Annotated in this window: 53 protein-coding genes, 1 pseudogene and 1 riboswitch (2 of these 55 running past the window's edge); of the genes and pseudogenes, 26 read left to right on the forward strand and 28 right to left on the reverse strand. The window is 56.3% G+C overall.

Annotated elements, in window-relative coordinates:
* A protein-coding gene (locus tag PUP35_RS14645) for a hypothetical protein (RefSeq protein WP_274240340.1) crosses the window boundary here: on the reverse strand, window positions 1–250 show its 5' end (the start). The gene continues 752 nt to the left of window position 1, outside the view; 250 of the gene's 1,002 nt are visible here — the first part of the coding sequence; its start codon is at window positions 248–250; the stop codon falls past the left edge of the window.
* A gap of 419 nt (window positions 251–669) precedes the next feature.
* Here PUP35_RS14645 and trhP point away from each other — a divergent pair, with 419 nt between their 5' ends.
* On the forward strand, window positions 670–2,031 hold the full coding sequence (trhP, locus tag PUP35_RS14650; protein WP_023312421.1) for a prephenate-dependent tRNA uridine(34) hydroxylase TrhP: 1,362 nt from the start codon (window positions 670–672) through the stop codon (window positions 2,029–2,031).
* 161 nt (window positions 2,032–2,192) lie between these two features.
* Here the strand turns inward: trhP and PUP35_RS14655 are convergent, their stop codons facing one another.
* Window positions 2,193–2,693, reverse strand: a complete 501-nt coding sequence (locus PUP35_RS14655) for a DUF523 domain-containing protein (RefSeq protein ID WP_274240341.1) — start codon at window positions 2,691–2,693, stop codon at window positions 2,193–2,195.
* 140 nt (window positions 2,694–2,833) lie between these two features.
* Between PUP35_RS14655 and yegS the strand changes: the two genes are divergently transcribed.
* Window positions 2,834–3,733, forward strand: coding sequence for a lipid kinase YegS (gene yegS / locus PUP35_RS14660; RefSeq protein WP_047174536.1), 900 nt, complete (start codon window positions 2,834–2,836; stop codon window positions 3,731–3,733).
* A 55-nt stretch (window positions 3,734–3,788) separates the two neighbouring features.
* On the opposite strand, the gene fbaB is transcribed toward yegS, so the two are convergent.
* On the reverse strand, window positions 3,789–4,841 hold the full coding sequence (gene fbaB, locus PUP35_RS14665; RefSeq protein ID WP_008500869.1) for a class I fructose-bisphosphate aldolase: 1,053 nt from the start codon (window positions 4,839–4,841) through the stop codon (window positions 3,789–3,791).
* Between the two features lie 250 nt (window positions 4,842–5,091).
* Between fbaB and PUP35_RS14670 the strand changes: the two genes are divergently transcribed.
* Genes PUP35_RS14670 through PUP35_RS14680 form a run of 3 tightly spaced genes read left to right on the forward strand, consistent with a single transcriptional unit; the run spans window position 5,092 to window position 8,320 of the window.
* Window positions 5,092–6,369, forward strand: a complete 1,278-nt coding sequence (locus tag PUP35_RS14670) for a nucleoside permease (protein ID WP_047174535.1) — start codon at window positions 5,092–5,094, stop codon at window positions 6,367–6,369.
* Window positions 6,366–7,370 (forward strand): ADP-ribosylglycohydrolase family protein, encoded by a 1,005-nt coding sequence (locus tag PUP35_RS14675; protein WP_274240342.1) that lies wholly within the window; start codon window positions 6,366–6,368, stop codon window positions 7,368–7,370. Before PUP35_RS14670 ends, PUP35_RS14675 begins: the two co-directional genes overlap by 4 nt.
* Window positions 7,367–8,320: a PfkB family carbohydrate kinase gene (locus PUP35_RS14680; RefSeq protein ID WP_274240343.1), complete on the forward strand. Its 954-nt coding sequence runs from the start codon at window positions 7,367–7,369 to the stop codon at window positions 8,318–8,320. The genes PUP35_RS14675 and PUP35_RS14680 overlap by 4 nt, the downstream gene beginning before the upstream one ends.
* Here the strand turns inward: PUP35_RS14680 and PUP35_RS14685 are convergent.
* Genes PUP35_RS14685 through thiM form a run of 3 tightly spaced genes read right to left on the reverse strand, consistent with a single transcriptional unit; the run spans window position 8,294 to window position 10,650 of the window.
* On the reverse strand, window positions 8,294–9,040 hold the full coding sequence (locus PUP35_RS14685; protein WP_111965802.1) for a GntR family transcriptional regulator: 747 nt from the start codon (window positions 9,038–9,040) through the stop codon (window positions 8,294–8,296). The genes PUP35_RS14680 and PUP35_RS14685 overlap by 27 nt on opposite strands.
* A gap of 42 nt (window positions 9,041–9,082) precedes the next feature.
* The gene (gene thiD, locus PUP35_RS14690; protein WP_115875817.1) at window positions 9,083–9,883 is read right to left on the reverse strand and encodes a bifunctional hydroxymethylpyrimidine kinase/phosphomethylpyrimidine kinase; all 801 of its coding nucleotides are present in this window, start codon (window positions 9,881–9,883) and stop codon (window positions 9,083–9,085) included.
* Complete coding sequence (gene thiM, locus PUP35_RS14695; RefSeq protein ID WP_115875818.1) at window positions 9,880–10,650, reverse strand: hydroxyethylthiazole kinase; 771 nt, start codon at window positions 10,648–10,650, stop codon at window positions 9,880–9,882. The genes thiD and thiM overlap by 4 nt, the downstream gene beginning before the upstream one ends.
* A 35-nt stretch (window positions 10,651–10,685) precedes the next feature.
* A riboswitch (TPP riboswitch) is annotated at window positions 10,686–10,782 on the reverse strand.
* A gap of 615 nt (window positions 10,783–11,397) precedes the next feature.
* Between thiM and PUP35_RS14700 the strand changes: the two genes are divergently transcribed.
* The 3 genes from PUP35_RS14700 (at window position 11,398) to PUP35_RS14705 (ending at window position 13,146) form a co-directional block, all read left to right on the forward strand.
* The gene (locus tag PUP35_RS14700; protein ID WP_274240344.1) at window positions 11,398–12,234 is read left to right on the forward strand and encodes a hypothetical protein; all 837 of its coding nucleotides are present in this window, start codon (window positions 11,398–11,400) and stop codon (window positions 12,232–12,234) included.
* Window positions 12,235–12,291: 57 nt separating this feature from the next.
* On the forward strand, window positions 12,292–12,471 hold the full coding sequence (locus PUP35_RS22035) for a YadA-like family protein (protein WP_368077507.1): 180 nt from the start codon (window positions 12,292–12,294) through the stop codon (window positions 12,469–12,471).
* Between the two features lie 213 nt (window positions 12,472–12,684).
* Window positions 12,685–13,146: a hypothetical protein gene (locus PUP35_RS14705; RefSeq protein ID WP_274240345.1), complete on the forward strand. Its 462-nt coding sequence runs from the start codon at window positions 12,685–12,687 to the stop codon at window positions 13,144–13,146.
* 84 nt (window positions 13,147–13,230) lie between these two features.
* On the opposite strand, the gene PUP35_RS14710 is transcribed toward PUP35_RS14705, so the two are convergent.
* Together PUP35_RS14710 and PUP35_RS14715 are read right to left on the reverse strand one after the other, a co-directional pair.
* Entirely contained in the window at window positions 13,231–14,664 is a 1,434-nt protein-coding gene (locus tag PUP35_RS14710) for a glycoside hydrolase family 32 protein (protein WP_136195415.1), read from the reverse strand.
* Window positions 14,665–14,679: 15 nt separating this feature from the next.
* Window positions 14,680–15,921 carry an MFS transporter gene (locus tag PUP35_RS14715; protein ID WP_274240346.1) on the reverse strand — a complete coding sequence of 414 codons (1,242 nt, stop codon included), beginning with the start codon at window positions 15,919–15,921 and terminating at the stop codon, window positions 14,680–14,682.
* A 238-nt stretch (window positions 15,922–16,159) separates the two neighbouring features.
* On the opposite strand from PUP35_RS14715, the gene PUP35_RS14720 reads away from it, so the two are divergent.
* From PUP35_RS14720 to PUP35_RS14730, 3 genes are all read left to right on the forward strand, one after another.
* The gene (locus PUP35_RS14720; RefSeq protein ID WP_274240347.1) at window positions 16,160–17,167 is read left to right on the forward strand and encodes a LacI family DNA-binding transcriptional regulator; all 1,008 of its coding nucleotides are present in this window, start codon (window positions 16,160–16,162) and stop codon (window positions 17,165–17,167) included.
* A gap of 333 nt (window positions 17,168–17,500) precedes the next feature.
* Window positions 17,501–18,877 carry a diaminobutyrate--2-oxoglutarate transaminase gene (locus PUP35_RS14725; RefSeq protein WP_014884533.1) on the forward strand — a complete coding sequence of 459 codons (1,377 nt, stop codon included), beginning with the start codon at window positions 17,501–17,503 and terminating at the stop codon, window positions 18,875–18,877.
* 18 nt (window positions 18,878–18,895) lie between these two features.
* Window positions 18,896–20,362, forward strand: coding sequence for a pyridoxal phosphate-dependent decarboxylase family protein (locus PUP35_RS14730; RefSeq protein WP_069598543.1), 1,467 nt, complete (start codon window positions 18,896–18,898; stop codon window positions 20,360–20,362).
* A gap of 36 nt (window positions 20,363–20,398) precedes the next feature.
* Here the strand turns inward: PUP35_RS14730 and PUP35_RS14735 are convergent, their stop codons facing one another.
* Window positions 20,399–20,914, reverse strand: a complete 516-nt coding sequence (locus tag PUP35_RS14735; RefSeq protein ID WP_274240348.1) for a protein disulfide oxidoreductase — start codon at window positions 20,912–20,914, stop codon at window positions 20,399–20,401.
* Between the two features lie 251 nt (window positions 20,915–21,165).
* Here PUP35_RS14735 and PUP35_RS14740 point away from each other — a divergent pair, with 251 nt between their 5' ends.
* Window positions 21,166–21,489 (forward strand): RcnB family protein, encoded by a 324-nt coding sequence (locus tag PUP35_RS14740; RefSeq protein ID WP_048992494.1) that lies wholly within the window; start codon window positions 21,166–21,168, stop codon window positions 21,487–21,489.
* On the forward strand, window positions 21,440–21,919 hold the full coding sequence (locus PUP35_RS14745) for a GNAT family N-acetyltransferase (RefSeq protein WP_149366493.1): 480 nt from the start codon (window positions 21,440–21,442) through the stop codon (window positions 21,917–21,919). The genes PUP35_RS14740 and PUP35_RS14745 overlap by 50 nt, the downstream gene beginning before the upstream one ends.
* A gap of 92 nt (window positions 21,920–22,011) precedes the next feature.
* Here the strand turns inward: PUP35_RS14745 and apbC are convergent, their stop codons facing one another.
* Window positions 22,012–23,121, reverse strand: a complete 1,110-nt coding sequence (gene apbC / locus PUP35_RS14750) for an iron-sulfur cluster carrier protein ApbC (protein WP_274240349.1) — start codon at window positions 23,119–23,121, stop codon at window positions 22,012–22,014.
* Window positions 23,122–23,258: 137 nt separating this feature from the next.
* Between apbC and metG the strand changes: the two genes are divergently transcribed.
* A complete protein-coding gene (metG, locus tag PUP35_RS14755) occupies window positions 23,259–25,292 on the forward strand; it encodes a methionine--tRNA ligase (RefSeq protein ID WP_047652495.1) in 2,034 nt (677 codons plus the stop codon).
* Between the two features lie 31 nt (window positions 25,293–25,323).
* Here metG and PUP35_RS14760 read toward each other — a convergent pair whose 3' ends face one another.
* From PUP35_RS14760 to PUP35_RS14770, 3 genes are read right to left on the reverse strand one after another with little or no spacing between them, the layout of a single operon-like run.
* Window positions 25,324–25,794: a DUF1456 family protein gene (locus PUP35_RS14760; RefSeq protein ID WP_271368655.1), complete on the reverse strand. Its 471-nt coding sequence runs from the start codon at window positions 25,792–25,794 to the stop codon at window positions 25,324–25,326.
* Between the two features lie 46 nt (window positions 25,795–25,840).
* A complete protein-coding gene (btsR, locus tag PUP35_RS14765) occupies window positions 25,841–26,560 on the reverse strand; it encodes a two-component system response regulator BtsR (protein ID WP_045908659.1) in 720 nt (239 codons plus the stop codon).
* Window positions 26,554–28,239, reverse strand: coding sequence for a sensor histidine kinase (locus tag PUP35_RS14770; RefSeq protein WP_274240350.1), 1,686 nt, complete (start codon window positions 28,237–28,239; stop codon window positions 26,554–26,556). The genes btsR and PUP35_RS14770 overlap by 7 nt, the downstream gene beginning before the upstream one ends.
* 217 nt (window positions 28,240–28,456) lie before the next feature.
* Between PUP35_RS14770 and mlrA the strand changes: the two genes are divergently transcribed.
* Both mlrA and PUP35_RS14780 read left to right on the forward strand, forming a co-directional pair.
* Window positions 28,457–29,197, forward strand: a complete 741-nt coding sequence (gene mlrA, locus PUP35_RS14775) for an HTH-type transcriptional regulator MlrA (protein ID WP_115875827.1) — start codon at window positions 28,457–28,459, stop codon at window positions 29,195–29,197.
* Window positions 29,198–29,266: 69 nt separating this feature from the next.
* Entirely contained in the window at window positions 29,267–29,380 is a 114-nt protein-coding gene (locus tag PUP35_RS14780; protein ID WP_008500895.1) for a protein YohO, read from the forward strand.
* Here PUP35_RS14780 and PUP35_RS14785 read toward each other — a convergent pair.
* The 5 genes from PUP35_RS14785 to bglX form a co-directional block, all read right to left on the reverse strand.
* On the reverse strand, window positions 29,355–30,092 hold the full coding sequence (locus tag PUP35_RS14785) for an ABC transporter permease (RefSeq protein WP_274240351.1): 738 nt from the start codon (window positions 30,090–30,092) through the stop codon (window positions 29,355–29,357). The genes PUP35_RS14780 and PUP35_RS14785 overlap by 26 nt on opposite strands.
* Window positions 30,076–31,026 carry an ABC transporter ATP-binding protein gene (locus PUP35_RS14790; RefSeq protein WP_274240352.1) on the reverse strand — a complete coding sequence of 317 codons (951 nt, stop codon included), beginning with the start codon at window positions 31,024–31,026 and terminating at the stop codon, window positions 30,076–30,078. The genes PUP35_RS14785 and PUP35_RS14790 overlap by 17 nt, the downstream gene beginning before the upstream one ends.
* The gene (locus PUP35_RS14795) at window positions 31,019–32,176 is read right to left on the reverse strand and encodes an ABC transporter permease (protein ID WP_274240353.1); all 1,158 of its coding nucleotides are present in this window, start codon (window positions 32,174–32,176) and stop codon (window positions 31,019–31,021) included. The genes PUP35_RS14790 and PUP35_RS14795 overlap by 8 nt, the downstream gene beginning before the upstream one ends.
* A gap of 12 nt (window positions 32,177–32,188) precedes the next feature.
* A complete protein-coding gene (gene osmF, locus PUP35_RS14800) occupies window positions 32,189–33,106 on the reverse strand; it encodes a glycine betaine ABC transporter substrate-binding protein OsmF (RefSeq protein ID WP_115875831.1) in 918 nt (305 codons plus the stop codon).
* Window positions 33,107–33,253: 147 nt separating this feature from the next.
* Complete coding sequence (bglX, locus tag PUP35_RS14805; RefSeq protein ID WP_021241491.1) at window positions 33,254–35,551, reverse strand: beta-glucosidase BglX; 2,298 nt, start codon at window positions 35,549–35,551, stop codon at window positions 33,254–33,256.
* A 189-nt stretch (window positions 35,552–35,740) separates the two neighbouring features.
* On the opposite strand from bglX, the gene dld reads away from it, so the two are divergent.
* A complete protein-coding gene (gene dld, locus PUP35_RS14810) occupies window positions 35,741–37,489 on the forward strand; it encodes a D-lactate dehydrogenase (protein WP_133294803.1) in 1,749 nt (582 codons plus the stop codon).
* A 112-nt stretch (window positions 37,490–37,601) separates the two neighbouring features.
* Complete coding sequence (locus tag PUP35_RS14815) at window positions 37,602–38,156, forward strand: GNAT family N-acetyltransferase (RefSeq protein ID WP_115875833.1); 555 nt, start codon at window positions 37,602–37,604, stop codon at window positions 38,154–38,156.
* A gap of 94 nt (window positions 38,157–38,250) precedes the next feature.
* Here the strand turns inward: PUP35_RS14815 and pbpG are convergent, their stop codons facing one another.
* Window positions 38,251–39,174 (reverse strand): D-alanyl-D-alanine endopeptidase, encoded by a 924-nt coding sequence (gene pbpG, locus PUP35_RS14820; RefSeq protein ID WP_111965977.1) that lies wholly within the window; start codon window positions 39,172–39,174, stop codon window positions 38,251–38,253.
* Between the two features lie 167 nt (window positions 39,175–39,341).
* Window positions 39,342–39,929, reverse strand: coding sequence for a Yip1 family protein (locus PUP35_RS14825; RefSeq protein ID WP_023312454.1), 588 nt, complete (start codon window positions 39,927–39,929; stop codon window positions 39,342–39,344).
* 157 nt (window positions 39,930–40,086) lie between these two features.
* On the opposite strand from PUP35_RS14825, the gene PUP35_RS14830 reads away from it, so the two are divergent.
* Window positions 40,087–40,659 carry a DedA family protein gene (locus tag PUP35_RS14830; protein ID WP_274240354.1) on the forward strand — a complete coding sequence of 191 codons (573 nt, stop codon included), beginning with the start codon at window positions 40,087–40,089 and terminating at the stop codon, window positions 40,657–40,659.
* 540 nt (window positions 40,660–41,199) lie between these two features.
* Here the strand turns inward: PUP35_RS14830 and PUP35_RS14835 are convergent.
* Together PUP35_RS14835 and mdtQ are read right to left on the reverse strand one after the other, a co-directional pair.
* Complete coding sequence (locus PUP35_RS14835; RefSeq protein ID WP_274240355.1) at window positions 41,200–41,964, reverse strand: SDR family oxidoreductase; 765 nt, start codon at window positions 41,962–41,964, stop codon at window positions 41,200–41,202.
* 50 nt (window positions 41,965–42,014) lie between these two features.
* Window positions 42,015–43,433 carry a multidrug resistance outer membrane protein MdtQ gene (gene mdtQ / locus PUP35_RS14840; protein WP_271368652.1) on the reverse strand — a complete coding sequence of 473 codons (1,419 nt, stop codon included), beginning with the start codon at window positions 43,431–43,433 and terminating at the stop codon, window positions 42,015–42,017.
* Between the two features lie 203 nt (window positions 43,434–43,636).
* Here mdtQ and yohP point away from each other — a divergent pair, with 203 nt between their 5' ends.
* Window positions 43,637–43,720 (forward strand): small membrane protein YohP, encoded by an 84-nt coding sequence (gene yohP, locus PUP35_RS22040; RefSeq protein ID WP_015572324.1) that lies wholly within the window; start codon window positions 43,637–43,639, stop codon window positions 43,718–43,720.
* 39 nt (window positions 43,721–43,759) lie between these two features.
* Here yohP and PUP35_RS14845 read toward each other — a convergent pair whose 3' ends face one another.
* The 6 genes and pseudogenes from PUP35_RS14845 to PUP35_RS14870 all read right to left on the reverse strand — a co-directional run bounded on the left by PUP35_RS14845 (window position 43,760) and on the right by PUP35_RS14870 (window position 51,576).
* On the reverse strand, window positions 43,760–45,154 hold the full coding sequence (locus PUP35_RS14845; RefSeq protein ID WP_274240356.1) for a glycoside hydrolase family 1 protein: 1,395 nt from the start codon (window positions 45,152–45,154) through the stop codon (window positions 43,760–43,762).
* A gap of 12 nt (window positions 45,155–45,166) precedes the next feature.
* Window positions 45,167–47,127: pseudogene (gene bglF, locus PUP35_RS14850) on the reverse strand (PTS beta-glucoside transporter subunit IIABC); the annotation flags it as partial.
* Window positions 47,128–47,156: 29 nt separating this feature from the next.
* Window positions 47,157–47,990, reverse strand: coding sequence for a BglG family transcription antiterminator LicT (gene licT / locus PUP35_RS14855; protein WP_115875840.1), 834 nt, complete (start codon window positions 47,988–47,990; stop codon window positions 47,157–47,159).
* A gap of 166 nt (window positions 47,991–48,156) precedes the next feature.
* Window positions 48,157–49,446 carry a carbohydrate porin gene (locus PUP35_RS14860; protein ID WP_441315737.1) on the reverse strand — a complete coding sequence of 430 codons (1,290 nt, stop codon included), beginning with the start codon at window positions 49,444–49,446 and terminating at the stop codon, window positions 48,157–48,159.
* Between the two features lie 358 nt (window positions 49,447–49,804).
* Window positions 49,805–50,737, reverse strand: a complete 933-nt coding sequence (gene dusC / locus PUP35_RS14865; RefSeq protein WP_274240358.1) for a tRNA dihydrouridine(16) synthase DusC — start codon at window positions 50,735–50,737, stop codon at window positions 49,805–49,807.
* 41 nt (window positions 50,738–50,778) lie between these two features.
* Complete coding sequence (locus PUP35_RS14870) at window positions 50,779–51,576, reverse strand: AraC family transcriptional regulator (RefSeq protein ID WP_274240359.1); 798 nt, start codon at window positions 51,574–51,576, stop codon at window positions 50,779–50,781.
* A gap of 59 nt (window positions 51,577–51,635) precedes the next feature.
* Between PUP35_RS14870 and PUP35_RS14875 the strand changes: the two genes are divergently transcribed.
* The 6 genes from PUP35_RS14875 to PUP35_RS14900 all read left to right on the forward strand — a co-directional run.
* Complete coding sequence (locus PUP35_RS14875; RefSeq protein ID WP_274240360.1) at window positions 51,636–52,340, forward strand: type 1 glutamine amidotransferase; 705 nt, start codon at window positions 51,636–51,638, stop codon at window positions 52,338–52,340.
* 190 nt (window positions 52,341–52,530) lie between these two features.
* On the forward strand, window positions 52,531–52,926 hold the full coding sequence (locus PUP35_RS14880) for a CidA/LrgA family protein (protein ID WP_111965323.1): 396 nt from the start codon (window positions 52,531–52,533) through the stop codon (window positions 52,924–52,926).
* Complete coding sequence (locus PUP35_RS14885) at window positions 52,923–53,618, forward strand: CidB/LrgB family autolysis modulator (RefSeq protein WP_111965322.1); 696 nt, start codon at window positions 52,923–52,925, stop codon at window positions 53,616–53,618. The genes PUP35_RS14880 and PUP35_RS14885 overlap by 4 nt, the downstream gene beginning before the upstream one ends.
* Before the next feature lie 129 nt (window positions 53,619–53,747).
* Window positions 53,748–54,632: a cytidine deaminase gene (cdd, locus tag PUP35_RS14890; protein ID WP_274240361.1), complete on the forward strand. Its 885-nt coding sequence runs from the start codon at window positions 53,748–53,750 to the stop codon at window positions 54,630–54,632.
* Window positions 54,633–54,759: 127 nt separating this feature from the next.
* Window positions 54,760–55,476 carry an outer membrane permeability protein SanA gene (gene sanA / locus PUP35_RS14895; protein ID WP_115875848.1) on the forward strand — a complete coding sequence of 239 codons (717 nt, stop codon included), beginning with the start codon at window positions 54,760–54,762 and terminating at the stop codon, window positions 55,474–55,476.
* 124 nt (window positions 55,477–55,600) lie between these two features.
* Window positions 55,601–56,925, forward strand: the 5' portion of a protein-coding gene (locus tag PUP35_RS14900) for a glutamine synthetase family protein (RefSeq protein WP_274243278.1). Its footprint extends 64 nt past the window's final position; the window shows 1,325 of its 1,389 coding nt (coding positions 1–1,325); its start codon is at window positions 55,601–55,603; its stop codon lies beyond the right edge, outside the window.

Consider the following 56,925-nt stretch of genomic DNA (forward strand, 5'->3'; position numbering starts at 1 on the left):
CATCACTGCGACCAACGGACTTTTTAGAAGGAGCGTAGTGTTTGCAGCTAACAAGTTTGGCAATTCGACATCCGGCAATATCAAACTCAACCCGTATATCTATGCCACCATCCGCCCCGCGGCTTGGGCCTTTAGTTACAATCCCTCCCAAAATTTTTTCCATGAATATTTTTGCGAACTTCTCAAATTGGTCGCTATCTGCAGTATCTGCGCTTGCAGAAGCAAGTTCACAGAAATCCAGCCTCGCCATACTCTTCCCCTGACTAATGGTAACGGTTCATAAACAGATTCCGTCTTTTTCTCTTCATTAATCAAGCTACGTATTCAGAGAGGTTCCTGAACAGACGACTTGATGACGCTCAAAAGTTATACACGATCTCAATATCAGTTAGTTTTCCTGTATCTGGTTGATTCGAATTAAGCAAAAGCAATGACGTTCAGTCCACGCTTGTACTGAAAGCGGGAAACGGCATTGCCTCGGTCTTTCAAGCCAGATGGTAAAGACAATACCTAAAAATATGCGTACACGCCGGATGGGCGGTGATACGACTCGACGCTTTACCTCCCTGCCCCGCAGCGCTACAATGCCCGCCCTTAAAGTGGGGGATCTCCCCTTACCGCTGCACCAGGTGTACGCGGATCTGACCTGTCATCAGAACGAGAACAAACATGTTTAAACCGGAACTCCTTTCCCCGGCGGGAACGCTGCAAAATATGCGTTACGCTTTCGCCTATGGCGCCGACGCCGTGTATGCGGGCCAGCCGCGCTACTCGCTGCGCGTGCGTAACAACGAATTCAACCACGAGAACCTGCAGCTCGGCATCAACGAAGCGCATGCCCTGGGCAAAAAATTCTACGTGGTCGTGAACATCGCGCCGCACAACGCCAAGCTGAAAACGTTCATCCGTGACCTGAAGCCGGTGGTGGATATGGGGCCGGACGCGCTGATCATGTCGGACCCGGGTTTAATCATGCTGGTTCGGGAGAACTTCCCGGAGATGGATATTCACCTCTCCGTGCAGGCAAACGCCGTCAACTGGGCAACGGTGAAGTTCTGGAAGCAGATGGGGCTGACCCGCGTCATCCTGTCCCGCGAACTGTCTCTGGAAGAGATCGAAGAGATCCGCACTCAGGTGCCGGATATGGAAATCGAAATCTTCGTCCACGGCGCGCTGTGCATGGCCTACTCCGGCCGCTGCCTGCTTTCTGGCTACATCAACAAGCGCGACCCGAACCAGGGCACCTGCACCAACGCCTGCCGCTGGGAATATAACGTCCAGGAAGGCAAAGAGGATGACGTCGGCAACATCGTCCACAAGCACGAGCCTATTCCGGTGACCAACGTTGAGCCGACGCTGGGCATCGGCGCGCCAACCGACAGCGTGTTTATGATTGAAGAAGCCAAACGTCCGGGCGAGTACATGACCGCCTTTGAAGACGAGCACGGCACTTACATCATGAACTCAAAAGATCTGCGCGCCATCGCCCACGTCGAGCGTCTGACGCAGATGGGCGTGCACTCCCTGAAGATCGAAGGCCGCACCAAATCCTATTACTACTGCGCGCGTACCGCGCAGGTGTACCGTAAAGCCATCGACGATGCGGCCGCCGGTAAACCGTTCGATACCAGCCTGCTGGAAACTCTGGAAGGCCTGGCGCATCGCGGCTATACCGAAGGCTTCCTGCGCCGTCATACCCACGACGACTACCAGAACTACGAGCACGGCTACTCCGTTTCCGAGCGCCAGCAGTTTGTCGGTGACTTCACCGGCGAGCGTAAAGGCGCGCTGGCGGCCGTCGCGGTGAAAAACAAGTTCACCAAAGGCGACAGCCTGGAGCTGATGACCCCGCAGGGCAACATGAACTTCACGCTGGAGCATCTGGAAAACGGCAAAGGCGAAGCGATTGACGTGGCGCCGGGCGACGGGCATACCGTATGGCTGCCGGTTCCGGAAGAGGTGGAGCTGAAGTTCGCGCTGCTGATGCGTAACTTCAACGGTGAAAGCACCCGAAACCCACACGGCAAATAGTCAATCAGGGAAATTTTTTCGCGCTGGGATAATTCTTAGAATCGGATCACATACCGCTTCGTTCAATACGGGTATTATCCCCCCGCTGAAAAACATAACCCATAAATGCTAGCTGTACCAGGAACCACCTCCTTAGCCTGCGTAATCTCCCTTACGCGGGCTTATTTTTTGCCTTCTCTTTCCTCAATCCAGGCAATGAGTTCGTCGATTTGCTTCTCTGAGAACACGGCGATCCCATGCTCAGCGAGCAACGATGCCGCAACCCCCCTCCCCGCTTTATGTATGCCGCGAAACGATCCGTCATAAATAAACTCGCTGCCGCACGTTGGGCTGCCATCGGTTAACAATGCAGCGCTACACCCCGACTCCTGAGCAGCGCGTAGCGCAAGCCAGGCTGCAAGCTGATAATGTGCGGTCACATCCTGCCCGGTATTTTCAATAATTCTGGCTTGCCCGCGCATTACGTCTTTGCCATCAGCAGACATAATCTCTGCCGGAGGACGAGGTACAGGCAGCCCGGCCGCCAGTTCAGGGCAGTGGATAACCAGACGTTGTTCCTGTTGCCAGCGAGCGAGTTGCGCGTTCATTCTCGCTTTTTCACTTGCGTTATAACGAACCCTGAAGCCCATCAGGCACGCGCTTACCAAAACTTTATTCATCATCACTTTCCTGTGATTAGTTCATATCATCGCTGGAGTGTAACGCGCTTTCGGGCATATTTCGTTCCTTTCATCCTGTTCTTACCCGCTTTTTTCCTCTCTGCTATACACTCTTACTAACGCTAAAAAAGGGAGCAGCGCGGATGGCAACCTATCCAGACAGTTTATTGATTCTCAATGGCAAAAGTGCAGGCAACGATCTGTTGCGTCAGGCAATTCACGGCTTGCGCGACGACGGCGCGCGGATCCACGTCAGGGTAACCTGGGAAAAAGGCGACGCGGCACGCTATATCAATGAAGCCCTCGGGCTTGGCGTTGAGACCATCATTTCCGGCGGCGGCGATGGCACCATCAATGAGATCGCGTCAGCGCTGATCGACCTGCCCCCGGCAAACCGCCCGGTGATGGGCATTTTACCGCTCGGCACCGCCAATGACTTTGCCACCAGCGCCGGGATCCCGGAGGAGTTAGAGAAGGCGCTCCAGCTGGCGATCCTCGGTAAAGCCACCGCCGTAGATATTGCGCAGGTGAATGACAAAACCTGCTTTATCAATATGGCCACCGGCGGGTTCGGCACGCGCATCACCAGCGAAACGCCGGAAAAACTGAAGGCGGCGCTGGGCGGCGTGTCGTATCTGATCCACGGTCTGATGCGCATGGATACCCTCAAGCCTGACCGCTGCGAAATTCGCGGCGAGGATTTTCAGTGGCAGGGTGACGCGCTGGTCATTGGCATTGGCAACGGGCGTCAGGCGGGCGGCGGTCAGCAGCTGTGCCCGGAGGCGCTGATCAATGACGGTCAGCTACAGCTGAGGATTTTCACGGGCGACGGCCTGCTGCCCGCGCTGTTTACCACGCTGACGCAGCCGGAAGAGAGTCCAAATATCATTGACGGGAAATCGGCGTGGTTTGAGGTAAATGCCCCGCACGGGATGACGTTTAACCTCGACGGAGAGCCGTTAAGCGGAACACAGTTCCGCATTGAGGTGTTGCCCGGCGCGCTGCAGTGTCGGTTGCCGCCGGACTGTGTGCTTTTGCGCTAATGGTATTGCCGGGTGGCACGGCTACGCCTTACCCGGCCTACACTTCGCCCTCAGGTCAGGCAATCGTGACTTTGCTGTCCAGATAGACGTCCTGCACCGCATTGATCAGCTTCACGCCGTCGGCCATCGATTTCTTAAACGCCTTACGACCCAGGATCAGCCCCATGCCGCCCGCGCGTTTGTTAATAACCGCCGTACGCACCGCGTCTGACAGGTCAGTATCGCCGCCCGCCGCGCCGCCGGAGTTGATCAGCCCCGCGCGGCCCATATAGCAGTTCGCCAGCTGGTAGCGCACCAGGTCGATCGGGTTATCGCTGGTCAGCTTGCTGTAAACGCGGTCATCGGTGTAGCCAAAGTTCACCGCTTTATAGCCGCCGTTATTCTCGGCCATTTTCTGCTTCACGATGTCAGCGCCAATGGTCGCCGCCAGATGGTTCGCCTGGCCGGTCAGGTCGGCCGACACGTGGTAATCCACGCCGTCTTTTTTGAACGCCGAGTTACGCAGGTACGCCCACAGCACGGTCACCATGCCGAGCTCATGAGCGCGCTCAAACGCCGCAGAGATCTCTTCAATCTGACGACGGGACTGTTCAGAGCCAAAGTAAATCGTCGCCCCAACTGCAACCGCCCCCATATTGAACGCCTGCTCGACGCTGGCGTAGAGCGTCTGGTCATATTCGGTAGGGTAACTCAGGGTTTCGTTGTGGTTCAGCTTCACGAGGAACGGAATGCGGTGGGCATAGCGACGCGAAACCGAAGCCAGCACGCCGTAGGTGGAGGCTACACAGTTACAGCCCGCTTCAATCGCCAGTTCAACAATGTTCTTCGGATCGAAGTAGAGCGGATTCGCCGCAAAAGAGGCGCCCGCCGAGTGCTCAACGCCCTGGTCTACCGGCAGTATCGAGAGATATCCGGTGCCGCCGAGCCGCCCGGTGTTATAGAGCGTCTGCATATTTCGCAGCACGGCAGGGGGACGGTTGTTATCGACCATCACGCGGTCAACGTAATCATGACCAGGCAGGTAAAGCTGGTCGGCTGGAATGGTCATACAACGATGCTGTAAAAGGCTGTCGGCGTCTTTGCCAAGCAACTGCGCAATATCAGTCATGTGATACTCCCGTAAGTTCGACGTCATGTCGGTGTGCGTTAATCCAGTCCCATTATTTATGGGCAGACTAAGCCTGGTACCGACTTAACAGATTTTCCACTCTTTGCTTTTTTTTTCAGCACAATCTGCTGGCTCGATTCGTGTACAACAAAACTGTTACATTGATCAAACAATCGCCACAAAGGTATTTAAAAGGTATTATTGAATGGTATGTTAAAGGCGTACCCTCTCTGACATGCAGGATTAAAAAATGAAAACGAAAGTCCAACTGTCATTCATGATGTTTGTTGAATGGTTTATCTGGGGCGCGTGGTTTGTGCCGCTGTGGCTGTGGCTGAGCAAAAGCGGTTTTACCGCCGGGGAAATCGGCTGGTCTTACGCCTGTACTGCCATTGCCGCTATCCTCTCACCGATTCTGGTCGGATCGCTGACGGACCGCTTCTTCGCCGCGCAGAAAGTGCTGGCGGTGCTGATGTTTGCCGGCGCGATTCTGATGTACTTCGCCGCACAGCAAACCCAGTTCAGCACCTTCTTCCCGCTGCTGCTGGTTTACTCCCTGACCTATATGCCCACCATCGCGCTGACCAACAGTATTGCCTTCGCGAACGTGGATGACGTCGAGGCCGATTTCCCGCGCATCCGCGTGATGGGCACTATAGGCTGGATCGCCTCCGGGCTGGCGTGCGGATTCCTGCCGCAGATGCTGGGCTACAGCGATATTTCCGATACCAATATCCCGCTGCTGATGACGGCAGCCAGCTCCGCCCTGCTCGGCGTCTTTGCCCTGTTCCTGCCGAACACCCCGCCGAAAAGTACCGGCAAGCTGGACTTCAAAGTGATGCTGGGGCTGGACGCGCTGATCCTGCTGCGCGACAGAAACTTCCTCGTGTTCTTCTTCTGCTCGTTCCTGTTCGCCATGCCGCTGGCCTTCTACTACATTTTCGCCAACGGCTATCTCACCGAAGTGGGAATGAAAAACGCCACCGGCTGGATGACGCTCGGCCAGTTTTCTGAAATCTTCTTTATGCTCGCCCTGCCGTTCTTTACCAAACGCTTTGGTATTAAGAAGGTCTTACTGCTGGGTCTGATTACCGCCGCCATCCGCTACGGGTTCTTCGTATACGGCGGTGCAGAACAGTACTTCACCTACGCCCTGCTGTTCCTCGGGATTCTGCTGCACGGCGTGAGCTACGACTTCTACTACGTCACCGCGTATATCTACGTGGATAAAAAAGCGCCGGTGCACATGCGCACCGCCGCACAGGGCCTGATTACGCTGTGCTGCCAGGGCTTTGGTAGCCTGCTGGGTTACCGCCTGGGCGGCGTGATGATGGAAAAAATGTTCGCATACAAAGAGCCGGTGAATGGGCTGACCTTCAACTGGGCCGGAATGTGGACGTTTGGTGCAATCATGATTGCCGTGATTGCCGTGCTGTTTATGCTGTTTTTCCGCGAATCGGACAAAGAAATCGCCGCAATTGCGGTGGTTGATGGCGATACCGCGCTGACACAAGGGGAAGTTAAATGAAACAAGAACGTGTTCTCGGTGCCCTTTACGGGCAGGCTTTAGGGGATGCGATGGGCATGCCGTCGGAGCTGTGGCCGAGAAAGCGCGTCAAGGCGCACTTCGGCTGGATCGACCGCTTTTTACCCGGCCCGGCAGAGAATAATGCGGCCTGCTATTTCAAACAGGCAGAGTTTACTGACGATACCTCAATGGCGCTGTGCCTGGCTGACGCGATCGTTGAGTGCGACGGGGAGATTAACGCGGATGTTATCGGCAAGCATATTCTGCACTGGGCGCTCGATTTCGATGCGTTTAATAAGAACGTGCTCGGCCCGACTTCCAAAATCGCGCTTAACGCAATTCGTGACGGCAAGCCGGTCAGCGAGCTGGAAAACAACGGCGTGACCAACGGGGCGGCGATGCGCGCCTCCCCGCTGGGCTGCCTGCTTCCGGCCACGCGTCTGGAACACTTTGTGGAGCAGGTGGCGCTGGCCTCCAGCCCGACCCATAAATCCGACCTCGCCATTGCCGGCGCGGTGGTGATTGCGTGGGCGGTTTCCCGCGCCGTCGACGGCGAAAGCTGGCAGAACATCGTCGATGCTCTGCCGGGTATCGCCCGCTATGCGCAGGAGATGAAAACCACCACCTTCAGCGCGTCGCTGGCGGCACGTCTTGAGCTGGCGCTTAAGACCGTACGGGAAGCCAACGGCATCGACTCCGCCAGCGAGCAGATTTATCAGCTTGTCGGCGCAGGAACCAGCACCATTGAGTCCGTCCCGGCGGCCATTGCGATGGTCGAACTAGCGGAAACCGATCCAAACCGCTGCGCCATTTTATGCGCCAACCTGGGCGGCGATACGGACACCATTGGTGCCATGGCGACGGCCATCTGCGGCGCGCTCCACGGCGTCCAGGCAATTGACCCGGCGCTGAAGGCCGAGCTCGACGCCGTTAACCGGCTCGATTTCGGTCACTATTGCGAAAAACTGCTGCACTATCGGGAGCAAAGGGAGGGCGTATGAATGCATTTGCCCAACGTCTCGACACCCTGCACGCCACGCGCCCGGTGACGGTGCTGGGCGCAGCGGTGATAGACGTCATCGCCGACGCCTACGCCCTGCCCTGGCGCGGGTGCGATATCGAACTAAAGCAGCAGGGCGTAAATATCGGCGGCTGCGCGCTAAACATTGCCATCGCCCTGAAGCGGCTCGGCATTACGGCGCAAAACGCTCTGCCCGTCGGTCACGGCGTCTGGGCGGATATTATCCGCAACGCCATGGCGAAGCAGGATCTGCACAGCGCCGTGGAGGCCGATACGGGCGACAACGGCTGGTGCCTGGCGCTGGTTGAGCCTGACGGCGAACGTACCTTTATGTCCTTTAACGGCGTGGAGAACCAGTGGCAGCAGCGCTGGCTGGATGCGCTTTACGTTCCGCAAAACAGTCTGGTTTATTTGTCCGGCTACCAGCTGGCATCGCCGTGCGGCGAGCTGCTGACACGCTGGCTGGAGGGATTACAGGACGTGACGGCATTGATCGATTTCGGCCCCCGCATCGCGGATATCCCCGACGTGCTGATGGAGCGGATTATGACCTGCAGGCCAATCGTGTCGCTCAATCGTCAGGAAGCGGGGCTCGCGGCTGAAAGACTGGGCGTAGAGGCTGACAACCTGGGTGAAGTATGGCAGCAGCGCTTCGGCGCCGCGCTAATCGTGCGCCATGATAAAGACGGTGCTATGTGGTATGACGGTGACGCCTCGGGCGTTGTTCCGGCGTTCCCGGCGACGGTTGTGGACACCATTGGTGCTGGCGACAGCCACGCGGGCGGCACGCTGGCAGGGCTGGCAGCGGGATGGTCGCTGGCAGACGCCGTTCTGCTGGGGAATGCCGTGGCGTCCTGGGTGGTCAGCCACCGCGGCGGCGATTGCGCCCCGACTCGTGAAGAATTACTCCTCGCACACAAAGACGTATAGATCGCTGCGACAGTAGCTGATGCTGTACTCAATCGGACGGTGCTGCTGGTCAAGCGCAACCTGCTTGATCACCAGCACCGGTATTTTTTCATCCATCTTAATGTGCGCCTGAAACTCGCTGTCCGGCATGCGGGCGCTCACCCTTGAGCGGGTGCGCTGCGGGAAAATATTCTGACTGCGGAAGTAGTCGTACAGCGAAATGCCAATTGCATCCGGATCGGGAATTAACCCGACCGGGACCCAGGACTCTTCAATCGACACCGCATCGTCATCCACATAGCGAATGCGCTTAAGTAAAAAAACCTCGCTGTCCGGGGAGATCGACAGGTGGTTAGCCACCTCTTCCGGGCATTTCACCACCCGCTTGTTGACCCACAGCGTATTGGGCTTTTGGCCGCGCAGCACCACCTGCTGCGAGAACCCGCGCGCCTCTTTCAGCGAATATTCAAAGATGTTGTTGATTTGCGTGCCATATCCACGAGAACGCGTCACCACGCCCTCTTCCTCCAGCGCCTGCATTGCCTTTCGCACGGTAATGCGCGACACGCCGGTTAACTGGCTCAGATCGCGCTCGCCGGGCAAAATATTCCCGTGCTCCAGCATGCCGCTTCGCACCGCATTTTTTACCGTTTCGGCAAATTTCAGGTACAGCGGCGTGTTGTCCGGCGCGGCGATCCGTTCATTCAGTTGAGCGATTAACCGGGTATGCGCTTGTTCCATCTCTGTTTTCTCAGGCGTGGTGTTTCCTGCCAGTATACTGGGTTACCACCATGCATGAAAATGATGAACCGGCCCAATACCGTGACCGACTTCCAGAGTATCGGCTTTTGCCAGCGCCGCCGAGAGCCAGGCTTTCGCTTCGCTAACCGTATCGGCCCAGCCTTCATGCCGGGGACGCAGCGCCGCCAGCGCGGCGGAGAGCGTGCAGCCCGTGCCGTGGGTGTTTTTGGTCTGCACGCGCGGCGCGGTAAAACGTACTTCGCCATCGCGGGTAAAGAGCCAGTCCGGGCTTTCAGCGTCGTCAAGATGACCGCCCTTCATCAGCACCGCGCCGCAGCCCATCGCCAGCAGCGCGTTTCCCTGCGCTTTCATCTCGCGTTCAGTTTGCGCATGCGATGTACCTAACAGCGCGGCGGCTTCCGGCAGATTGGGCGTGATAAGCGCCACCTGCGGCAGCAGTTTTGTACGCAGCGTCTCCACGGCGGAGGCCGAAAGCAGCGGGTCACCGCTTTTTGCCAGCATAACGGTATCCAGCACCACGTTTTGCACCTGATAGCGTTTAAGCCGCTCGGCCACCGCTTCCACAATATCCGTCTCGGCCAGCATGCCGATCTTGGTGGTATCGATGCGCACGTCGCTGAACACAGAATCCAGCTGCGCGGCAACAAAATCCGGCTCGATACGGTAGACCGACTGCACGCCGCGCGTGTTTTGCGCCACCAGCGCGGTAATGACCGAGCAGCCGTACGCGCCAAGGGCGGAGAAGGTTTTCAGGTCAGCCTGGATACCCGCGCCGCCGCTGGGATCGGTGCCGGCAATGGTCAGGGCGTTAATCCGCTTCATGCCTGCTCCTCCAGCGTATAGAGCGCATCCAGGAACGCGCTGGCAAAACTGCCCGGGCCAAGGGAGTGCGTAACGGCTACCGTTCCGGCTCGCTTCATCCATCCGCAGACGGCTGCAATGTTATCCAGCCGGTCACCCGGCAGCGAACAGCTCGCCGCCACAACGGCAGAAAGCGCGCATCCGGTGCCTACCACGCGCGTCATCAGCGGATCGCCGCCGGTAACCGTTCGGGTACGTTGCCCGTCCGTGATGTAATCCACCTCGCCGGTGACGACCACAACGGCATTGGTCTGGCGGGCCAGCGCCTGTGCAGCGGGCACCGCGCTGGCGGCGGTATCGGTCGTATCAACGCCGCGCCCACCCGGGCTCATCCCGGCAAGAGCAAGGATTTCAGAGGCATTGCCCCGAATGGCCGCCGGTTTCAGGGCAAGAATTTGATGGCAAAAACGGGTGCGGAACGCCAGGGCGCCCACGGCAACCGGGTCCAGCGTCCAGGGCTTGCCTGCCGCCACCGCGCTCTCAATCGCCCGGCGCATCGACTGGGCGCGCGGCGCGGTCAGCGTGCCAACGTTGACCAGCAGCGCATCGGCGATCGCAGCAAACTGTTCAGCCTCTTCGGCCTCAATCACCATCGCGGGTGATGCGCCAAGCGCCAGCAGAACGTTGGCCGTAAAGGTCTGTACGACATCATTGGTCATACAATGGGTCAGCGGAGAACGGGTGCGGAAGTGATGTAAAACGTGTAAATCGAGCAGGTCAGGCTGCATGGGTTCGCTCCTGCCTTGCGTGAAGAAGCGATGACCGGGAAGGCATCTGACTTCCCTACGCTGGCATTATCCAGATCAGGTAATACGGGTATTTCTCAGCCTTCACAAGGAAGGGCACCCCGAGTCAAAATACTTTTAAAACAATGATTTATTGAAATCAATGTTCTCAATCAGTGTAACCGTGGCCACAGGTCAGGCGCAAGGGGTTTTGATTTATCACGGCAGCGATCGCGTTATGAATCTCCCTAAACACTTTTTCGCTAGCATCTTCAACATAAATATTTTCTCCTGGTATATCCCGGAACAAAAATGAGCTGAATTTATTTTCATTCGAAGCTGACGAAAGGTTCGATAATAAATAATCGGCAAAAACCCATAAATTTACATAAACTGTTATGTGTATTATTAACCAATTTTAATCAAAACACTTAAATACATTTAATGTATTGGTGTTTTATATCTAATTTGGCTCTCATCCATCATGAATCGCTATCTTATTGTATTATAAGATTATTAAGCCGAGCTTTTCTGGAACGGTTCGTTTTGCTATTCCTGCTATTTATGATTTAGATCAATAATCAAAATTACACATTCATAGATAGTTACTGCACGTTACGAAATAAGTTATCAAACCAAAATTTTCAACGTTAATAGTGAATTATTTCAGATATAACAAGACGTTGTATCTTCCCGCCAGGATAGCGCCCTTACTTTATTTTTTCTTGTAGTGATGATGAGAGCTTTAAAATGAAATATTTAAATACAACAGCTATCGCTGTTTTTGGTTTTGTGTTTGCTGGTTCAATGAATACTGCAAATGCTGCGGAAGTAAACATAAACCTTGACGATAACGTCAATAATCCAGGTGCTCACATTCAAATTCAGGGTACCGATAAAACCGCCTATAACCTTGATAACATCGAGGGGAGTAACATTAAGCAAGACGGGCAAATCTATAACCTTCAGGGCGATATTGACAGAGCAAATACAGCTATTAATAAAGCACAAGATACAGCTAACACCGCTCAAGATGGCGTAAATGCTAACACTCAAGCTAACGCTATCCTTAATCAGAAAGTCGACGATTACAAAGCAGATCAGACAATCACTGATAACAAACAGAATATATTGATTGATAACACTAATAATAAAGCAGACGCGGCTTTACAAGGCGTTATTACTAACGGTCAAGCAATCATTGATACAAACACGAGAGTAGATAAAACTGACATCACCGCGACCAATGCGAACAACAAAGCAGACGCCAACACTCAAGCGCTAGCAAGTAAGGTCGATAAAAGCATTTTCAACGCCGATCAGGATAGACAAGATCAAGCACTTCAGGATGCCTCTGGCAAAGCGACTCAGGCATTTAATACGGGCGCTTATGCGCAATCTTTAGCTGTCGATGCACAAACGGTAGCCGCAGCGAATAAAGCTGCTGTTGCTACCGTTCAGTCACGCCAGCAAACACAGGAAGCGACGATTCAGAATCACAGCGCACAATTAGCGAATCATGAATCACGTATTACTGCGTTAGAGAGTCAAAATAACGCTAAGTTCTCTTCTCTGGAGAATCAGTAGAATGAGGATCGCAAGGAATATCGTGCTGGTATCGCTGGCGCTGCTTCTCTTGCTGGTTTGCATTACGTTGATACAGATAACGCGGTTGCCGTCGGTGCTGCCAACTTCAAAGATGCGCAAGGTTATGCAATCGGCTACCGTCATAAGTTCGCTGAGAATGTAGCTGCTACCCTCTCTACATCAGGTACATCCAACGGCAATGAAATTGTTGCGGCGTCCGCATCTTACGGATGGTAATGTTACAGTATTAAAATAAAATGCCAGTGAGCTAAAAAAATCGCCCATGAGTTTTAATCAGCTGGCTATAACTCAATACATTGCTGCTCGCAAAGAAAATGACAAAGTACATTTTTATCTCCGCTGTTTTGTATCTCACTTTTATTTTATTAGGGATATGGATCGGCTTGATGTTAGGCACCTATATTTATAATTGTAATTACTGAGGCAATAATGAAAAAATTAATGATGATAGCGGCAGTATTATCTCTTGCTGCGTGTTCCTCACCAGCGCAACGGATGGCGGATTGTCAAAACAAGGGGGTGAGTAAAGATGCTTGTTATATTGCAGAGCAAAACCGCACTACAGCCATTAACGCTGCTGCAGAAAAACAGGCTTTGGAGAATGCTGCTCAACTTGCACAATCAGCACATAAGCCTTTTCCTGAAGGCTGCACTCAGGTTATGGATGCTGCGGGTCGTTGTGACAGCAAGCCTGCCAAAGCAAGCGGCGATGTTAAACAGTTTTCAGGTGAAGCGGATCGCGTTATGAATAAGCCAATCTCTGATGCTGCTGAATATCTGCTTTCGAAAGGCTGGAAGCCAAATAAGGGTTTATGGCACAAGGGTAGCTATATTATGCAGCTGGTTGTCGAGAAAGAGAGAGTTGTAAACGCACAATTATCAAAAATGTGATCTTAGCACTACGCTCCCTCCTGATAAGATTTACATAGCCCCATTTGTATGGGGCTTTATTTTAGCTCATGACTAAATACAGATTTACTCTAACTGCCACGCCCCGCCATGAATAAGCGATGCTCCTCCCGTCCAGGCAAATAACGCCAGCTCGCGGCATTCGGCATCAGGATAAATACGGCTGCTGAGGCACGCCTCACCTTCGTTAACAAACACTTCCACCGAAGAGCAGTCAAAGAACAGGCGCAGGCTGAGCGCGTCGTTCAGGTTAAGCGCGACGCTTCGGGTACCGCACAGGCCATACTGTGGATAGTGTCGCTCCAGCACCAGGCGCTGCATCTGCGCATCAACATAGAGGCGTAGGCCGTCGCCGAGACGAATGCCGTATTGCTCCGCGCTGCTATTCGTGCAATCCCATTGCAGAATGACCTCCATCGCATCGCAGTGTTCCACCAGCGTCATCTGCTGGTTATTAAGTGTACTTATCGGCCAGGGGAACCACGCTCCGCGCAGGGCTTCAACTTCTCTGGCTGGCCGCATTTGCAGATGGTTATCCGCACTCAGCGTCAGCTCGCGCGGTAAAGAAAGCATACCCGCCCAGCCATCCTGCTGTTCCGGCAGGGGCGATTCCCACATGTCCAGCCAGCCGATAACAATGCGGCGGCCGTCAGGAGTCAGGAAACTTTGCGGCGCATAGAAATCATGCCCGCGATCCATCTCCACAAACTCACCTTCAGGCACAAAGGGCTGACCAGGCTGCCATTCACCTACCAGGTAGCCGCTCTGGAAAAGATTGCGATGATTAAATCCGTCTGCGGTGAGTCCCTGAGGTGAGAACATCAGCACGCGTTTACCGTTGAGGGTAAAAAAGTCCGGACATTCCCACATATAACCCATCTCTTTTTCAGCCACCGCGAGCACGCCCCTGTCCTGCCACTCGCGCAGATCGGCAGAGCGATAAACACGTACCTGGCCCATATCACCCTCCCGCGCACCAACGACCATGTACCACCACGCCCCTTCACGCCATACCTTCGGATCGCGGAAGTGATGCAGCCCGGGCGGTGTATTAATGACTGTCCCGTGCCGCACAAACTGGATGCCGTCACGGCTGGTTGCCAGGCACTGAACCTGGTAGAGATTAGCCTCATCGCCAGGATCGCCGTGGAATTTGTGGCCGGTGTAGATCAGCGCCAGAGTGTCGCCATCCACCACCGCCGAGCCAGAAAAACAGCCGTCCTTGTCGTCAGGTCCTTCCGGTGCCAGCGCAACAGGGAGGTGCTCCCAGTGAACTAAATCCTTGCTGCGCGCATGGCCCCAGTGCATCGGCCCCCACTGGGTCGAATACGGATGATGCTGGTAAAACGCGTGATACCAGCCGTCAAACCACACCAGGCCATTAGGGTCGTTCATCCAGCCAGCTCGCGCAGCGAGGTGGTAACGGGGATACCAGCGCAGGTTAAGCCCTTCGCGTCTGGACTGAAGTTCCTGTTCTGCTTTCGTAATGGAATACGTCATTTCTCTACTCTTTGATCAGATGGTGGAAGGTTGCGGCATGAGCGGGTCAGAAGAGGACTTACCCGAGCGCAACAGGAAGATGGAGATAAACGTGGTGCTGAAGACCAGTAGCCCCATGATGAGATAGGACTGGGCAAAGCCGTATTTCTCATAGCTGTAACCTGCCAGCGGCGACAGCACCGAGGCAATCACCGAGCTTGTACAGGCAAAGCCCACCAGATAGAGGGTGGAAGAGAGTCGCTTATCAAAATGCAGGCTGTTGTATTTAAAGATGGAGACCAGCAAAACGGGCAGCTCAACCGCGTGCAATAGCTTGGTAATGGAGATCAACACCGGTCCCTCAACCAGACCCGATGCCACCATACGCATCGCCATCACCATTCCGGCGAAAATCAGGCCGTTTTTCGCACCGAGGCGATTCACCAGCCACGGGGCGCAAAACATGCCCGCCGCCTCAAGGAAAACCTGGAAGGAGTTGAGATAGCCGTACATGGCGTTTCCTTCCTGCAGCGTCGGGAACTGTGAGGAGAAATAGACCGGGAACTGCTGGTCGTAGACGCCATAAATACAGGTGCCGATAACAAAAAACACCAGCGCCCAGAACCGCGGTAGCGTCAGCAGGCGCAAGGCATCTTCCAGCGTGACCTTACCGCCGGATACCGCCTCCTGCATGGCGTGCGGGGCCGAAGAGACTCTTAGGCGCGCCAGCAAAACAAAAAACACCAGCCCGGCGCAGCTCGCGACAGCAAAGTTCAGCTTCGGGTTAATGTTAAACAGGAGCCCCGCAAAAAAGGTTGCCGCCGCCCAGCCCAGCGATCCCCACATCCTCGCCTTGCCGAACTCAAACTGGCTCTGGCGGGCCACGCGCTCGGTATAGGACTCCAGTACCCCTATTCCGCCGTTAAACGTCAGCCCGATATAAATCCCACCGAAAATACTGCCGAGCAACACGTTAATCTTCAGCAGATAACCAAACATCAGGAAGGCCGGGCCAGAAAGAATGAGCAGGCTGGTCAGAAACCAGAGCAGGTTTTTGCGCAGGCCGAGCTTGTCCTGAATGAAGCCGTAGCAGATTTGCGCGCACAGCGCGGAGACGGACAGCACGGCATAGATGACTCCCGTATCCCCTGCCTTTAACCCCACCTCCTGATGGAGCCAGATAGAGAGCAACGAGCCGGAAGATGACCATGTGACAAAAAAGAAAAACAGTAATGCGCTTAATAAAGGGTAGCTGTGAGAGTGATGCGTTTTCATCATGACATTCTCATATTGGAGTAATGACATTATGGTAACGTTAACATTTATGCTTTCTCATACGGTTTGGCGGAAATTTAAGATGTTAATCACGAAAGTTAACGTTAACATTGATAGAATGAGATCGCGATCAAATATTCATCACTGAATTAAATATGGCCTGGCCTGTGCATCAGCCTTCCTTTTACAGCAGCGACTTAGTTGTATACCCTTTCCCGCAGAGCATTAACGGAGTAAGAAAATGGCTTCCCTGAAGGACGTCGCAAAGCTGGCTAACGTATCGCTGATGACGGTCTCCCGCGCGCTGAATAGCCCGGAGCGCCTTAAACCTGAAACGCTGGCGCGCGTTCAGCTGGCTATCGAGCAGACCAGCTACGTTCCTGACCTGTCCGCCAAGAAAATTCGCGGCGCGCATGCCTCGCCTAAAACCATAGGCGTACTGGCGCTCGATACGGTGACGACACCTTTTTCGGTGGAGATCACGCTGTCAATTGAAGAGACGGCCAGAATGCACGGCTGGAACAGCTTCGTGATGAATATGTTTTCCGATGACAACCCGGACGCCATTGTCGACCTTCTTCTCTCTCATCGGCCTGACGGAATTATCTACACCACCATGGGGCTACGTCAGGTTCCTCTCCCGGCTAAACTCCTCACCCTTCCCTGCGTGCTGGCCAACTGCGAAAGTGACGGCGAAAAGGTTGCCAGCTATATTCCCGATGATGAACAGGGGCAATATACCGCCGTGCGGGCGTTACTCGCGGAGGGTTATCGACGACCTCTCTGCCTGCATTTGCCTGAGGGGCATCTGGCCACAACCCGTCGTCGTCAGGGGCTGGAGCGTGCATGCCGTGAAGCGGGGCTCGATCCGGACGGCCTGGCGCACAGCTATATGGCACCCGGCGATGAGCACTACCGCGACATTCCGTCAGTGTTGCTGGCTCACATCCAGAATGGCATTCCCCGGTTTGACGCGGTTATCTGCGGCAACGATCGTATCGCGTTTATGGTGTACCAGACGCTGCTGGGGCAAGGGCTTCGCATACCGGAAGATGTCGCCGTTATCGGCTATGACAATATGGTGGGCATTGGGGAGCTGTTCCTTCCTCCTCTCACGACGGTACAACTGCCGCACTATGAAATTGGTCGCCTGAGCGCCCTGCATATTATTAACGGTGAAGAGCATCTGGAAACCACGCGCGTAGAAAGCCCATTTTTACTGCGTGATTCCGTTGCGCATGTAACGTAAGCCTGCTTTTTTGCCCATGACGCAAAAACAGGAAGCGTCCCCCCTCTTTTTTGCCGTTCGATGGCACGTTTTGTCACACTCTTTTCCGTGTCTTTACACACCGGGTAAACGGGCCGTAACGCGCTGTTTTTATTTGGCATAAAATGCAATTTTCTTTTTAAAAATGGGGATATTTTCTCCCCACAGCCGCGTGTCACAAAACAGTAAACAAATTAACCATTGAGCCCCGTGGCAAAAGGCTCTATATTGGCGGCGTTTTTTTCAGGCCCCCATCTGTTTTTTAACTTTTTATTCAATCGTGGCTCATAACGAAGCGGCGGTTGTAGGAGTGATATGATGACGGATAAAGTCCGTATTGACACCGTAGATGCCCACAAAAGCAACGAAACCTATCTGGCCCGTCAGGCCGAGTTTGAATCTAACGTCAGGAGTTATCCGCGCAAACTGCCTTTAGCCATCACTAAAGCAGAAGGCGTGTGGATCACCGATGCAGATAATAAAGAATACCTTGACTGTTTAGCAGGCGCGGGGACCCTTGCGCTTGGCCATAACCATCCTGATGTGCTGAAAAGCATCCAAAATGTCATTACCAGCGGCTTGCCGTTACATACCCTGGATCTGACTACGCCTCTGAAAGACGCGTTTTCTGAATACCTGCTCTCTCTGCTGCCTGGTCAGGGCAAAGAGTACTGCCTGCAGTTCACCGGTCCCTCCGGTGCTGACGCCGTTGAAGCGGCGCTGAAGCTGGCGAAAAAAGTGACCGGTCGTAGCGGTATCATCAGCTTCTCTGGTGGTTACCACGGCATGACTCACGGCGCACTGTCCGTGACCGGCAACCTGTCTCCGAAAGAAGCGGTTGACGGTATGATGCCAGAAGTCCAGTTCATGCCTTACCCGCACGAATACCGTTGCCCGCTGGGTATCGGTGGTGAAGCGGGCGTGAAAGCGCTGACTTACTACTTTGATAACCTGATCAACGACGTTGAAAGCGGCGTGCGTAAGCCTGCTGCGGTGATCCTGGAAGCCGTTCAGGGCGAAGGCGGCGTGAACCCGGCTCCGGCTGAGTGGCTGCAGCGCATCCGTAAAGTGACTCAGGAACACGGCATTCTGCTGATCCTCGACGAAGTTCAGGCTGGCTTTGCCCGTACCGGTAAATTCTTCGCCTTCGAACACGCGGGCATCGAGCCAGACATCATCGTGATGTCTAAAGCAGTAGGTGGCGGTCTGCCGCTGGCCGTGCTCGGCATCAAAAAGCAGTTCGACGCATGGGCCCCAGGTCACCACACCGGTACCTTCCGCGGCAACCAGCTGGCGATGGCAACCGGTCTGACGACGCTGAAAATCCTGAAAGACCAGAACATCGCAGGCAAGGTGGCGGCACAGGGCGAATGGCTGAAAGGCCAGCTGAAAGAGATGGCGAAACGTTATCCGGTTATCGGTCACGTTCGCGGTCTGGGCATGATGATCGGTATCGAGATCGTTAAGCCACACGAAGCCGCAGACCACATGGGCTGCTTCCCGGGCGACGGCGAGCTGTCTGCACTGATTCAGAAGAAGTGCTTCGAAGCCGGTCTGATTCTGGAGCGCGGTGGTCGTAACGGTATCGTTCTGCGTCTGCTGCCGTCTCTGCTGATCAGCGATGAAGAGCTGAAGATCTTCCTGGATAAATTTGAGCAGGCACTGCTTGCTGCGGGCGTTCGCCCGGCGTAACCGGAGTTATTGATTACGATGTCTGATTCAAACCCAATTTTGTTCTCCTCTGCGCAGAGCATTGAAGCTTACCAGCAGGCGATTGAACAAAGCACTCAGGCTGTGATGCAGTGGCTGAAGCAGCCTGAGATGTACCAGGGCAAAACGGTCGCGGAACTGCGCGACCGTATTAAGCTGGATTTCAACCCGAAAGGGCTGGGCAACGAAGCGGCGATTGAACGCGCCGTGGAGTTCTTCCTGAAAGACAGCCTGTCCGTTCATCACCCGCAGTGTGTGGCGCACCTGCACTGCCCAAGCCTGGTCGTAAGCCAGGCGGCGGAAGTGCTGATCAACGCCACTAACCAGAGTATGGACTCCTGGGATCAAAGCCCGTCCGCAACCATTATTGAGATCAAACTGATCGAGTGGCTGCGTACCCGCGTGGGTTATCAGGCTGGCGACGCAGGTGTCTTCACCAGCGGCGGTACCCAGAGCAACCTGATGGGCCTGATGCTGGCGCGCGATGCGTTCTTTGCGCGTCAGGGTCATTCCGTTCAGCAGGACGGTCTGGTGGGCGATCTGCGTAAGATCCGCGTACTGTGCTCAGAAAACGCGCACTTCTCCGTGCAGAAAAACATGGCGCTGATGGGCCTGGGCTACCAGTCCGTGGTGCAGGTGAAAACGGACGAATTCTCCCGCATGGATCTGACCGATCTGGCGGCGAAAATTGAACAGTGCAATGCGAACGGCGAGCAGATTCTGGCGATCGTCGCGACGGCAGGTACCACCGATGCCGGTGCTATCGACCCGCTGCGCGCGATTGCAGAACTGGCTGCGAAGCAGAACATCTGGGTACACGTTGATGCAGCCTGGGGCGGCGCGCTGCTGATGTCTGAGCAGTATCGTCACTACCTTGACGGCATTGAGCTGGTGGATTCAGTGACCCTGGACTTCCACAAACAGTTCTTCCAGACCATCAGCTGCGGCGCGTTCCTGCTGAAAGAAGCGCGTCACTATGAGCTGATGCGCTATCAGGCGGCTTACCTGAACTCCGAGTTCGACGAAGAGGCGGGCGTGCCTAACCTGGTGTCCAAATCTCTGCAGACCACCCGTCGTTTCGACGCGCTGAAGCTGTGGATGAGCCTGGAAGCGCTGGGTCAGGAGCAATACGCGGCGATCATCGATCACGGCGTGACCCTGGCGCAGCAGGTTGCGGCCTACGTGAAAGCGCAGCCTGCGCTGGAACTGGTTATGCAGCCGCAGCTGGCAAGCGTTCTGTTCCGCTTCCGCGGTCAGGTGCAGACGGATGACGCGGGCATCGCCCTGCTGAACCAGAAAATTGGTGACGCGCTGCTGGAATCCGGCCGTGCGAACGTCGGTGTGACCGAGCATAACGGCGTGACCTGCCTGAAGCTGACGCTGCTGAACCCAACCGTGACGCTGGAAGATATCAAAATCCTGCTGTCTCTGGTTGAGCGCACCGCACAGGAAGTTCTGGCTAAGTAACACAAAACCCCTCTTCCGCCGGGAGAGGGGTTATTTTTACAGCCCTGCCCACCACATCCTAAATTTCAATCCCCAGTAGCTCGTCCAGCCCGTTGTGGTACTCACCACGTTCCCCTTCGACACAACCACCAGAGTTGGCGTGACGCTCACTTGCCATTGCTGCGACAAAGCACCGTTTGCATCGTTAATCACCGGCATTTTCAGCTGTTTCTTTTCAACCCAGCGCGCAAGCTTTGCATTGTCACCAGAACGCATGGCGATACTCACCACGTTCCCTCCCTCTTCTGCCAGTTGATTAACCGAGGGCGTCGTATAACGGCATATGCTGCACCAGGTCGCCCAGACGTAAATCAGCAGCGGGCGCTCCTGGCTGAGCGCCGCGATATCGTGAATGTTGCCTTCGATGCTCTGCATCGGTGTTGCGCTAAAACTGGCGGGGAGCATCGGTTTTCGGTATTGATCCACACCCCACACTACGGCCAGCGTCAGCAGAACGAGTATTATCCCTTCCCGCGCCCAGCGGCGTAGTCGATTGATTTTGCGGTTGTCCATTGTGACCTCGTGTTTTAACGGAGGTCATCTTAGCGGGCATTACACCACTATGCTGTAAAGAAGTGTCGCGTCTGTTTGCTGGTGAAGATCATTTCATCGATGAGGCTTACCAAACGGAAAACGGTTATCAGGTAGGTTCATTTTTGTTACATTTTTTTTCGAACAAGCCATAGTCTGATATTTAAAATAGGCAGGTTGCCGTATTGTTGACAGGCAAAATCAAACTTAAAAACCGTTCAACTGGAGAAAAAATGGCTAAGTGTAAATGGCTGCTTCTGGGTGTCGTGATGTCTCTGGCAAGCGCGGCGAATGCAGCACCACAAGCGGCATCCGGCATCAAGGCCTATGAAGAACAAGAGTTCATCGCTGACTTCACGAAATTCAAAATTGGCGACACGGCGCCGGCGCAGTATCAAACGCCGGAGTACACCATCAAACAGTACCAGCTGCGTAACCTGCCGGCTCCGGATGCCGGAACCCACTGGACCTACATGGGCGAGAACTATGTGCTGATCGGCGATGCGGATGGCAAAATCTACAAAGCCTACAATGGAGATATTTTCTATCACCGCTAATACCATCCTGATTCGCCCCTGGCAGGAAAGCGATCGCCCTTTCCTGCGCACGCTTTTCCTCCACGCCCGGCGTGAAGCCTGGCCATGGCTGGACGGTTCAGACTGGCAGCTTGAAGACTTTGACGCGGTAACGCGTGACGAAGTGATTTGGGTTGCCACGCAGAACGGCCATCGCCTGGGTTTTGCTTCTGTCTGGACGAACGATAATTTCCTGCACAATCTGTTTGTAGATCCGCAGTATCAGAGCATGGGCGTCGGGCATGAGTTGCTTGAACACGTGCAGAAAACGTTTACCAGTACGGGATCGCTTAAGTGCCTGGTGAAGAATGCGCGGGCTATTGCGTTTTACCAGCGGCACGGCTGGCACATTGAGGCGACGGGTGATTCTCCGGACGGAGAGTACTATCTGATGCATTATCGGCTAGAGTAAGTCAGGTGGCGCTTCGCTTACCTGACCTACAAAACCGTATTTCATAGGCCGGGTAAGGCGAAGCCGCCACCCGGCAATCCAGCGCTGGGGAATTACACCGCGCGGAACGCGATTTCGCCCGGGATCACTTCGCCCTGCCAGTAGAGCTGCGCCGCAACGCGTCCCGCCAGCTGGCGATACATATCTGCAAATTCGCTGTCCGGACGGCTGACGACCGTCGGTTTTCCGCTGTCCAAATCTTCACGCAGGGTAATGTGCAGCGGCATCTGCCCAAGCAGTTGGGTGTGATACTTCGCGGCCAGTTTTTCTGCGCCACCGGTACCGAAGATAGGTTCGTGGTGACCGCAGTTGCTGCAGATGTGCATGCTCATGTTCTCAACGATACCGAGCACCGGCACTTCCACCTTCTCGAACATTACGATGCCTTTTTTGGCGTCGATCAGCGCGATATCCTGCGGCGTGGTAACCACAACGGCACCCGTGACCGGAATGTTTTGCGCCAGCGTCAGCTGAATGTCACCGGTGCCCGGCGGCATATCCAGTACCAGATAATCCAGATCCGGCCACATCGTTTCCTGCAGCATCTGCAGCAGCGCTTTGCTGGCCATCGGGCCGCGCCAGACCATGGCGTTATCGTCAGTCACCAGATAACCGATGGAGTTGGTCGCCAGACCGTGAGCCATGATTGGCGCCATGTGGGTGCCGTCCGGCGAGGTTGGACGCTGGTTTTCCGCACCCAGCATGTTCGGAATAGACGGACCGTAGATATCCGCATCCAGAATGCCGACCTTTGCCCCTTCCGCCGCCAGCGCGAGCGCCAGGTTAACGGCGGTAGAGGATTTCCCTACCCCACCCTTACCCGAGCTGACGGCAATGATATTTTTCACGCCGTTCACGCCAGGCTGGTTTTTCACGCGCTTCAGCGTGGCGATGCTGTGGCTCAGCTTCCAGTCAATCGCCTTCGCGCCGGTAATGCGCAGCAGCTCAGAGCTGGTCTGCTCTTTCAGTGCGTCAAAGGCGCTGGTCCAGACGAACGGCATCTGCAGTTCAATGTGCAGGGTATCGTCCAGCCAGGCAACGTGGTGTAACGCTTTCAGCGTAGTGAGATTTTGCTTCAGGGTTGGATGCTGAAAGTTAGCCAGCGTCCCGGCGACCATTGCTCGTAAGGCTTCCGGTGATTTGGCCTGGGATTGAGAACTCATCCCGACTCCTTTGTTCTTGTGAATAAGACCTTAGATGAACAAGTTTACCTGAAAGGCCGTGGTTTGTGCTTACTTAATAATGCCCCTTTTGGTAATATCGAAAACCCTTTTCACAGTTAAAAGAAGTAATGCCTACTATGACTCAAGTCGCGAAGAAAATTCTGGTAACGTGCGCACTGCCGTACGCCAACGGCTCAATCCACCTCGGCCACATGCTGGAGCATATCCAGGCTGATGTCTGGGTCCGTTACCAGCGAATGCGCGGCCACGAGGTTAATTTCATCTGTGCGGACGATGCCCACGGCACGCCGATCATGCTTAAAGCGCAGCAGCTGGGGATCTCCCCGGAGCAGATGATTGCCGAAATGAGTCAGGAGCATCAGACTGATTTTGCTGGCTTTGACATCAGCTATGACAACTATCACTCCACGCACAGCGACGAAAACCGCGAGCTGTCGGAGCTGATCTACACCCGTCTGAAAGAGAATGGTTTTATCAAAAACCGCACCATCTCTCAGCTGTACGATCCGGAAAAAGGCATGTTCCTGCCGGACCGTTTCGTCAAAGGCACCTGTCCGAAATGTAAATCCCCGGACCAGTACGGCGATAACTGCGAAGTGTGCGGCGCAACCTACAGCCCGACCGAGCTTATCGAGCCGAAATCCGTGGTTTCAGGCGCCACGCCTGTGATGCGTGACTCCGAGCATTTCTTCTTCGACCTGCCGTCCTTCAGCGAAATGCTGCAGGCGTGGACCCGCAGCGGCGCGCTGCAGGAGCAGGTGGCGAACAAAATGCAGGAGTGGTTCGAATCCGGCCTGCAGCAGTGGGATATCTCCCGCGATGCGCCGTACTTCGGCTTTGAAATCCCGAACGCGCCGGGCAAATACTTCTACGTCTGGCTGGACGCGCCAATCGGCTACATGGGCTCCTTCAAGAACCTGTGCGACAAGCGTGGCGACACCGTCAGCTTCGACGAATACTGGAAGAAAGATTCCACGGCAGAGCTGTACCACTTCATCGGTAAAGACATCGTTTACTTCCACAGCCTGTTCTGGCCGGCCATGCTGGAAGGCAGCAACTTCCGCAAGCCAACCAACCTGTTCGTACACGGCTACGTGACGGTGAACGGCGCCAAGATGTCCAAGTCCCGCGGTACGTTCATCAAAGCCAGCACCTGGCTGAACCACTTCGATGCGGACAGCCTGCGCTACTACTACACCGCGAAGCTCTCTTCCCGCATCGACGATATCGACCTGAACCTGGAAGATTTCGTGCAGCGCGTGAACGCGGACATCGTCAACAAGGTGGTGAACCTGGCCTCCCGTAACGCGGGCTTTATCGCCAAACGCTTTGACGGCGTGATGGCGGCTGAACTGGCTGACCCTGCCCTGTACAAAACCTTTACCGACGCGGCAGCTACCATTGGCGACGCGTGGGAAACTCGTGAGTTCGGTAAAGCCGTGCGCGAAATCATGGCGTTGGCCGACCTGGCAAACCGCTATGTGGACGAGCAGGCACCGTGGGTTGTCGCTAAACAGGAAGGTCGCGATGCCGATCTGCAGGCGATCTGCTCTATGGGCATCAACCTGTTCCGCGTGCTGATGACGTACCTGAAGCCGGTTCTGCCACAGCTGGCGGCCCGTGCCGAAGCGTTCCTGAACACCGAACTGACCTGGGATGCCATCCAGCAGCCGCTGCTCGGCCACAAGGTGAACACCTTTAAAGCGCTGTACAACCGCATCGAGATGAAGCAGGTTGAAGCCCTGGTGGAAGCGTCTAAAGAAGAGGTTAAAGCGGCTGCGGCACCGGTTACCGGCCCGCTGGCAGACGATCCGATTCAGGAAACCATTACCTTCGACGATTTCGCTAAAGTCGACCTGCGCGTGGCGCTGATTGAGAACGCGGAGTTCGTGGAAGGCTCTGACAAGCTGCTGCGCCTGACGCTGGATCTGGGCGGCGAGAAGCGTAACGTCTTCTCCGGCATCCGTTCTGCGTATCCGGACCCGCAGGTGCTGATTGGCCGTCAAACCGTGATGGTGGCGAACCTGGCGCCGCGTAAAATGCGCTTCGGCATCTCTGAAGGGATGGTGATGGCCGCAGGCCCTGGCGGGAAAGATATCTTCCTGTTAAGCCCTGACGAAGGCGCGAAGCCGGGTCAGCAGGTGAAATAACAAAAAAGCCGGAGATTATCTCCGGCTTTTTTTATGGTTTAGGGTGATGCACCCGATGGGTCAGCCCGCGCAGGAAATTACGCAGGAACTGGTCGCCGCACTCGCGGTAGTTTTTATGATCCGGCGCGCGCATCATGGCGGTGACTTCCGGCACGGATACGCGGAATTTTTGCTCGGTCATGATCGCCACGATATCGTCCGTTTTCAGCGAGAACGCGATACGCAGCTTTTTCAGCACCGTGTTATTGTTCACGCGACGCTCCAGCGCCAGCTCTGGCGCGGCAGGATCTTTGCCACGCTTATCGTAAATCAGGCCGTTCAGGAAACCCGACAGAATGATATCAGGGCAGCGGACAAAGCCCTCTTCGTCTTCTTTGGTCATCCACGTGTCAAAACCCGCAGACGTGGATTCCATGTCGGACAGCGCAAGAATGCGCACCATGTCGTTATTGTTCGCTTTCAGGGTGTAGCGCAGGCTACGAAGAATATCGTTACTTAGCATAGAGCCTTCGAATGTCGATGATGCAATGGCGCGCAGTGTACCAGCTTTACAGCCCAATCGCCTCTTTCAAACTCTTCAGGTAGCGGCGGCTGACGGGTACCGTTTGCCCGGCACGCAGCACCAGTTCGGCCTGGCCGTTATCTTCCAGGCGGATCTCCTTCAGGTGCGCCATGTTCACCAGATACTGGCGGTGGCAGCGGATCAGCGGCGTGCGGCTCTCGAGCGTGCGAAGGGTCAGCTCGGTAAATCCTTCGTTCCCTTCCGCGCTGGTGACAAACACCCCGCTCAGGCGGCTGCTGACGAACGCCACGTCATCCATCTGCAGAAGATAGATCCGGCTGTGTCCGGTGCAGGGGATAAACTTCAGCGGCTGCTGGTTCTCCGGCAGCAGCGTGACGTCCTGTGCGGTCCTCTCCTGGCGTAAACGGGTGAGCGTTTTTTCAAGGCGCTTCTCTTCGATCGGCTTGAGCAGATAGTCAAACGCGTGCTCCTCAAAGGCCTTAACGGCATATTCGTCGAACGCCGTCAGAAACACGATGTAGGGACGATGTTCCGGGTCGAGCATGCCGACCATCTCCAGGCCGCTGATGCGGGGCATCTGAATATCAAGGAACAGCACGTCCGGGCGCAGCTTGTGCACCGCGCCGATGGCCTCAATGGCGTTGGCGCACTCACCCACAATCTCAATATCCGGCTGCTCCTGCAGCAGAACGCGCAGGTTTTCCCGTGCCAGCGGCTCATCATCCACAATCAGCACTCTTAACATGCGTTCTCCTCCAGCGGCAGTCGTACGGTAATACGGGTAAATCGGTCGGGCTCGCAGGCGACGGTTATGCCACAGTCATCGCCAAAATGGGCACGCAGGCGTTTATCCACCAGGCTCATCCCTAAACCGCCGGAGGCGGAAGGCTGATAAAGTCCGGCATTATCTTCAATATCCAGCACCAGGTGATGGTTGAAACGGCTGGCGGCAATGGTTATCTCCCCTGTACCCAGAAGCTGTGACGTGCCGTGCTTAATGGCGTTTTCGACAATAGGCTGCAGGGTAAAAGCCGGGAGGTGCTGATACGCCAGCTCGTCCGGCACGGAGAGCGTCACCTGCAGGCGCGACTGGAAACGCGCCTGCTCAATCTGCAGATAGGCGTTCACGTGCTCAATCTCGTCGGCGAGGGTCACGATCTCAGACGGCCGCTTCAGGTTCTTGCGGAAAAAGGTCGACAGAAACTGCACCAGCTGCGCGGCCTGATCGCTGTCGCGGCGGATCACCGCTTTGAGCGTGTTGAGGGCATTAAACAGGAAATGCGGGTTGACCTGGGCATGCAGCAGCTTAATTTCAGACTGCGTCAGCAGGGCTTTCTGCCGCTCATACTGTCCGGCGAGGATTTGTGCGGACAGCAGCTGGGCTATCCCCTCCCCCAGCGTGCGGTTGATCGAGCTGAAAAGACGGTTTTTTGCCTCATACAGCTTGATAGTCCCCATCACCCGCTGATTTTCCCCGCGCAGCGGAATCACCAGCGTGGAGCCCAGCTTGCACTGCGGATGCAGCGAACAGCGATAAGGCACTTCGTTACCGTCGGCATACACCACCTCGCCGGTTTCAATGGCGCGCAGCGTGTAGGCTGAAGAGATCGGTTTGCCCGGCAGATGGTGATCGTCCCCTGTGCCGGTAAAGGCCAGCAGCCGCTCGCGGTCGGTTATGGCCACCGCGCCGATATCCAGCTCCTTGTAGAGCACCTGCGCGACCTTCATGCTGTTTTCTTCGTTAAACCCCTGGCGCAGGATCCCTTCGGTCGAGGCGGCGACCTTCAGCGCCGTGGCGGAAAACGCCGAGGTGTACTTCTCAAACATAGCGCGCTTGTCGAGCAGAATGCGCATAAACAGCGCCGCACCCACGGTGTTAGTCACCATCATCGGGGCGGCAATGCTGTTGACCAGGTGCAGCGCATCTTCAAACGGACGCGCAATGAGCAGAATGATCGCCATCTGCGCCATTTCGGCCACAAAGGTAATGGCACCTGCGGTGAGCGGGCTGAAGACTTTATCCGGACGGCCGCGCTTAATCATATAGCTGTGCACCAGGCCGCCGAGCAGCCCTTCCACGATCGTGGAGATCATGCAGCTCAGGGCCGTCATCCCGCCCATGGAATAGCGATGCAGCCCCCCGGTTAAACCGACAAGGCCACCGACGACGGGACCGCCCAGCAGCCCCCCCATCACCGCGCCAATCGCGCGCGTGTTGGCAATAGAGTCTTCGATATGGAGACCAAAATAAGTCCCCATGATGCAGAAAATAGAGAAGGTGACGTAGCAGAGCAACTTATGCGGCAGACGAACGGTGACCTGCATCAGCGGGATAAACAGGCGCGTTTTGCTCATCAGCCAGGCAATGACAAGAAACACGCACATCTGCTGAAGCAACAGCAGCACCAGATTAAACTCGTACATACTCAAAACCGCACACGCTAAAAACGCGTAACATACACTGATGCGGGGTTACTTTCTTTGAAGCATTCCAAAAAAGCACAAAATCGTGTCCGTTATCACACCTTTTTCTGAATATCGTGCATGCTTCGCATTGTTTGTTCAAAAATCAATCAACCCTTCCTGGTTCGCAAAAGTGGGTCTACAGTTAAGCTGGGAACGCGTAAGCCAGGGGGCGAATATGGCGTTTTACACGATAGGTGAAGTGGCACTCCTTTGTGATATCAATCCCGTTACCCTACGGGCGTGGCAGCGACGGTATGGATTGCTCAAACCGCAAAGGACCGACGGCGGGCATCGCCTTTTCAATGAGGCCGATATTGACCGCATCCGCGAGATTAAGAGCTGGATCGACAACGGGGTGCAGGTCGGCAAAGTGAAGTCTCTGCTGAGCCACGACGACCCGGACACGCAGCACCTCTGGCGCGAACAGCAGGAAACCCTGCTGCGGCTCCTGCAGGCGGGCAATCTTCAGCGCCTGCGCGCATGGATAAAAGAGCAGGGCCGCGACTATCCGGCACAGACGCTGATCTCCCATCTTTTCATCCCGCTCCGTCGACGCCTGCAGTGCCAGCAGTCCACCCTGCAGGCGCTGCTCAGCATGCTCGACGGGGTGCTGATCAACTATATTGCCGTCTGCCTTGCCTCAGCGAAGAACAAAGCCGGAAAAGATGCGCTGGTAGTCGGCTGGAACGTGCACGATACCACCCGCCTGTGGCTGGAAGCGTGGATTGCTACCCAGAAGGGCTGGCGCGTGGATGTTCTGGCGCACTCGCTGGCTCAGCTTAAGCCTGAGTTTTTCGACGGCCAGACCCTGCTGGTCTGGTGTGGCGAAGTGCCGTCCGCCACGCAGCAGCAGCTGCTGATGGAATGGCGAGAAAATGGTTACCCGGTTTATTCCCTTGGGCCGGATGAGCCATAACGGCATTTAATGGTTCATTAACAGCTGCGCTTCACCGTATAATTGTTCCGTTAACAACAGGAGCACATGATGAAGGCAACCAAACTGGCCATTATTACCCTTTTTGTCCTGATGGCCGTGAGCGGTATCGGCGGCGTGATGCTGGCAGGGTACTCGTTTATTGTTCGCGGCGGTGTCGGCTGAGGTACAGCGTCAGCCGCTCAAAAAGGCGATCGACGACGATGGCCGCCAGCGCGACCAGCACCGCCCCCTGCACAATATAAGCCGTATTAAACCCGCTTAAGCCGATAATGATCGGCGTCCCCAGCGTATTGGCACCGACCGTCGACGCAATGGTCGCCGTCCCGATGTTAATGATGACCGACGTGCGGATCCCGGCAATAATAACCGGCGCCGCAAGCGGCAGTTCAACCTTGCGCAGCCGCTGGCCGCGACTCATCCCCATCCCTTCTGCCACGCTCAGCACTGACGCCGGTACCGCCGCGAGGCCCGCTAGCGTGCCCTGCAGCACCGGCAATACGCCGTATAGAATCAGCGCAATGATCGCCGGCTGCTGACCAAAGCCCATCACCGGAACCGCTATCGCCAGCACCGCCACCGGGGGAAACGTCTGACCAATGGCCGCAATCGTCTCCACCAGCGGGCGAAACTCCCGACCCGCAGGCCGCGTGACCGCGATGCCCGCCCCCACGCCCAGCACGATCGCGACAGCGCTTGAGAGCGCAACCAGCCAGAGATGCGCCAGGGCGAGATTAATAAAGCTCTCCTGCTGATACACCGGCCGCGGCAGCCCGGGAAAGAGGCTGTTAAACAGCGCCGCGCTGTGGGGCATCAGAAACAGCAAGGCGACAAAGAGCGCTACCAGCCAGAGGAGCAGATCACGCAGTGCCTTCACGCGTCACCTCCCCGGCCAGGAGATCGCGAAAATGTAAGGTTCCGCACGGCGTCCCGCCGGAGTCCGAGACGGGCAATACCTCGCACTGGCGCGCGACAAACGCGGAGAGCGCATCCCGCAGGCTCATCTGCGCCTGCAGCGGTTCGCCGCTCACCGGCACCGCCTCCCGGCGCATATAGTCGCTGACCGTTCGCAGGGAGAGCAGCCTGACGCCCAATTCGCTGCGGCCAAAAAACTCGCGCACAAAGTCGTTCTTCGGCCAGGTTAATAGCTCAAGCGGCGAGCCCTGCTGCACCACTTCGCCATGATCCATCAGCACCAGATGGTCGGCCAGGCGCAGGGCTTCATCAATATCGTGCGTCACGAGAACGATCGTGCGTCCGAGAATGCGGTGAATGCGGGTCATCTCCACCTGCAGCGCCCCGCGCGTAACCGGATCCAGCGCGCCAAAGGGTTCATCCATTAGCAGTACCTGCGGGTTGGCCGCCAGCGCGCGCGCCACGCCCACGCGCTGCTGCTGCCCGCCGGAAAGCTGGTGCGGATAGCGATCGCGCAGCGCGGGCTCTAACCCCAGCAGGGACATCAGTTCATCCACCCGGTCAGCGATTTTCGCCCGCGACCACTTCTCCAGCTGCAGCACGGTGGCGATGTTCTGCGCCACCGTCCAGTGGGGAAACAGGCCGATAGACTGAATGGCATAGCCCATCCGACGGCGCAGCTCCAGCACCGGCAGGCTGCGGATCTCTTCTCCGGCAAAGCGAATCAGCCCGCTGTCATGCTCAACCAGACGGTTGATCATCTTCAGCGTGGTGGATTTTCCCGAGCCCGAGGTGCCAATCAGCACGGAAAACGCCCCCTCGGCAAAGTTCAGGTTCAGATGGCTCGCCGCCGGGCGACCGGCAAAGGTTTTACTGACATCATGAAATTCAATCATTGGCTCTTCTCCCGAGCAGCGCGAGCCATAAGGCAAACAATGCGTCGACGACCACCGCCAGCGCAATCGTGGGCACCACGCCCAATAGCACCAGATCCAGAGCGCTGCTCAGCAGCCCCTGGAACACCAGCGCGCCAAAGCCACCCGCGCCAATCAGCGCCGCAATCACCGCCATGCCGACGGTCTGGACCGCCACCACACGCAGGCTGCGCAGCAGCAGGGGCAGCGCCAGCGGGAGCTGTATTTTCCAGAAACACTGCCGCGCGCTCATTCCCATCGCATGGGCGCTTTCCAGCACGTCAGGCGCGACCTGACCTAAGCCCGCGACCACGCCGCGCACCAGCGGAAGCAGCGCATACAGCACCAGCGCGATAAGCGCGGGCGTTAACCCCGTCCCGGCGACACCGAGCGTTCCGAGCACCGGGAATGACTTCACCAACCCGGCCAGCGGCGCAATCAGCAGGCCAAACAGCGCAACGGAAGGAATGGTCTGGATAACGTTGAGTACGGCAAATACCCCACCCTGGCGTGAAGGATGGCGATAGCACCACATGCCAAGGGGGATCCCAACCAGAAGCGCCGGAACGAGCGTACCGAAGAGGATCGTCAGGTGCTGCGCGAGGGCATCATCAAACACCTCCTGACGGTTGGCGTACTCTTTTAACAGCGAGAGGTTTTTCAGCTCACCGCTGAACAGCAGGAACAATGGAATACACCATATCTGCGCATTGAGCACCCAGCGCCAGACCGCGCTGGCGATGAGTCGACGAATGGCATCGCTGCAGGCCAGCAGACACAGCGCCAGCCACAGCCAGAGGCCGCTGCCGATAGTGGTTCTCGCGAGCGGACTTTCCGCCGATGCCATATGCGTCGCCGCCAGCCCGGCGCTCCAGAACAGCACGATGAAGAGTCCTTCAGAGAGGAGCAGCGTCAGCCACTGCGCCGGGCGTCCCTGCCAGAGCGACAGGATCACCCACGCGCTCAGCGACGCCACAAGCCACGCCGGCGTAAACGACCAGACCTGCCAGAGCGCTTTGCCCTCCCCCGACATCAGGCGGTTTGGGGCAACGTTGACAAACGGTAACGCGACCGCCGCGATGGCCACGCAGGCCAGCAGCAGCAGGACGCGGTTATGACATTTTATTGGCACAGCCCTTTCCCGTTACTTCACAAGCCCTTGTTGTTTCAGGAAGTCGGCGGCCACTTTTTTGGCATCCAGCCCCTCGACGGCAATGCTGGCATTCAGCTGCTGCAGCGTTTTTTCATCAAGCTTTTCGAAAACCGGTTTGAGCCATTCGGCAATCTCCGGATAGGCTTTCAGCACCGCCTCACGCACGACCGGGGTCGGAGCGTAAATCGGCTGTACGCCTTTAGGATCGGTCAGGGTTTGCAGGCCGAGCGCCGCCACCGGGCCGTCGGTGCCGTAGGCCATTGCCGCGTTAACGCCGGAGGTTTGCTGCGCCGCCGCTTTGATGGTTACCGCCGTATCCCCGCCCGCCAGCGAGAGCAGCTGAGCCTGGTCGAGCTTGAAGTCGTAGGCTTTTTCGAACGCCGGAAGCGCGTCAGGACGCTCGATAAACTCCGCGGACGCAGCCAGCTTAAAGTCGCCCTTCTCTTTCAGGTAGCGGCTGAGATCCGCCAGAGAAGTCAGCTTCCCTTTCTCCGCCACGTCCTTGCGCACGGCGATAGTCCAGGTGTTGTTGGCCGGAGCCGGGGTCAGCCAGACCAGCTTGTTCTGTTCCGCGTCGAGTTTTTTGACTTTCTCATACCCGGCCTTGGCGTTTTTCCATGCCGGATCGTTTTCATCTTTGAAGAAGAATGCGCCGTTGCCGGTGTATTCCGGGTAGATATCCAGCTCGCCGGATGTAATCGCGCCGCGCACGACGGGCGTGGTGCCGAGCTGGACTTTATTGACCGTTTTCACGCCGTGACTTTCCAGCACCTGCAAAATAATATTGCCGAGCAGCGCGCCTTCGGTATCGATCTTTGAGCCCACTTTTACCGGCTCCGCCGCCTGTAACGGCAGGCTCAGCGCCGCCAGTAACACCGCAGATCCCAACATCCCCTTTGCAATCGTCATTCCGCTATCCTCATTTTTTTGCTGCCTTTTTCAGAGGCTTGAGAGAAAAGCGTAGCTTAAAACGGCGGAATTAACCGTCAAAATGCCTTTTTAGCATAAGGTAAGACGCCTCCCCCGCAGGACGGGGGGAGGCAAAGGAGGGAAAGGTTACAGCAGCTCGAACTCGCCTTTATTCACGCGGGCGGAGTCCACGCCGATAAAGACGTTAAATTTGCCTGGTTCCGCATCATATTTCATCTGCTGGTTCCAGAACTTCAGCGCATCCACGTCGATCGGGAAGCTGATGGTTTTGGTTTCCCCTGGCTTGAGGTTGACCTTCTCGAAGCCGCGCAGCTGCTTCACCGGACGGCTCATCGACGCGGTAACATCCTGCACGTACATCTGAATCACCGTAGCCCCTTCGCGCTTGCCGGTGTTGGTTACCTCGACGCTGGCGGTAACGTTGCCGTCACGCTTCAGGGTCGGCGCCGACATTTTCACGTCAGAGACCTTAAAGGTGGTGTAGCTCAGGCCGTAACCAAACGGATACAGCGGGCCGTTAGCTTCGTCGAAGTAACGAGACGTGTACTTGTTCGGCTTGTCGGCATTGTACGGACGACCGGTGTTCAGGTGGCTGTAGTAAACCGGGATCTGCCCGACGGAGCGCGGGAAGGACATCGGCAGCTTGCCCGACGGGTTGTAATCACCAAACAGCACGTCGGCGATGGCGTTACCGCCTTCGGTACCGGCGAACCACGTTTCCAGAATGGCGTCAGCCTGCTGGTCTTCTTTCACCAGCGCCAGCGGGCGACCGTTCATCAGCACCAGCACCAGCGGCTTGCCGGTCGCTTTCAGAGCAGCGATCAGATCGCGCTGGCTCTGTGGAATCGTGATATCGGTACGGCTGGAGGCTTCGTGCGCCATACCCTGCGCTTCCCCCACGACCGCGACCACGACGTCAGACTGCTTCGCGGCGTTCACCGCCTCGTCAATCATCTCCTTCGGCGTGCGCGGATCGACCTTCACCGCTTCCTCGTACTGGTTGAGGAAGGTCACGATGTCTTTATCGTTGGTGACGTTCGCCCCTTTGGCATAGACCACTTTGGCATTTTCACCGACGGCACTCTTGATACCGGTCAGCACGGTCACGGACTGGTCAGCCACGCCCGCGGCAGACCAGCTACCCATCACGTCGCGCTTGCTGTCGGCCAGCGGGCCCACCACGGCAATGGTGCCGGATTTTTTCAGCGGCAGCGTGTCGAGGCGGTTCTTCAGCAGCACCAGGCTTTCGCGCGCGACGTCACGCGCCTCTTTGCGGTGCAGGCGGCTTTCAGCGTTGGTATCTGCCGGGTCAGAGTCTTTCGGGCCCAGATGGCTGTACGGATCGTTAAACAGCCCCATGTCGTATTTCACGTTCAGCACGTGGCGCGTGGCATCGTCCAGCTCCGCCATCGTCACCTTCCCGCTCTTCACCAGCCCCGGCAGGTATTTGCTGTAGTACTCGTCGCTCATGCTCATGTTGATGCCGGACTTGAGCGCGACGCGCACCGCGTCTTCCGGATCGGAGGCGGTGCCGTGTTTGATCAGCTCTTTAATCGCGCCGTGGTCGGATACGGTGATGCCCTTAAAGCCCCACTGGTCGCGCAGCACGTCTTTCAGCAGCCAGGAATCGGACGTCGCAGGCGTGCCGTTCAGCGAGTTCAACGCTACCATCACCGCGCCGCTGCCCGCATCCAGCCCTGCCTTGTACGGCGGCATGTAGTCGTTGAACAGGCGCTGCGGGCTCATGTCGACGGTGTTGTACTCTTTCCCACCTTCAACCGCGCCATAGGCCGCAAAGTGTTTAACGCTGGTCATCACCGAGTAGCGGTCCGCCGGGCTTTTACCCTGCATCGCTTCCACCATGGTTTTACCCATCGTGGAGGTTAAGTACGTATCTTCACCAAAGCCTTCCGAGCCGCGGCCCCAGCGCGGATCGCGCGAGACGTCCACCATGGGCGCCCAGGTCATGTTCAGGCCGTCGTCCGCCGCTTCATAAGCCGACACGCGCCCGACGGTTTTCACCGCGTCGAGGTTAAAGGAAGACGCTAAGCCGAGGCTAATCGGGAAGACGGTACGCTGGCCGTGCACCACGTCATAGGCGAAGAACAGCGGAATCTTCAGGCGGCTGAGATCCATCACCTGATCCTGCATCTTGCGGATATCCTGACGGGTGACGGTATTAAAGATGGCCCCTACCTGCCCGTCTTTGATCATCTCGCGGATGGCCTCTTTCGGGTTATCCGGGCCGACGCTGATCAGACGCAGCTGGCCGATTTTCTCATCGACCGTCATTTTCTTGAGCAATTCCGTGACAAACGCATCCCGCGCTTCAGGCGTGAGCGGGTGATTGCCAAACAAATCCTCTGCCAGCGCAGGTTGCAGCGCCAGGCTGACGGCGACACCTACAGAACATAGCCATTTCATGTCGTTTTACTCTCTCATCAATAACCGCCGGACGATCTCGGCCATACCGTGCGAAAAGCGCAGTGTGCCACAAACCCTCTGAACGTTGCAGGGTTATTCTCTGATTTTTCTCGTGAATACTCGACCGCTTAACAGTTAATCGCGCTATGCTTTACAGCGAGAAATTTGCCCCACCACAAGGAGTGGAAGATGTCTTCTGTTCGAACTGACGATAACAAAGCATTTATTAACGAACTGTCGCGCCTGGTTGGCTCCTCTCACCTGCTTACCGACCCGGCTAAAACCGCCCGCTACCGCAAGGGCTTCCGCTCCGGTCAGGGCGAGGCGCTGGCGGTGGTTTTCCCCGGCACGCTGCTGGAACTGTGGCGCGTGCTGAGCGCCTGCGTCGCGGCCGACAAGATTATTTTAATGCAGGCGGCCAACACCGGCCTGACCGAAGGCTCCACGCCGAACGGCAACGATTACGATCGTGACATCGTGATTATCAGTACCCTGCGTCTCGACAAGCTGCACCTGCTGGACAAGGGCGAGCAGGTGCTCGCGTTTCCCGGCACCACGCTTTACTCCCTCGAAAAAGCGCTTAAGCCGCTGGGCCGCGAACCGCACTCGGTGATTGGCTCCTCCTGCATTGGCGCCTCGGTGGTCGGCGGGATCTGCAATAACTCCGGCGGCTCGCTGGTGCAGCGCGGCCCGGCGTATACCGAGATGTCGCTGTTTGCCCGTATTGACGAAAACGGCAAGCTGACGCTGGTGAACCATCTGGGAATCGATCTCGGCGTGACGCCAGAACAGATCCTCAGCAAGCTTGACGACGATCGCGTGAAGGACGAAGACGTGCAGCACGACGGCCGTCATGCGCACGATCACGACTACGTGACCCGCGTCCGGGATATCGACGCCGATACGCCGGCGCGCTACAACGCCGACCCGGACCGCCTGTTTGAATCCTCCGGCTGCGCCGGGAAGCTTGCCGTTTTTGCTGTGCGTCTGGATACCTTCCCGGCAGAGAAAAAGCAGCAGGTATTTTACATCGGTACCAATCAGCCTGAGGTTCTGACGGAAATCCGCCGTCATATTCTGGGCGAATTCAGCAATCTTCCGGTGGCGGGCGAGTACATGCACCGGGACATTTACGACATCGCCGAACGTTACGGCAAAGATACCTTCCTGATGATCGACAAGCTCGGCACCGACAAAATGCCGTTCTTCTTCACCATGAAGGGCCGCACCGATGCGATGCTGGAGAAAGTGTCGCTGTTTAAACCCCACTTCACCGACCGCTTTATGCAGAAGCTGGGCAACGTTTTCCCGGCGCATTTACCGGAGAGAATGAAAACCTGGCGCGACAAGTACGAACATCACCTGCTGCTGAAAATGGCCGGGGACGGGATTGCCGAAGCGCAGTCCTGGCTGACCGAATACTTCAAAACCGCCGAAGGGGATTTCTTTGCCTGTACGCCTGAAGAGGGCAGCAAAGCCTTCCTGCACCGTTTTGCCGCCGCAGGCGCAGCCATCCGTTACCAGGCGGTGCATTCCGAAGAAGTGGAAGATATTCTGGCGCTGGATATCGCCCTGCGACGTAACGACACCGACTGGTTCGAGCATCTCCCGCCGGAAATCGACAGCAAGCTGGTGCACAAGCTCTATTACGGCCACTTTATGTGTTATGTCTTCCATCAGGATTACATTGTCAAAAAAGGGGTCGACGCACACGAACTGAAGGAGCAGATGCTCGCCCTTCTGCGTGAACGCGGCGCACAATATCCTGCGGAACATAACGTCGGACATCTTTATGAAGCCCCTGACGCACTTAAGCAGTTTTATCGCGAGAATGACCCTACAAACAGCATGAATCCCGGCATTGGTAAAACAACGCGGAAGAAATACTGGAAAGAGAGCGCAGACGCGGAGCAGCGCATAACGCAAACGTCTGATTAATTCCTACAGCCAAATTTGAGAGATTGTTAAGCGCTCCTTAATCGTAATAGAGTAACTGCTTATCGCCGGAGAAACGTTTCTCCGGCTTTCTATAACGAGGAGCAGGCACATCATGTCGGCTGTTGATGTTTTATCCGAGACCGAACTGGAAGTGCGCGACGCCCTTCCCGATGATGTGCATGCTATTGCCGCCATCTATGCCTGGCATGTGCTTCACGGGCGCGCGTCGTTTGAAGAAGTCCCCCCCACCATCGACGAAATGCGACATCGTATGAAAAGCGTGGCTGAGCACGGTTTACCGTGGCTTATCGCGCTGTATCGCGGCATCGTGGTGGGCTACTGCTACGCCACGCCTTACCGTCCGCGACACGCCTACCGCTATACCCTGGAAGAGTCGATTTACGTTGATGCCAGCATCACCGGGCGCGGTTTTGGCTCGGCACTGATGGATGCGTTGATTGAACGCTGCGAGCAAGGGCCGTGGCGGCAGATGATTGCCGTGGTGGGAGATGGCAATAATAATGCCGGCTCGTTGCGGCTGCATAAAAAGCACGGCTTCGAGATTGTCGGTCAGCTGCGCAGCGTGGGGTATAAGAAAGGCGACTGGCGGGATACGGTGATTATGCAGCGCCCGCTCAACGATGGTGACTGGACGCTGCCGGAATAAACGCAAAACGGTAACCTGGGTTACCGTTTTTAGTGTTTTCTCCCTCTCCGACAGGGAGAGGGTCGGGGTGAGGGCATCTGCGGGCAGAGGGAAATTAATCGTTCTGCGCCGTCGCCATCTGCTCGGCTTTCTGCTTTTTATACGTCAATGCCGCGGCCGGTACAGGCTGCACTTTTCCGGTTTCAATCCAGGTGCGCAGGCGGCTCGCGTCCGCGAAGTGGGTATATTTGCCGAAGGCATCCATCACCACCAGCGCCACTGGCTTACCGTTAAACACGGTGCGCATCACCAGACAGTGTCCTGCCGCGTTGGTAAAGCCGGTTTTCGTTAGCTGAATATTCCAGTTATCGCGATAAACCAGATGGTTAGTGTTGCGGAACGGCAGCGTATAGGCCGGGTTCGCAAAGGTCGCCATCTCTTCACGGGTGGTACTGAGCTGACCAATCAGCGGATACTGTTTGCTGGCAATCAGCAGTTTCGTCAGATCGCGCGCCGTGGAGACGTTGTTGATCGACAGCCCCGTCGGTTCAACGTAGTGCGTATTATTCATCCCCAGCGCTTTGGCTTTTGCGTTCATCGCGCGGATAAAGGCGTCGTAGCCGCCCGGATAGTGGTGCGCCAGGCTCGCCGCCGCGCGGTTTTCAGACGACATCAGCGCCAGCAGCAGCATATTTTTACGGCTGATTTCACTGTTCAGCCGCACGCGGGAGTAGATCCCTTTCATCTCCGGCGTGTGGCTGATATCTACTTTTAGCTTTTCGTCCAGCGGCAGATGTGCATCAAGCACCACCATCGCGGTCATTAATTTGGTAATCGAGGCGATCGGGCGCACCAGGTCCGGATGGCTGGCGTAAATCACCTTATTGGTGTTGAGATCGACAATCATCGCGCTGCCGGACGCAATTTGCGGTTGAGCAGCGGCGGCGCTCACCGCGGGCGTTTTGGCGACGGCCGGCACGGCAGCGGACGCGCCCAGCAGCAGCGCCAGGCTAAGTAAAGAGACTCGGAATTTCTGCATGGTGAGACTTCTGATAATTATTCACGCACGTCATGACGTACACCGCCTGTATCAACGGATAAACACAGGCTGGCTTCGGCATCATAGCGGTCACAGAGCGTTGTCGCTAGCGGATAATCGTGAACAGATGCTGCATTGCTGGCATTTACGCCAGCAATGCAGTGAACTCAGAAGAGACGGTATCCATAACCCCAAAGAATAACCGTCAGCGCCAGTAGCGCCTCCAGCACCAGCACCCCAATGGCGAGTGTTGAACTGGAAAAACTCAGGCCTTCTTCTTTATTGATATTCAGGAAGGTTGGAACCCCCAGATACAGCAGATACCCGGTGTAAAAGAGGGCAATGGTACCGATCAGCGCGCACAGCCAGACCAGTGGATAGAGCGCAACAATACCGCTTAAGAACAGCGGGGTCGCGACATATCCGGCAAAGACCATACAGTGCGCCAGCGATGGACGCTGCGGATAGTTACGCGCCATCCAGTGTATGACGCGCCCCATAACCGCCACACCCGCCAGCATCAGGCCATAAAAAACGATGGCCAGATAAAGCCCGGTAAACCAGGAAAGCTGAACCACGGTGCCGTCACCGAAGTTCCAGCCGATTTGTGTTGTTCCGATAAAGGCGCATATTACCGGCACCGCAGCCATCAGCAGCACATGGTGCGTGTAATGATGCGAGACCGTTTCGTTCTCACTTTTAATGACATGCATTTCACGATCGGGATGGGAGAAAAGTCCCCAGACATGGTTCATAGCGCCCCCTTGTTGTCGGCCCGTCAGCGATACCTTAAGTATAATGCAGGCTTTAGATTATTTTATGTACAGTGGGAAATTTCCGTTGATTTCCCCGCTGTTGATTCACGGGGTATATGATTAAACGAGGTACGCTGAGGGAGATAACATTTACGTAATGGATATTAACGCACTCATTGAGCAATATGGCTATGCCGCGCTGGTCATCGGCAGCGTGGCAGAAGGTGAAACCATCACGCTGTTAGGGGGCGTCGCCGCGCATCAGGGGTTACTGAAGTTCCCGCTGGTCGTTGCCGCGGTCGCGCTGGGTGGAATGATTGGCGATCAGCTGCTCTACTTTCTGGGGCTGCGATTTGGGCCAACGCTGCTTAAACGCTTCGCAAAGCATCAAAAGAAAATCCGCCGCGCTCAGCGGCTCATTCAACGTCATCCCTATCTGTTCGTCATTGGCACGCGCTTTATGTATGGCTTTCGCATTATCGGGCCGATACTGATTGGTGCCAGTCATCTGCCGCCAAAAATTTTTCTGCCGCTCAATATTTTGGGCGCGGTTGCCTGGGCACTGATCTTTACGACGCTCGGTTACGCAGGGGGCGAAGTGATTGCGCCATGGCTGCATAATCTCGACCAGCACCTGAAGCACTGGGCATGGTTGATTCTGATGGTTGTGGCGGTGATTGGGGTTCGACTGTGGCTGAAGCACCGGGAAAAGACGCGGGATGAGGAGTGAGTGCGGCCTGATGCCCTCACCCTACCCCACAGGGCTGAGGAATCCCCAGTATTTTTTTACCTGAAGCGATGAACGTTGCTTCGCAATATTAATCACTTACAGCGACGCCCTGGTCCGGCTGTAAATCGCCGAAGCGTTTCCGTAAGGCCGGGGCGAGGCGCAGGGATGCGCCGAGAGGGCGTGGCCTGCAGGGATGCAGGCTCATGCCCGACCCGATAGCCTGAAGGAATAAGCTGAGGACAAAATTGCCGGGAGCAATTTTGGACAGCGCCTGCGCTGGCCCGGAAAGGGTGAGCCCCAGGGATGGGGCGAGCAATCCGCGAAGCGGCGATTTACCGCCGGGAGCCCGGGTCGCCAGGGCGGCGGCGATTGAGCCGCCCTGGCACGTTCACAGGTCATGCTGTTACAGAGTAGCAAAGAACATGAAGTGAACGGAATGACCACTACAGCCGTATGTTCCCCCTCACCCCAGCCCTCTCCCTCAAGGGAGAGGGAGAGGGAGAGGGAGAGGGAGAGGGAGAGGGAGAGGGAGAAAGGTTACTACCCCTCCGGCTTAAACTGCGGGTTCGCCAGCATAAAACCCCCGTCGACGATAAACGATTGCCCTGTGGTATAGCTGGCGTCGCTGTCGCAAAGCCATGCCACCAGGCTGGCGATCTCTTTAGTGTGGCCCGGCCTTGCCAGCGGTATTTCCGGCATTGAGCCTTCCTTCACTTCGCTGTCGTCCATGTCATTCATCGGCGTGGCAATGGCACCCGGCGCTACGGCATTTACCAGAATATTGTGCTTAACCAGTTCCATCGCCATGGATTTGGTTAACCCGCCGAGCGCATGTTTTGCCGCCGTGTAGGCGCTCGCCTCCGGCAGCGGCGTGTGCTCATGCACCGAGGTAATGTTCACAATCCGCCCCCCTTCCCCCTGCTTCACCATCTGCCGGGCGGCAATTTGTGAACAGAGAAACGCGCCGTCCACGTCGACGGTGAAAATATTCCGCCAGTCGTCAAACGGCATTTCAAGGAACGGCGCTTTGGTCATCGCACCCGCATTATTGACCAGCACGTCCAGCCGGCCAAAACGCGCAATCAGCGTTTCAATAGCCTCTGCGCCTTCCGGCAGTGTGCTTAAGTCAAGATGGATAGCCTCTGCGCGCTGCCCCTGAGCTTCAACTTCGCGGCAGGTTTCCAGCGCCCCTTTTTCATCCGAATGCCAGGTGACGCCAATATCAAACCCGCGCTCTGCAAGCATCAGCACCGTGGTTTTACCGATCCCGGAATCCGATGCGGTTACAATCGCTACTCTGGTCATACTCACCTCCTGAAAAACTGCAAAGAGGTAAGTATAGATAATGACCTTTTTTAGCCATGATGATAGCCACCGCCCAGCGCCGAGGTCAGCTGCAGCGTGGCGTCGACATACTGCCCCTTTAACAGTAATCCTTCGAGGTGTTCTTTGAGGGCCGGTATTCTGGCTTCACTGACCCGAGAGCCCGCAACGATCCCCGCGCTGAAACGCGCCTGGGCAAGCGCCACAACGCGTGCCGCATCTTTTTCAACCTGCTGCTGGTGGCTGTTCTTCGCCGTCAGCGTTTCGACTTCACTGGCCGTACGTGCCACCTGATTGACGGCTTCGACCACCGCTTTGTTGTAGTTCGCCACCGAGAGATTATTCTGCGCCTGTGCGATATCCAGGCTGGCGTTCAGCCTGCCGCTGTCGAAAATCGGCAGCGTCAGCCCGGCGGTCATGCCCATCTGCTGCGCGGAAGAGCGGAACAGATCGCTCAGGTGCAGGGCATCCTGCTGTAAGAATGCCATCAGGTTCACGTCAGGGTAGAAAGCCGCTCGGGCAGCCTCCACTTCGCTCATAGAGGCTTCGATATACCAGTGCGCCTCCTGAAGATCCGGACGACGTGCCAGCAGTTCATAGCCGAGCGTCGACGGTAACGAGGCTTCCACCGTCGGCAAGGCGTGCCGCGTCAGCGTCACGGAAGAGGCGTTCGTCAGCGCGACCAGGCGCGCCTCAACGGCTTTCATCTTCCCGTTGACTTCTGCCAGCTGCGCTTCGGTTTTGTTGGCGTTGATATCCGTTTCGACGCCCTCAACGGAGGAGGTGATGCCGTGTTGATACAGCTCGCGATCGGCCCCGATAATATTGTCCTGCTCATGTTTGATCTGCGCGAGGACCTCCCCCACGGCGGCCTGCGTTTGCCATTCCCAGTAAAGCCGCGCCACGCTGCTGGCCAGCAGCTGACGCGTCTGCTCCAGCTCCGCTTTTTGCGCATTCACTTTGCCAATCCGGGACTCGACCCGGGCGCGATTTTTTCCCCACAGATCGAGATCCCAGCCTGCGGTCAGGCCAAAGGTGCCGTTGGTGTACCACGGCCCGGTGGTGCCTGCAGCCGGGTCGGTAAAGGCAAACGGTCCCATCAGCCCTTCGGCGGACATTTTCTGACGTTCCGCATCGGCGGAAAAATTAATCTGCGGACCGTCGGCTGCCATTACGGCTTTGGCCTGGGCTTCGGCAAGCGTAATGCGCTGACGGGCAATCTGCATATCCGGCGCATCGCTTAATGCTTTCGCAATAAGCCCGTTAAGTTCGGGATTGTTATACTCTTTCCACCACTCATTTTTCGGCCAGTCGGTATGACGAAGCTGCGTATTCACCGACGCCGCAGCGGTTTGCGTTTTAATGGGAGATACCGTGGCATGTTCAGGCGCACAGGCTGCCAGAATAAAAACGAAGGGAGCACTCAGAGAAAAAATAAGAGAACGTTTCATGACGCCATAAACTCAAAAAATAAAGGCGCACGTTACGCTCAGTGTCGTTCATTTTTTTAGTAACGCGTGGCAATCCGCAAATTGTCATACATCTTAATACACGGAAATTTATTCCTAAAAATAATGATTAAATTTAATACATTCATGCCAACCATAAATACGCTGCTACACTTATTCAGGACATACATGAGCGGGAGAAGGGAATGAAAATATTACTGTGGGTTATTTTGATTATATTTCTGATAGGTCTCTTAGTGGTTACCGGTGTATTCAAGATGATTTTCTGATTCCTTTGCCCGGCGCATCGCCGGGCAACGTCCTCGATATCAGGCTTTCAGCGAAGCACCTTTCGTAGCAATAACCTCTTTATACCAGTAGAAGCTCTTTTTGCGGCTGCGCGCCAGCGTGCCTTTTCCGCTGTCATCGCGATCGACGTAAATAAAGCCGTAGCGCTTAGAGAGTTCAGCTTTAGACGCGCTCACCAGATCGATTGGCCCCCAGCTGGTATATCCCATCACCTCAACGCCGTCATCAATTGCCTCACGCACCTGTACCAGATGGTCGTTAAGGTAGCTGATGCGATAGTCATCCTGCACCACGCCGTCCGCGTCCGGTTTATCCTTCGCCCCGAGGCCATTTTCCACGATAAACAACGGCTTCTGATAGCGATCCCAGAGCACGTTTAACAGGGTACGCAGGCCGATGGGGTCAATCTGCCAGCCCCATTCGGAACTGGCCAGATGCGGGTTTGGCACCATGCTCAGGATGTTGCCGCGCGCCTGCTGGTTGAGAGCTTCATCCGCGGTAACGCAGCCCGTCATGTAGTAGCTGAAGGAGATAAAATCGACGGTCGATTTCAGCGCCTCGCGGTCGGCGTCCGTGACCTCAAGCTGAATACCGCGGTCGCGGAAGAAGCGCTGCATATACCCCGGGTAAGCGCCGCGGCACTGCACGTCGCCAAAGAACTGCCAGGTGCGGTTTTCCTGCAGCGTCTTCAGAACATCTTCCGGCTTGCAGGTCAGCGGATACATCAGGCCGCCCAGCAGCATGTTGCCAATTCTGGCATCAGGAACGATCTCGTGGCAGGCCTTCACCGCCAGCGCGCTGGCAACCAGCTGATGGTGGATTGCCTGATACACTTCACCTTTGCTGCTGGTTTCCGGCAGGCCCACGCCGGTCATCGGCGCGTGCAGAGACATATTGATCTCGTTGAAGGTCAGCCAGAGCTTCACCTTCTCTTTGTAGCGCACGAACACGGTACGGGCATAGCGTTCAAAGAAGTCGATAGTCTGGCGGCTGCCCCACCCGCCGTACTGCTTCACCAGCCCCCACGGCATTTCGTAATGCGACAGCGTCACCAGCGGGGTAATGTTGTGCACAGCAAGCTCGTCAAACAGCCGGTCGTAAAACGCCAGCCCCGCCTCGTTAGGCTGCTGCTCATCGCCGTTCGGAAAAATGCGGGTCCAGGCAATGGAGACGCGCAGGCAGCTAAAGCCCATCTCAGCGAACAGTTTGATGTCTTCGGGATAGCGATGATAGAAGTCGATGGCAACATCCTTGATGCCGCTGTCACCCGCCACGCGCTCAACCACCGGGCCAAAGACACCGCGCGGCTGAACGTCTGAGGTGGACAGCCCTTTTCCCTCTTCCAGATACGCGCCCTCTACCTGATTCGCGGCAACCGCGCCGCCCCATAAAAAATCGTCCGGGAAAGTTTTCATCACGTTCTCCTGTTATTGATGGCTTACGCTGAGTAACGGCGCACCGGCACTGACGGACGTTGCCGCCACGGTCACCACGTCGCGATACTCATCGCTGTTACTGATAATAATCGGGGTCGCCAGGTCGAATCCGGCATCGATAATCGCCTGTCGGTCAAACTCCAGCAGTAGATCGCCGGGCTGTACTTTGTCACCCACCTTCACGTGGGCGGTAAACGGCCTGCCGTCGAGCTTCACGGTGTCGATACCCACGTGGATTAACACTTCAATCCCGCTGTCGCTAAGCAGGCCGATGGCGTGTTTGGTCTGGAAAAGAGAGGCCACCACGCCGGCAAACGGGGCAACCACTTTGTTATCGGAGGGAATAATCGCGGCACCGCTGCCCAGCAGGCCGCTGGCAAAGGTGGTATCCGGCACCTGGTCGAGCGCCAGAACGGTGCCGGTCATCGGTGCCAGCACATCGTTTTCACCCACGGAGACCGCCCCTTCTGTCGCGGTGTTTCCTGGCATACCGGCGACCAGCGTCAGGCCGCAGCTCAGCACCAGCGCCACCGCGGTGCCGATCACGCCTCCCCACAGCGTGGCGTTTACCCCACCAGGCGGAATCATCTGGGCGATGGTAAAGATATTGGCGAAGCCGAAGGAGTACACGTGAGTGTCGCTGAAGCCGACAATCGCCCCGCCGATAGCCCCCGCCACGCAGCCGAAAATAAACGGACGGCGCAGCGGCAGGTTTACGCCATACACTGCGGGTTCGGTGATACCGAAAATACCTGCCGTCACGGATGAGCCGGCCAGCATTTTCTGACGCGCATCGCGGGTGCGCAGGAAAATACCCAGCGCCGCCCCCACCTGACCAAACACCGCGGGCAAGAGCATGGGCAGCATGGAGTCATGCCCCAGCACCGCCAGGTTGTTAATCATCAGCGGCACCAGCCCCCAGTGCAGGCCAAAAATAACGCAGACCTGCCATAGCGCGCCCATCGCCGCACCCGCCAGCCACGGCGCCAGAACGTAAATACTCTGATAGCCGTTCGCCAGCAGCTGGCTCAGCCAGGTCGCCAGCGGCCCGATAACGAGGAAAGTCAGCGGCACGGTCACGCCCAGACAGATCAGCGGCGCGAAGAAGTTTTTCATCGAGGAAGGCAGCAGCCTGGTGCTCTGTTTTTCAAGCCAGCAGCTCACCCACGCGGCGAGAATAATCGGGATCACCGACGAGCTATAGTTGAACCAGGTGACAGGGATGCCCAAAAAGGCGTCCGACACCGCGCCCGGCTGCTGGCTGGCGTTAAACGCCGCAATCATTACCGGATGGGTGAGCGCCCCACCGATCACCATGGTAATAAACGGGTTGCCGCCGAATTTTTTCCCGGCGGTATAGCCCAGCACCATCGGGAAGAAGAAGAACAGCGCGTCGCTGGCGGCAAACCAGATTTTATACGTGCCGCTCCCGGTCGTGAGCCAGCCGCATACCACGGCCAGCGCCAGCAGCCCTTTCAGAATACCGGACGCGGCCAGAATACCGATAAACGGGGTGAAGATCCCGGAGACGATGTCGATCAGGCGGCCCAGCAGGTTCCCCTTTTCACCCTTCTCTTCCACAACAGGGGCGTCATCCGTAAGGCCTGCTTCATTACGGACAGCCTGCCAGACGTCGTGAACGTGGTTGCCAATCACCACCTGAAACTGGCCGCCGCTTTCGACCACCATGATTACGCCCGGATTTTTCTTGAGCCCTTCCGCATCCGCCCGTTGATTCTCTTTCAGTTTGAAGCGAAGCCGGGTCGCGCAGTGCACAAGACTGACGATGTTCTCTTTTCCGCCAACGTGGCCGAGAATATCCTTCGCTAAAGCCTGGTATTCCATCTCGATTTCCTTACATCCGATGCCCGCAGGCACCTGTTGACTGAGTACAAAAAATAAAAAAACCCGAGAACGGCCTTCTGACGAAGGCCGCGCTCAGGTTTTGCCTGCGTAGTGCAGTAACAATCCTGTTTGAGGCTTAACGCCCCTCTTTTCTCACCCGCTCGATATGAATGGCGAGGAACATAATTTCTTCGGTCGTCAGCTCACGCTGATAGCTTTTGTTCAGGTGCTGGGCGATTTTCTCGGCGCATTTCCACGCTTTCGCGTAGTTGTCTTTTACTGCCGTATGCAGCGAGACATCGTCATCTTCCACCACGGTGCGGGTGAGCATCCGCTGGGCAAAAAACTTCAGGTGGGTGACAAAACGCTGATAGCTGAGCGACTCTTCGTCATACTCAAGCTGCAGCTGATACTTCACCAGCTGGAGGATCTCCTGCATCACCCGCGTCACGTGCATCACCTCCGGCATTTCGCTGTTCAGCTGCGCGGTGACCAGATGCAGCGCGATAAAACCGGCCTCATCCTCCTCCAGTTCGACGTTCAGGCGTCTGGCGATAATGGCCCGCGCCTCCTGCCCTAACTCGAACTCCTTCGGATACAGCCGTTTGATATCCCACAGCAGCACGTTTTTGATGGCCAGCCCGTTCTTCTGCCGCTCAATAGCAAAGTAGCAGTGATCGGTGAGGGTGATATACAAGCTCTCCTGAAGCTTGCCCAGCCGCTGCGTCGCCAGCCCGATGATGCGATCGCAGGTGGTCATCACCTCCAGCGGAATTTGACTCAGCAGCTCTCCGAGCCGACGCACCAGTTCATCGCTTTGTAATGCAAACACCTTTTCAACCAACGCGGTATCCAGCGCTTCACCGACGCGCTTCTGAAAGGCCAGCCCACGGCCCATCACCACCTGTTCGCGCCCGCGCTCATCCTGAACAACCACCACGTTATTATTGAGTATCTTGGCGATTTTCATCGGAACCCCAGAAACAAAAAAACCTGACCTCCGGCAGATGCCAGAAAATCAGGTTTTGCCTGCATAAGCAGTAACAATCCAGTTCTGGCACTCTATCAGTTTCATTCGTAGCCTCAATGCGTCACGCGTCAGAAACGTGACGCGGATCGAACTTGCTACGGTGATATCAGAAGGTCACCACCGTTTTCAGCTCGGTGACCCAGGCATCCTGGGTGCGGCTGACCCCGCCGGGATGATGCCAGTACTGAATGCCCGGCTGCAGCTCGAGCCATGACGCCGGACGAAAACGGTAGTAAAACTCGCCGTTCAGGGAATGGCCCGGCACCGGGTGATACGCCGGATTGTCATAATCGCTTACGCCGCTCAGGTTGTTCAGGTAACGCTGGTTGCGGGCGTACTGGCTGCTCATATCAATCCAGGTTAAGCCAAAGCCAATCCAGTCTTCCGGTCGCGCATCAAACAGCCCGCGGTAGCGCAGCGAGGCGGCGTATACCTGGTGCATGTAGTTACTGCTCTGCTCCGCAAGGCTCATGCTGAACGAGGTACTCAACCCGCGATTCGGATCGTCCTGATGCTGCGTTAGCTGCTGGTTCAGTCCGGCGTACATAAACCAGGTCCGGCTGTGCGTATCGAATCCGTCCGGGTCCGTCGCCCCCGCCCCACCCGATTTGCCGCGATAGAGATCGGTTTGCGGCGCGTTGGTAAATACCACGCCCAGGTTGTACGCGCCCGGCAGGCCGTTAATCAGCGGACGCGCTTCGATTTCAACCGGCAGTAAGATCCCTTTGCTGCCCTTCGTCGACCAGCTCCAGGCATGGCTGCGGCTGGCGGCCTGCGGATTCTGCTCCATTACGCCGCCTTTTAAGGTCAGCGTCGGGGTGAGTTTATAGGCAAGCGTGGTGCCCCAGGTGTGTACGTTCCAGTTGTTCCAGGTCAGCGAGTTGGCTGACTTCCCGCCGCACTGGGACAGCAGCTGGAAATCACAGGGGATAATTTGATCGAAGGTTTGCACCTTGTTCATCATCCCGATGCGCCAGGTCAGACGCCGGTCGTCAAAGCTGCGGGCAAAGGTCAGCCAGCCCAGACGGGTAATCGACTGCCCGCCCCAGCTCTCCTGGGTCAGATCGTTGAAGTTGACGCGCGGGTCCTGCACGCGTTTGGTGGTGAGGTCGTCATTGTGGTTGCGGTTGACGATGTTCCCCTCGATACGCGCGTCCGGGATACCGGTCCAGCGCTCCAGATCCTGGTTGAAGGTCAGCGCGAACTGGTCAATATAGGCCACGTGGGAGTCGTGGTTATATCCGCCACCGCCGTTCCAGCCAATTTCATTCAGGTATCCGAGGTTATAGGTAAAACCGTTATCGTTAAGGATTTTACGTATGCCGAGCATTTCGCCCAGCACAGGCTCCGGCGGAGCTTCAAACCCTAATACCGTACCGTTCCAGTCTTGCGCCATCGACAGCGGGGATATCGCCAATAAGGCGAACGCATAGAGTTTATTTTTATATGCCATGATAACAACCTGTGATTGAGTATTGAGTGCGTAACCGGCCGCAGGAAATTTTTCTATTTCCTGTCGATAATTCATTTTTTAAAATCATTAAAAAGCGCTAAGCCAAATGTCTCTCCTGCGTAAACGACAGGAAAAAAAAAACCTAAGCGCTCCACAGCGAAAATGCTGTGAAACGCTTAGGTTTTGCCTGTTAACCAGTAACAATCCTGCGTTGAAAACAGTGGCACCTTAACACCGTCGCGCCACGTTGAAAACCTGAACTGTTTTCTGTTTTAAAAAAGTGTGAGCAATTTAACGCTTATTATTTCGACTGAATTACCCGGGCAATATCAGCCGACGTCTGTAAAGTACGAATCTCCTGAAATAACCCCAGCGCTTCATCATACTCTTTGCGTAAATAACTCAGCCACTGTTTAACACGCGCGACGTGATACAAACCGGTATCGCCCTGCTTTTCCAGACGGCTGTATTTTTGCAGCAGCGTGACGACGTCTGCCCACGGCATTCGCGGCTCGTTATATTTCACCACCCGACTGAGGTTGGGCACATTCAGGGCGCCGCGACCGATCATTACCGCATCGCAGCCGGTGGCCTGCAGACAGGCCTGCGCGCTCTCGTAGTCCCAGATTTCGCCGTTAGCGATCACCGGAATAGAGAGGCGTTTGCGGATCTCGCCGATCGCATGCCAGTTTATGCGCTCGGCTTTGTAGCCGTCTTCTTTGGTGCGGCCATGCACCACCAGCTCGGTGGCTCCGGCCTGCTGCACCGCATCGGCGATTTCAAACTGCCGCGCGTCGCTGTCCCATCCCAGGCGCACCTTAACCGTCACCGGCAAATGTGCGGGCACGGCCTCGCGCATGGCTTTCGCGCCGCGATAAATCAGCTCAGGATCTTTCAGCAAGGTCGCCCCGCCGCCGCTGCCGTTCACCAGCTTCGACGGGCAGCCGCAGTTGAGATCCACTCCGTATGAGCCCAGCTCAACCGCGCGGGCGGCGTTTTCCGCCAGCCATTCGGGGTACTGGCCGAGCAGCTGAATTCGCACCAGCGTGCCGGAAGAGGTCCGGCTCTGGTTGTGCAGCTCGGGGCACAGGCGAAAGAAGGATTTTACCGGCAACAGCATATCGACCACGCGCAGAAATTCCGTCACGCAGAGATCGTAGTCGTTCACCTCGGTCAGAAGCTCGCGCACGAGGGAGTCGAGCACGCCTTCCATTGGGGCCAGTAAAACACGCATAGCAGTACCTGTGAAAAAAGACGCGCTATAGTAGCCGCTCTCTATATCGCTGGGAAGCGCTTCTGTTCGGGGAGAAAGTCAGCCGGCGTTGCCCCGACAATCGCGCGAAACGCCGCCGCAAATGCCGCCTGCCCTGAAAAACCCAGCATCCAGGCCACCTGCTTAACCGGGTATCCGTTGGCGAGCAGGTCCAGCGAGGCACAAATCCTTGCGCGCTGTCGCCAGGCCCGGAAGCTAAAGCCAGTATCTTTGATAAACGCGCGTGAAAACGTGCGTTCAGACATCGCGGCCCGTTCCGCCAGCCTTTCCAGAGAAAGATCCCAGAGATTATTGGCAATGATGTCACAGGCAACGCGATGTAAGCGCTCATCCACGGGCATCGGTAATTCGGCCGAGATTTGCTGAGCTTCACTGAGAATATCGAGCAGCAAAACGGCCATGCTGCGCTGAGTGGCTGGCCGGTATTCCGCGCTGAACAGCCCGGCAATCAGCTCTTTGAACAACGCTGTCGCCATAATGACGTGAACTTCTTCTTTCCGTTTAAAAGATTCGCATTGCGATATCAGCGCAGGGCTAAACCAGACCGCGCGCAGCTCCGTTGCGGATAACACGCTGTAGGTATGCTCCTGAAAGGGAGGGATCCACAGCGCGCGCTGCGGCGGTATGACCCAACGCTTATTGCCGGTTTCGACCAGCATCACCCCTTTGATGGCAAACAAAAGCTGTCCCTGTGAATGCTGGTGAGGCGGATCCACTTCGCCGCGCGTATAGCTAATAGCCCCTCTGGACCATCCGATGTCATCGTCATGAATTGGCGTTTTATCGATAACGGTTGGCATTTCACATTCCTCCCTTCCACTTATGATGCTGCTTGTACACGTAACCGAAGAGAGACGCAATGCACATTCAATTTATCATTCATGAACATTTCGAAGCGCCGGGCGCCTATGAAATCTGGGGGAAAAGCCGCGGCCATACTCTGAGCTACACCAGAGTTTATCAGGGCGATCCTTTACCCGAGGAGCTGGGGAGCACGGACCTGCTTATCATCATGGGAGGCCCGCAGTCCCCCGCTACCACGCCTGAGGAATGCCCCTGGTTCGATGCACAGGCGGAAAAGGCACTCATCAGCCGCGCGATAGAGGCAGGTAAAACGGTGATAGGCGTTTGTCTTGGCTCGCAGCTTATCGGCGAAGCGCTGGGGGCAGCGTTTTGCCATAGCCCGGAAAAAGAGATCGGCAAATTTCCCGTCAGGCTCACCGATGCAGGCAAGGCGAACCCGCTGTTTGCGGATTTTGGCCACGAATTGAACGTCGGTCACTGGCATAACGACATGCCAGGGTTGACGCCGCAGGCTAAAGTGCTGGCTTACAGCGAGGGCTGCCCCCGTCAGATCGTGGAATATGGCGAACAGGTTTACGGTTTTCAGTGCCATATGGAGCTGACGCCGGAGGTTGTAGAGTTGCTGATTGAGCATTCGCAGAATGACCTCCGCCGCGCGGGTGAATTCCGTTTTGTCGAAACGGCGGAAAAACTCCGCTCGCATGATTATCGCGAAATGAACCAGGTGCTGTTTTCTTTTCTCGATAAACTGACCGCCTGACGCTGATGCCTTCTCTGGCGCGTTACTTCGCCAGTGCAATTCCTTTCCTCTAAACTATTGCCTGCACCAGTAAGATGATACCGGACGTTCCATTCCGGAATGTCTGGTATGCTCAAAATTCATGATGTGATCCGTGGCACATTTTTAGGTTTAATTGTATGATGAATGCGTTTCAGCAAGGACTATCACCATGAGCAAAACATTGAACATTATCTGGCAATATCTGCGCGCATTCGTCCTGATTTACGCCTGCCTGTATGCCGGGATTTTCATCGCGTCGCTGCTGCCCATCACCATTCCCGGCAGCATTATCGGCATGCTGATCCTCTTCGTGTTGCTGGCGCTGCAAATCCTGCCCGCAAAATGGGTCAATCCCGGCTGCTTCGTCCTCATTCGCTATATGGCGCTGCTTTTCGTGCCTATCGGCGTCGGGGTCATGCAGTATTTTGATTTGCTCAAGGCCCAGTTCGGCCCGATTGTTGTCTCCTGCGCGGTGAGTACGCTGGTGGTTTTCCTGGTCGTGAGCTGGAGTTCGCATCTGGTGCATGGCGAACGTAACGTGATTGGGGAGAAAACAAAAAAATGATGGCCAATATCTGGTGGTCGCTGCCGCTCACCCTCGCAGTATTCTTCGCCGCACGTAAGCTTGCCGCGCGTTTCAAAATGCCGTTGCTGAACCCGCTGCTGGTGGCAATGGTGGTGATTATTCCGTTCCTGCTGCTCACCGGCATTCCTTACGAACGCTACTTTGCCGGCAGCAAAATTTTAAACGACCTGCTGCAGCCCGCAGTTGTGGCGCTCGCCTTTCCTTTATACGAGCAGCTGCACCAGATCCGCGCCCGCTGGAAATCCATCATTACCATCTGCTTTGTCGGCAGCCTGGTGGCGATGATCACCGGTACGTCGGTGGCGCTGTTGATGGGGGCCTCCCCGCAAATTGCCGCCTCTATTCTGCCTAAATCTGTGACCACGCCTATCGCGATGGCGGTTGGGGGTAGCCTCGGCGGTATTCCAGCAATTAGCGCGATGTGCGTTATTTTCGTCGGTATTCTCGGCGCGGTGTTTGGCCACAGCCTGCTGAACGGTATGCGCATTCATACTAAAGCGGCACGAGGTCTGTCGATGGGGACAGCTTCCCACGCCCTGGGCACTGCCCGCTGCGCGGAGCTGGATTATCAGGAAGGGGCGTTTAGCTCGCTGGCGCTGGTGATCTGCGGAATTATCACCTCCCTGCTGGCCCCGTTCATTTTCCCGCTGATTCTGGCGGTGATGGGCTAAAATTTGCGATGCGTCGCGCAAATTTCATTTTGCTTTCATAAGTTGCATACATAATGAGAAGTGGATCACATATAAAGCCCTGACGGCTCCGTAAACTACCGATCCATTAACCTTTATGAGGCAAACGCCATGCACCCACGTTTTCAAGCTGCTTTCGCCCAGCTTGCAGAGAATTTGCAGTCAGCCCTGGCTCCCGTTCTGGCAGATGCACACTTCCCCGCCCTGCTGAACGCGGAGCAGGTCACGATGCTGAAACAGGCAACGGGACTGGACGAAGACGCGCTGGCTTTCGCACTGCTTCCTCTGGCTGCCGCCTGCGCGCGGGCCGATCTCTCCCATTTTAACGTCGGGGCCATTGCGCGCGGCGTCAGCGGAACCTGGTACTTCGGTGGCAATATGGAGTTCCTGGGCGCGACCATGCAGCAAACGGTTCACGCCGAGCAGAGCGCCATCAGCCACGCCTGGCTGCGCGGTGAAAAAGGCCTGAGCGCCATTACCGTTAACTACACTCCGTGCGGCCACTGCCGTCAGTTTATGAACGAGCTGAACAGCGGGCTGCAGCTGCGCATCAACCTGCCGGGTCGCGCGCCGCACACGCTGGGCGATTATCTGCCTGACGCATTTGGTCCGAAAGATCTGGAGATCAAAACGCTGCTGATGGACGATCAGGACCACGGTTACGCCCTGTCCGGCGATGACCTGAGCCAGGCGGCGATTACCGCCGCCAACAAGAGCCACACGCCGTACAGCAAGTCTCCGAGCGGCGTGGCGCTGCAGTGCCGTGATGGCCGAATCTTCACCGGCAGCTATGCGGAAAACGCCGCGTTTAACCCAACGCTGCCGCCGCTGCAGGGCGCACTCAACCTGCTGAGCCTGAACGGCTATGATTATCCGGACATTCAGCGCGCCATTCTGGCTGAAATTGCCGATGCACCGCTGATCCAGTGGGATGCCACCGCCGCAACGCTCAAAGCGCTGGGCTGTACGACGATTGACCGCGTACTGCTGGCGTAATCCTTCCGGCGGGCAAAAATGCCCGCCCGTTTGCTGAAAAACCCCTCAGTTGAGTCGCTGTTTCTTGCGCTAACCAGGCGGGTAAAGTAGCCTGAATTAAATTTCACCTTCGGTACGAGCCATCTGCATGTTAAAGCGCGTTTTTTACAGCCTGTCTGTCCTGGTCGGCATACTGCTGTTGATCGTGCTGGGCCTCGACCGCTGGATGAGCTGGAAAACCGCCCCCTACATCTTTGATGACCTGCAGGACCTGCCGTATCGTCAGGTTGGCGTGGTGCTCGGCACCGCCAAGTATTACCGCACCGGCGTCATCAACCAGTATTACCGTTACCGCATTCAGGGCGCGCTGAACGCCTACAACAGCGGCAAGGTGAACTACCTGCTGCTGAGCGGCGATAACGCCCTGCAAAGCTACAATGAACCGGTGACGATGCGTAAGGACCTGATTGCCGCGGGCGTGGATCCGGCCGATATCGTGCTCGACTACGCCGGGTTCCGCACCCTGGACTCCATCGTGCGCACGCGCAAAGTCTTCGACACCAACGACTTCATCATCATCACCCAGCGCTTCCACTGCGAGCGCGCGCTGTTTATCGCCCTGCATATGGGCATTCAGGCGCAGTGCTACGCGGTGCCGTCGCCAAAAGATATGCTGAGCGTGCGCGTGCGCGAGTTCGGCGCCCGCTTTGGTGCCCTGGCCGATCTGTATATCTTTAAGCGCGAACCGCGCTTTTTAGGCCCGCTGGTGCCGATTCCGGCGATGCACGAAGTGCCGGAAGACGCGCAGGGGTACCCGGCCGTCACGCCCGAGCAACTGCCGGATATGCAGAAAAAAGAGAAATAGCGGGACCACCTTTATACTTTCTTTACGGCCGGCCTGACGCTTTTTATCTCCCCTTTACGTCTGCTCTTTTAAGCTGAGTTCACTGCCGCTACGGCTTCATTGAAGAATGACTATGAACTCGATAATGAATGCGTTTTTCCTCAAAAGTCTCCGCCCCTACTTTAACTCTCCCGGTTTATCACTCCCTGGCGCACTTAATTCTGGTCTCTGGCTGGATGAAAAAATTGACGCCCTGCAGCACAACGTTGCCGTGGAAGTGGCCGATTACCTGGAACGTTACCCGCAAACGAAACATGTTGACGTTTACCTGAACGATATCAACGGCACGATGCGCGGCAAGCGCCTCTCGGTAGAGAGCATGCTGAATCTGGAAAAAGGCTGTTATTTTCCGCTTTCCGTCTACTCAATGGACCAGAAGGGAAAAATCGCCGCCTCGCTTTATGATGAACCCGACCGGCTGTGCGTCCCGGTCGCCGGCTCTTTGCGCCCCTGTCCGCAGGATCCAGAGCACACGGCGCAGATCCTGCTGACGATGAAAGACAGCGACGGTAACCCCTGCCCGCTTGAACCGCGCGCGATACTGCAGAACGTCGTGGCCCGCTTCCACCAGCACGGCCTTTTCCCGGTCATTGCCCCGGAAATCGAGTTCTATCTGACGGGACAGGGCGAACGCGATCCGCAAAATCAGGGCTGTTTTCACCTGGATACCTCGTCGGCGCATGCGGCGCTGTTTGACGAGCTGGAACAGCTGGCCCACCTGCAGCGCATCCCGCTGTCAGGGGTCGTGGCGGAAGCCGAGTCCGGACAGTACGAATTAAACCTGAAGCACAGCCATCGCGTCGTTGAGGTCTGCGATAACGTGCTGGCGCTTCGTCGCCTGACCCGTTACGTTGCTGAAAAGCACGGTCTGCAGGCCAACTTTATGGCTAAGCCTTTCAGCCAGCTTGCCGGCAGCGGCCTGCACTTCCATTTCAGCCTGAACAATCGTCACGGCGAAAACGTCTTTGCTTCCCCGGTGAACGCGCTTAACAGCATGATACGTTTGTGCGTCGCGGGCCAGCTGGCGCTGATGCCCGCCTCCGTCGCCATTCTTGCGCCAGGCGTCAACGCGTTTCGTCGCCTGCGTAAAAGCCTGACGGAACCCGTCTTTAACTCCTGGGGCTATAACACCCGCTCCGCCGCCCTGCGTATTCCCTGCTCGGATGAGAGTAACCGTCGTATCGAGTACCGGCTGGCCGGGGCCGATGCGAATCCGTATCTGGTGGCGGCCACTATCCTGACCGGCATGCTGTACGGGCTGGAACATATCGACGAGGGGGATCTCCCTGAACCGCAGCACGACCAACCGGAACTGCCGCTGTTCCAGCAGGAGGCGATTGAGGCCTTTGCCCGCTGTCAGTATCTCACCGACAGCCTGGGCGATGCCTTTTCCGAACAGTGGGTCGCCTG

Source organism: Enterobacter sp. S-33 (assembly GCF_028735835.1).
GTDB classification, from domain to species: Bacteria; Pseudomonadota; Gammaproteobacteria; order Enterobacterales; family Enterobacteriaceae; genus Enterobacter; species Enterobacter vonholyi.

Coding starts and splice junctions, on each gene's coding strand:
- trhP (WP_023312421.1), top strand. CDS start 670: ATGTTTAAACCGGAACTCCTTTCCCCGGCGGGAACGCTGCAAAATATG.
- PUP35_RS14735 (WP_274240348.1), bottom strand. CDS start 20,914: ATGGACAACCGCAAAATCAATCGACTACGCCGCTGGGCGCGGGAAGGG.
- thiD (WP_115875817.1), bottom strand. CDS start 9,883: ATGAAGCGGATTAACGCCCTGACCATTGCCGGCACCGATCCCAGCGGC.
- PUP35_RS14710 (WP_136195415.1), bottom strand. CDS start 14,664: ATGACGTATTCCATTACGAAAGCAGAACAGGAACTTCAGTCCAGACGC.
- PUP35_RS14770 (WP_274240350.1), bottom strand. CDS start 28,239: ATGTACGAGTTTAATCTGGTGCTGCTGTTGCTTCAGCAGATGTGCGTG.
- PUP35_RS14825 (WP_023312454.1), bottom strand. CDS start 39,929: ATGAACCATGTCTGGGGACTTTTCTCCCATCCCGATCGTGAAATGCAT.
- PUP35_RS14815 (WP_115875833.1), top strand. CDS start 37,602: ATGTCGGCTGTTGATGTTTTATCCGAGACCGAACTGGAAGTGCGCGAC.
- thiM (WP_115875818.1), bottom strand. CDS start 10,650: ATGCAGCCTGACCTGCTCGATTTACACGTTTTACATCACTTCCGCACC.
- btsR (WP_045908659.1), bottom strand. CDS start 26,560: ATGTTAAGAGTGCTGATTGTGGATGATGAGCCGCTGGCACGGGAAAAC.
- fbaB (WP_008500869.1), bottom strand. CDS start 4,841: ATGACTGATATTGCGCAGTTGCTTGGCAAAGACGCCGACAGCCTTTTA.
- cdd (WP_274240361.1), top strand. CDS start 53,748: ATGCACCCACGTTTTCAAGCTGCTTTCGCCCAGCTTGCAGAGAATTTG.
- mlrA (WP_115875827.1), top strand. CDS start 28,457: ATGGCGTTTTACACGATAGGTGAAGTGGCACTCCTTTGTGATATCAAT.
- PUP35_RS14730 (WP_069598543.1), top strand. CDS start 18,896: ATGTCTGATTCAAACCCAATTTTGTTCTCCTCTGCGCAGAGCATTGAA.
- PUP35_RS14760 (WP_271368655.1), bottom strand. CDS start 25,794: ATGCTAAGTAACGATATTCTTCGTAGCCTGCGCTACACCCTGAAAGCG.
- PUP35_RS14655 (WP_274240341.1), bottom strand. CDS start 2,693: ATGATGAATAAAGTTTTGGTAAGCGCGTGCCTGATGGGCTTCAGGGTT.
- PUP35_RS14725 (WP_014884533.1), top strand. CDS start 17,501: ATGATGACGGATAAAGTCCGTATTGACACCGTAGATGCCCACAAAAGC.
- licT (WP_115875840.1), bottom strand. CDS start 47,990: ATGAAAATCGCCAAGATACTCAATAATAACGTGGTGGTTGTTCAGGAT.
- apbC (WP_274240349.1), bottom strand. CDS start 23,121: ATGAGTTCTCAATCCCAGGCCAAATCACCGGAAGCCTTACGAGCAATG.
- dusC (WP_274240358.1), bottom strand. CDS start 50,737: ATGCGTGTTTTACTGGCCCCAATGGAAGGCGTGCTCGACTCCCTCGTG.
- PUP35_RS14670 (WP_047174535.1), top strand. CDS start 5,092: ATGAAAACGAAAGTCCAACTGTCATTCATGATGTTTGTTGAATGGTTT.
- PUP35_RS14720 (WP_274240347.1), top strand. CDS start 16,160: ATGGCTTCCCTGAAGGACGTCGCAAAGCTGGCTAACGTATCGCTGATG.
- PUP35_RS14700 (WP_274240344.1), top strand. CDS start 11,398: ATGAAATATTTAAATACAACAGCTATCGCTGTTTTTGGTTTTGTGTTT.
- PUP35_RS14680 (WP_274240343.1), top strand. CDS start 7,367: ATGAATGCATTTGCCCAACGTCTCGACACCCTGCACGCCACGCGCCCG.
- PUP35_RS14685 (WP_111965802.1), bottom strand. CDS start 9,040: ATGGAACAAGCGCATACCCGGTTAATCGCTCAACTGAATGAACGGATC.
- osmF (WP_115875831.1), bottom strand. CDS start 33,106: ATGACGATTGCAAAGGGGATGTTGGGATCTGCGGTGTTACTGGCGGCG.
- PUP35_RS14675 (WP_274240342.1), top strand. CDS start 6,366: ATGAAACAAGAACGTGTTCTCGGTGCCCTTTACGGGCAGGCTTTAGGG.
- PUP35_RS14880 (WP_111965323.1), top strand. CDS start 52,531: ATGAGCAAAACATTGAACATTATCTGGCAATATCTGCGCGCATTCGTC.
- dld (WP_133294803.1), top strand. CDS start 35,741: ATGTCTTCTGTTCGAACTGACGATAACAAAGCATTTATTAACGAACTG.
- PUP35_RS14790 (WP_274240352.1), bottom strand. CDS start 31,026: ATGATTGAATTTCATGATGTCAGTAAAACCTTTGCCGGTCGCCCGGCG.
- yegS (WP_047174536.1), top strand. CDS start 2,834: ATGGCAACCTATCCAGACAGTTTATTGATTCTCAATGGCAAAAGTGCA.
- PUP35_RS14780 (WP_008500895.1), top strand. CDS start 29,267: ATGAAGGCAACCAAACTGGCCATTATTACCCTTTTTGTCCTGATGGCC.
- bglX (WP_021241491.1), bottom strand. CDS start 35,551: ATGAAATGGCTATGTTCTGTAGGTGTCGCCGTCAGCCTGGCGCTGCAA.
- PUP35_RS14745 (WP_149366493.1), top strand. CDS start 21,440: ATGGCAAAATCTACAAAGCCTACAATGGAGATATTTTCTATCACCGCT.
- PUP35_RS14715 (WP_274240346.1), bottom strand. CDS start 15,921: ATGATGAAAACGCATCACTCTCACAGCTACCCTTTATTAAGCGCATTA.
- PUP35_RS14870 (WP_274240359.1), bottom strand. CDS start 51,576: ATGCCAACCGTTATCGATAAAACGCCAATTCATGACGATGACATCGGA.
- PUP35_RS14835 (WP_274240355.1), bottom strand. CDS start 41,964: ATGACCAGAGTAGCGATTGTAACCGCATCGGATTCCGGGATCGGTAAA.
- PUP35_RS14830 (WP_274240354.1), top strand. CDS start 40,087: ATGGATATTAACGCACTCATTGAGCAATATGGCTATGCCGCGCTGGTC.
- PUP35_RS14705 (WP_274240345.1), top strand. CDS start 12,685: ATGAAAAAATTAATGATGATAGCGGCAGTATTATCTCTTGCTGCGTGT.
- PUP35_RS14845 (WP_274240356.1), bottom strand. CDS start 45,154: ATGAAAACTTTCCCGGACGATTTTTTATGGGGCGGCGCGGTTGCCGCG.
- PUP35_RS14885 (WP_111965322.1), top strand. CDS start 52,923: ATGATGGCCAATATCTGGTGGTCGCTGCCGCTCACCCTCGCAGTATTC.
- PUP35_RS14740 (WP_048992494.1), top strand. CDS start 21,166: ATGGCTAAGTGTAAATGGCTGCTTCTGGGTGTCGTGATGTCTCTGGCA.
- PUP35_RS14875 (WP_274240360.1), top strand. CDS start 51,636: ATGCACATTCAATTTATCATTCATGAACATTTCGAAGCGCCGGGCGCC.
- metG (WP_047652495.1), top strand. CDS start 23,259: ATGACTCAAGTCGCGAAGAAAATTCTGGTAACGTGCGCACTGCCGTAC.
- pbpG (WP_111965977.1), bottom strand. CDS start 39,174: ATGCAGAAATTCCGAGTCTCTTTACTTAGCCTGGCGCTGCTGCTGGGC.
- mdtQ (WP_271368652.1), bottom strand. CDS start 43,433: ATGAAACGTTCTCTTATTTTTTCTCTGAGTGCTCCCTTCGTTTTTATT.
- PUP35_RS14860 (WP_441315737.1), bottom strand. CDS start 49,446: ATGGCGCAAGACTGGAACGGTACGGTATTAGGGTTTGAAGCTCCGCCG.
- yohP (WP_015572324.1), top strand. CDS start 43,637: ATGAAAATATTACTGTGGGTTATTTTGATTATATTTCTGATAGGTCTC.
- sanA (WP_115875848.1), top strand. CDS start 54,760: ATGTTAAAGCGCGTTTTTTACAGCCTGTCTGTCCTGGTCGGCATACTG.